The sequence below is a fragment of the Thermophilibacter provencensis genome, from assembly GCF_900128445.1.
GTDB classification, from domain to species: Bacteria; Actinomycetota; Coriobacteriia; order Coriobacteriales; family Atopobiaceae; genus Thermophilibacter; species Thermophilibacter provencensis.
Genome location: NZ_LT671417.1, coordinates 1,856,099 through 1,912,338 on the forward strand (window position 1 = coordinate 1,856,099; position 56,240 = coordinate 1,912,338).

55 protein-coding genes and 4 tRNA genes (2 of these 59 running past the window's edge) are annotated in these 56,240 nt (G+C 70.5%); 5 read left to right on the forward strand and 54 right to left on the reverse strand.

What is annotated here, in order from left to right; all coding sequences use genetic code 11:
* The 6 genes from BQ7391_RS08295 to BQ7391_RS08320 all read right to left on the reverse strand — a co-directional run.
* Positions 1–785, reverse strand: partial view of a segregation and condensation protein A gene (locus tag BQ7391_RS08295; RefSeq protein ID WP_075280176.1) — the 5' portion only. The gene continues 22 nt to the left of window position 1, outside the view; only the first 785 of its 807 coding nucleotides appear in the window; the start codon lies at positions 783–785; the stop codon falls past the left edge of the window.
* On the reverse strand, positions 786–1,481 hold the full coding sequence (locus BQ7391_RS08300; protein ID WP_235858651.1) for a site-2 protease family protein: 696 nt from the start codon (positions 1,479–1,481) through the stop codon (positions 786–788). It lies immediately after the preceding gene.
* Positions 1,482–1,483: 2 nt separating this feature from the next.
* On the reverse strand, positions 1,484–1,792 hold the full coding sequence (locus BQ7391_RS08305) for a hypothetical protein (protein WP_075280177.1): 309 nt from the start codon (positions 1,790–1,792) through the stop codon (positions 1,484–1,486).
* Positions 1,785–3,773 carry an ABC-F family ATP-binding cassette domain-containing protein gene (locus BQ7391_RS08310; protein WP_075280178.1) on the reverse strand — a complete coding sequence of 663 codons (1,989 nt, stop codon included), beginning with the start codon at positions 3,771–3,773 and terminating at the stop codon, positions 1,785–1,787. Before BQ7391_RS08310 ends, BQ7391_RS08305 begins: the two co-directional genes overlap by 8 nt.
* A 63-nt stretch (positions 3,774–3,836) precedes the next feature.
* Positions 3,837–4,220: a VOC family protein gene (locus BQ7391_RS08315; protein WP_075280179.1), complete on the reverse strand. Its 384-nt coding sequence runs from the start codon at positions 4,218–4,220 to the stop codon at positions 3,837–3,839.
* Positions 4,221–4,338: 118 nt separating this feature from the next.
* A complete protein-coding gene (locus BQ7391_RS08320; RefSeq protein ID WP_075280180.1) occupies positions 4,339–5,589 on the reverse strand; it encodes a glycoside hydrolase family 3 protein in 1,251 nt (416 codons plus the stop codon).
* Positions 5,590–5,763: 174 nt separating this feature from the next.
* On the opposite strand from BQ7391_RS08320, the gene BQ7391_RS08325 reads away from it, so the two are divergent.
* Positions 5,764–7,587 carry an acyltransferase family protein gene (locus BQ7391_RS08325; RefSeq protein WP_075280181.1) on the forward strand — a complete coding sequence of 608 codons (1,824 nt, stop codon included), beginning with the start codon at positions 5,764–5,766 and terminating at the stop codon, positions 7,585–7,587.
* A gap of 278 nt (positions 7,588–7,865) precedes the next feature.
* On the opposite strand, the gene BQ7391_RS08330 is transcribed toward BQ7391_RS08325, so the two are convergent.
* The 4 genes from BQ7391_RS08330 to BQ7391_RS08345 form a co-directional block, all read right to left on the reverse strand.
* Positions 7,866–8,951 carry an IS110 family RNA-guided transposase gene (locus BQ7391_RS08330; protein WP_075278793.1) on the reverse strand — a complete coding sequence of 362 codons (1,086 nt, stop codon included), beginning with the start codon at positions 8,949–8,951 and terminating at the stop codon, positions 7,866–7,868.
* Between the two features lie 352 nt (positions 8,952–9,303).
* Positions 9,304–9,379 (reverse strand) — tRNA-Ala (locus tag BQ7391_RS08335).
* A 2-nt stretch (positions 9,380–9,381) separates the two neighbouring features.
* Positions 9,382–9,456: transfer RNA gene (locus tag BQ7391_RS08340), tRNA-Val, on the reverse strand.
* Between the two features lie 115 nt (positions 9,457–9,571).
* The gene (locus BQ7391_RS08345) at positions 9,572–10,258 is read right to left on the reverse strand and encodes a biosynthetic peptidoglycan transglycosylase (protein WP_075280182.1); all 687 of its coding nucleotides are present in this window, start codon (positions 10,256–10,258) and stop codon (positions 9,572–9,574) included.
* A gap of 205 nt (positions 10,259–10,463) precedes the next feature.
* On the opposite strand from BQ7391_RS08345, the gene BQ7391_RS08350 reads away from it, so the two are divergent.
* Both BQ7391_RS08350 and BQ7391_RS08355 read left to right on the forward strand, forming a co-directional pair.
* Positions 10,464–10,539: transfer RNA gene (locus BQ7391_RS08350), tRNA-Ala, on the forward strand.
* A gap of 44 nt (positions 10,540–10,583) precedes the next feature.
* A tRNA-Ile gene (locus BQ7391_RS08355) sits at positions 10,584–10,659 on the forward strand.
* Between the two features lie 99 nt (positions 10,660–10,758).
* Here the strand turns inward: BQ7391_RS08355 and BQ7391_RS08360 are convergent.
* From BQ7391_RS08360 to rpsP, 30 genes are all read right to left on the reverse strand, one after another.
* A complete protein-coding gene (locus tag BQ7391_RS08360) occupies positions 10,759–11,784 on the reverse strand; it encodes an alpha-hydroxy-acid oxidizing protein (protein WP_075280183.1) in 1,026 nt (341 codons plus the stop codon).
* Between the two features lie 60 nt (positions 11,785–11,844).
* Positions 11,845–13,560, reverse strand: a complete 1,716-nt coding sequence (locus tag BQ7391_RS08365) for a proline--tRNA ligase (protein ID WP_408033464.1) — start codon at positions 13,558–13,560, stop codon at positions 11,845–11,847.
* Positions 13,561–13,728: 168 nt separating this feature from the next.
* Positions 13,729–14,805, reverse strand: coding sequence for a flavodoxin-dependent (E)-4-hydroxy-3-methylbut-2-enyl-diphosphate synthase (gene ispG, locus BQ7391_RS08370; RefSeq protein WP_075280184.1), 1,077 nt, complete (start codon positions 14,803–14,805; stop codon positions 13,729–13,731).
* A 10-nt stretch (positions 14,806–14,815) separates the two neighbouring features.
* Positions 14,816–16,192, reverse strand: a complete 1,377-nt coding sequence (locus BQ7391_RS08375) for a site-2 protease family protein (RefSeq protein ID WP_235858691.1) — start codon at positions 16,190–16,192, stop codon at positions 14,816–14,818.
* Positions 16,193–16,197: 5 nt separating this feature from the next.
* Positions 16,198–17,397 carry a 1-deoxy-D-xylulose-5-phosphate reductoisomerase gene (gene dxr / locus BQ7391_RS08380; RefSeq protein ID WP_200799597.1) on the reverse strand — a complete coding sequence of 400 codons (1,200 nt, stop codon included), beginning with the start codon at positions 17,395–17,397 and terminating at the stop codon, positions 16,198–16,200.
* A complete protein-coding gene (locus BQ7391_RS08385; protein WP_075280186.1) occupies positions 17,394–18,338 on the reverse strand; it encodes a phosphatidate cytidylyltransferase in 945 nt (314 codons plus the stop codon). The genes dxr and BQ7391_RS08385 overlap by 4 nt, the downstream gene beginning before the upstream one ends.
* Positions 18,335–19,120 carry an undecaprenyl pyrophosphate synthase gene (locus BQ7391_RS08390; protein ID WP_075280187.1) on the reverse strand — a complete coding sequence of 262 codons (786 nt, stop codon included), beginning with the start codon at positions 19,118–19,120 and terminating at the stop codon, positions 18,335–18,337. The genes BQ7391_RS08385 and BQ7391_RS08390 overlap by 4 nt, the downstream gene beginning before the upstream one ends.
* Complete coding sequence (frr, locus tag BQ7391_RS08395) at positions 19,121–19,666, reverse strand: ribosome recycling factor (protein ID WP_075280188.1); 546 nt, start codon at positions 19,664–19,666, stop codon at positions 19,121–19,123.
* Positions 19,667–19,668: 2 nt separating this feature from the next.
* Complete coding sequence (gene pyrH, locus BQ7391_RS08400; RefSeq protein WP_075280189.1) at positions 19,669–20,391, reverse strand: UMP kinase; 723 nt, start codon at positions 20,389–20,391, stop codon at positions 19,669–19,671.
* Positions 20,392–20,562: 171 nt separating this feature from the next.
* The gene (tsf, locus tag BQ7391_RS08405; protein WP_075280190.1) at positions 20,563–21,438 is read right to left on the reverse strand and encodes a translation elongation factor Ts; all 876 of its coding nucleotides are present in this window, start codon (positions 21,436–21,438) and stop codon (positions 20,563–20,565) included.
* Between the two features lie 30 nt (positions 21,439–21,468).
* Entirely contained in the window at positions 21,469–22,230 is a 762-nt protein-coding gene (rpsB, locus tag BQ7391_RS08410; protein ID WP_129583940.1) for a 30S ribosomal protein S2, read from the reverse strand.
* A gap of 200 nt (positions 22,231–22,430) precedes the next feature.
* A complete protein-coding gene (locus tag BQ7391_RS08415) occupies positions 22,431–23,345 on the reverse strand; it encodes a site-specific tyrosine recombinase XerD (RefSeq protein ID WP_075280192.1) in 915 nt (304 codons plus the stop codon).
* The gene (gene trmFO / locus BQ7391_RS08420; protein WP_075280193.1) at positions 23,342–24,673 is read right to left on the reverse strand and encodes a methylenetetrahydrofolate--tRNA-(uracil(54)-C(5))-methyltransferase (FADH(2)-oxidizing) TrmFO; all 1,332 of its coding nucleotides are present in this window, start codon (positions 24,671–24,673) and stop codon (positions 23,342–23,344) included. The genes BQ7391_RS08415 and trmFO overlap by 4 nt, the downstream gene beginning before the upstream one ends.
* Positions 24,674–24,690: 17 nt before the next feature.
* A complete protein-coding gene (locus tag BQ7391_RS08425) occupies positions 24,691–25,605 on the reverse strand; it encodes a DNA-processing protein DprA (RefSeq protein WP_075280194.1) in 915 nt (304 codons plus the stop codon).
* A 10-nt stretch (positions 25,606–25,615) separates the two neighbouring features.
* The gene (locus BQ7391_RS12640; RefSeq protein WP_129583941.1) at positions 25,616–26,497 is read right to left on the reverse strand and encodes an ATP-binding protein; all 882 of its coding nucleotides are present in this window, start codon (positions 26,495–26,497) and stop codon (positions 25,616–25,618) included.
* A complete protein-coding gene (locus tag BQ7391_RS12645; protein WP_129583942.1) occupies positions 26,494–27,096 on the reverse strand; it encodes a magnesium chelatase domain-containing protein in 603 nt (200 codons plus the stop codon). The genes BQ7391_RS12640 and BQ7391_RS12645 overlap by 4 nt, the downstream gene beginning before the upstream one ends.
* Positions 27,096–27,599 (reverse strand): YraN family protein, encoded by a 504-nt coding sequence (locus BQ7391_RS08435; RefSeq protein WP_075280195.1) that lies wholly within the window; start codon positions 27,597–27,599, stop codon positions 27,096–27,098. Before BQ7391_RS08435 ends, BQ7391_RS12645 begins: the two co-directional genes overlap by 1 nt.
* Positions 27,600–27,779: 180 nt before the next feature.
* Entirely contained in the window at positions 27,780–28,568 is a 789-nt protein-coding gene (locus tag BQ7391_RS08440; RefSeq protein WP_075280196.1) for a ribonuclease HII, read from the reverse strand.
* Positions 28,569–28,635: 67 nt separating this feature from the next.
* The gene (gene rplS, locus BQ7391_RS08445) at positions 28,636–28,980 is read right to left on the reverse strand and encodes a 50S ribosomal protein L19 (RefSeq protein WP_075280197.1); all 345 of its coding nucleotides are present in this window, start codon (positions 28,978–28,980) and stop codon (positions 28,636–28,638) included.
* 109 nt (positions 28,981–29,089) lie between these two features.
* Positions 29,090–30,049 (reverse strand): DUF6273 domain-containing protein, encoded by a 960-nt coding sequence (locus tag BQ7391_RS08450; protein WP_075280198.1) that lies wholly within the window; start codon positions 30,047–30,049, stop codon positions 29,090–29,092.
* Positions 30,050–30,152: 103 nt separating this feature from the next.
* Positions 30,153–31,187, reverse strand: a complete 1,035-nt coding sequence (locus tag BQ7391_RS08455) for a deoxyguanosinetriphosphate triphosphohydrolase (protein ID WP_075280199.1) — start codon at positions 31,185–31,187, stop codon at positions 30,153–30,155.
* A gap of 121 nt (positions 31,188–31,308) precedes the next feature.
* On the reverse strand, positions 31,309–34,068 hold the full coding sequence (gene ppdK / locus BQ7391_RS08460; protein ID WP_075280200.1) for a pyruvate, phosphate dikinase: 2,760 nt from the start codon (positions 34,066–34,068) through the stop codon (positions 31,309–31,311).
* Positions 34,069–34,305: 237 nt separating this feature from the next.
* Complete coding sequence (locus BQ7391_RS08465) at positions 34,306–34,707, reverse strand: kinase/pyrophosphorylase (protein WP_083662271.1); 402 nt, start codon at positions 34,705–34,707, stop codon at positions 34,306–34,308.
* A gap of 56 nt (positions 34,708–34,763) precedes the next feature.
* Positions 34,764–36,860, reverse strand: a complete 2,097-nt coding sequence (gene glyS, locus BQ7391_RS08470; protein WP_075280201.1) for a glycine--tRNA ligase subunit beta — start codon at positions 36,858–36,860, stop codon at positions 34,764–34,766.
* Positions 36,861–37,772 carry a glycine--tRNA ligase subunit alpha gene (locus BQ7391_RS08475; protein ID WP_075280202.1) on the reverse strand — a complete coding sequence of 304 codons (912 nt, stop codon included), beginning with the start codon at positions 37,770–37,772 and terminating at the stop codon, positions 36,861–36,863.
* A gap of 24 nt (positions 37,773–37,796) precedes the next feature.
* On the reverse strand, positions 37,797–38,360 hold the full coding sequence (gene lepB, locus BQ7391_RS08480) for a signal peptidase I (RefSeq protein ID WP_075280945.1): 564 nt from the start codon (positions 38,358–38,360) through the stop codon (positions 37,797–37,799).
* Positions 38,347–39,105 carry a tRNA (guanosine(37)-N1)-methyltransferase TrmD gene (trmD, locus tag BQ7391_RS08485; RefSeq protein WP_075280203.1) on the reverse strand — a complete coding sequence of 253 codons (759 nt, stop codon included), beginning with the start codon at positions 39,103–39,105 and terminating at the stop codon, positions 38,347–38,349. The genes lepB and trmD overlap by 14 nt, the downstream gene beginning before the upstream one ends.
* Positions 39,102–39,641, reverse strand: coding sequence for a ribosome maturation factor RimM (locus BQ7391_RS08490; RefSeq protein ID WP_075280204.1), 540 nt, complete (start codon positions 39,639–39,641; stop codon positions 39,102–39,104). The genes trmD and BQ7391_RS08490 overlap by 4 nt, the downstream gene beginning before the upstream one ends.
* A gap of 6 nt (positions 39,642–39,647) precedes the next feature.
* Positions 39,648–39,938: a KH domain-containing protein gene (locus BQ7391_RS08495; protein WP_075280205.1), complete on the reverse strand. Its 291-nt coding sequence runs from the start codon at positions 39,936–39,938 to the stop codon at positions 39,648–39,650.
* 9 nt (positions 39,939–39,947) lie between these two features.
* On the reverse strand, positions 39,948–40,283 hold the full coding sequence (gene rpsP / locus BQ7391_RS08500) for a 30S ribosomal protein S16 (RefSeq protein ID WP_075280206.1): 336 nt from the start codon (positions 40,281–40,283) through the stop codon (positions 39,948–39,950).
* Positions 40,284–40,508: 225 nt separating this feature from the next.
* Here rpsP and BQ7391_RS08505 point away from each other — a divergent pair, with 225 nt between their 5' ends.
* Entirely contained in the window at positions 40,509–41,186 is a 678-nt protein-coding gene (locus tag BQ7391_RS08505; protein ID WP_075280207.1) for a response regulator transcription factor, read from the forward strand.
* Positions 41,167–42,432 (forward strand): sensor histidine kinase, encoded by a 1,266-nt coding sequence (locus BQ7391_RS08510; RefSeq protein ID WP_129583944.1) that lies wholly within the window; start codon positions 41,167–41,169, stop codon positions 42,430–42,432. The genes BQ7391_RS08505 and BQ7391_RS08510 overlap by 20 nt, the downstream gene beginning before the upstream one ends.
* Positions 42,433–42,526: 94 nt before the next feature.
* Here BQ7391_RS08510 and dinB read toward each other — a convergent pair whose 3' ends face one another.
* The 14 genes from dinB to mrdA all read right to left on the reverse strand — a co-directional run.
* Positions 42,527–43,798 (reverse strand): DNA polymerase IV, encoded by a 1,272-nt coding sequence (gene dinB / locus BQ7391_RS08515; RefSeq protein WP_075280209.1) that lies wholly within the window; start codon positions 43,796–43,798, stop codon positions 42,527–42,529.
* 71 nt (positions 43,799–43,869) lie between these two features.
* Entirely contained in the window at positions 43,870–44,220 is a 351-nt protein-coding gene (gene rsfS / locus BQ7391_RS08520; protein ID WP_075280210.1) for a ribosome silencing factor, read from the reverse strand.
* 10 nt (positions 44,221–44,230) lie between these two features.
* Positions 44,231–44,872 (reverse strand): HD domain-containing protein, encoded by a 642-nt coding sequence (locus BQ7391_RS08525; RefSeq protein WP_075280211.1) that lies wholly within the window; start codon positions 44,870–44,872, stop codon positions 44,231–44,233.
* Entirely contained in the window at positions 44,872–45,579 is a 708-nt protein-coding gene (gene nadD / locus BQ7391_RS08530; RefSeq protein WP_075280212.1) for a nicotinate-nucleotide adenylyltransferase, read from the reverse strand. Before nadD ends, BQ7391_RS08525 begins: the two co-directional genes overlap by 1 nt.
* Positions 45,576–46,835: a glutamate-5-semialdehyde dehydrogenase gene (locus BQ7391_RS08535; RefSeq protein ID WP_075280213.1), complete on the reverse strand. Its 1,260-nt coding sequence runs from the start codon at positions 46,833–46,835 to the stop codon at positions 45,576–45,578. Before BQ7391_RS08535 ends, nadD begins: the two co-directional genes overlap by 4 nt.
* Positions 46,836–46,908: 73 nt before the next feature.
* A complete protein-coding gene (gene proB, locus BQ7391_RS08540; protein ID WP_075280214.1) occupies positions 46,909–48,021 on the reverse strand; it encodes a glutamate 5-kinase in 1,113 nt (370 codons plus the stop codon).
* Positions 48,022–49,413 (reverse strand): GTPase ObgE, encoded by a 1,392-nt coding sequence (obgE, locus tag BQ7391_RS08545; RefSeq protein WP_129583945.1) that lies wholly within the window; start codon positions 49,411–49,413, stop codon positions 48,022–48,024.
* A gap of 308 nt (positions 49,414–49,721) precedes the next feature.
* Entirely contained in the window at positions 49,722–49,970 is a 249-nt protein-coding gene (gene rpmA / locus BQ7391_RS08550) for a 50S ribosomal protein L27 (protein ID WP_072370712.1), read from the reverse strand.
* Positions 49,971–50,001: 31 nt separating this feature from the next.
* Positions 50,002–50,310, reverse strand: coding sequence for a 50S ribosomal protein L21 (gene rplU, locus BQ7391_RS08555; protein WP_075280216.1), 309 nt, complete (start codon positions 50,308–50,310; stop codon positions 50,002–50,004).
* A 184-nt stretch (positions 50,311–50,494) separates the two neighbouring features.
* A complete protein-coding gene (locus tag BQ7391_RS08560) occupies positions 50,495–51,232 on the reverse strand; it encodes a TIGR03936 family radical SAM-associated protein (RefSeq protein ID WP_075280217.1) in 738 nt (245 codons plus the stop codon).
* Positions 51,229–53,106 carry a TIGR03960 family B12-binding radical SAM protein gene (locus BQ7391_RS08565; RefSeq protein WP_075280218.1) on the reverse strand — a complete coding sequence of 626 codons (1,878 nt, stop codon included), beginning with the start codon at positions 53,104–53,106 and terminating at the stop codon, positions 51,229–51,231. Before BQ7391_RS08565 ends, BQ7391_RS08560 begins: the two co-directional genes overlap by 4 nt.
* Entirely contained in the window at positions 53,103–54,041 is a 939-nt protein-coding gene (locus tag BQ7391_RS08570; RefSeq protein ID WP_075280219.1) for a hypothetical protein, read from the reverse strand. Before BQ7391_RS08570 ends, BQ7391_RS08565 begins: the two co-directional genes overlap by 4 nt.
* Positions 54,042–54,082: 41 nt before the next feature.
* Positions 54,083–55,204: an FtsW/RodA/SpoVE family cell cycle protein gene (locus BQ7391_RS08575; protein WP_235858652.1), complete on the reverse strand. Its 1,122-nt coding sequence runs from the start codon at positions 55,202–55,204 to the stop codon at positions 54,083–54,085.
* A 106-nt stretch (positions 55,205–55,310) separates the two neighbouring features.
* On the reverse strand, positions 55,311–56,240 hold the final stretch of the coding sequence (gene mrdA / locus BQ7391_RS08580) for a penicillin-binding protein 2 (protein WP_075280220.1). It continues 1,113 nt past the right edge of the window; 930 of the gene's 2,043 nt are visible here — the last part of the coding sequence; its start codon lies beyond the right edge, outside the window; its stop codon occupies positions 55,311–55,313.

Consider the following 56,240-nt stretch of genomic DNA (forward strand, 5'->3'; position numbering starts at 1 on the left):
TAGCCCACCTCGGGCTGGTAGGCCTCCGCGCCCTCGACGTGGGTGACGTCGATCTCCCCGAAGAGCTCGTCCTGCCGCACGCGGACGAGCCCGCGCTTGTAGAGCTCGAGCACGGCCAGGAAGTTGGCGACGACGGTCTCGGCGTCGTCCTGCCCGTCCAAAAGCTCGCTGAACGAGACGCTGCCGCGCGCGCGGACCACGCGGTCGACCGCGGCGATGGTGAGGGCCACGGGCAGGCGCCGGGGGGCCACGTGCTCGGCCTCGAGCAGGAACGTCTCGCGCCTGGAGTCTATGTCGGCGCAGATGACGGCGAGGCTCCTGAGCGTTATGCCCTCCAGGTAGTCCGGCATGAGGCCGAGGAAGTCCGGGTCGGGGCCGACGGTCCGGGGGTGCATGCGCCCCTCCGCCTCCGCGCGCGCGGCGAGCGATGCCGCGGCTGACCTGAACTGCTTGTAGGCCACGAGGCGGGCGATGAGGACCTCGCGCGCCTCGTCGGGCGAGAGGTCGGCGAGGTCGTCATCCTCCTCGTCGTCGGCCGGGACGCGCACGAGGGGCTCGTCGGGGACGAGCGAGGCGGCCTTGATGTCGAGCAGGGTCGAGGCCACGAGCACGAAGTCGCTCGCGACGTCGAGGTCGAGGTCGCGCATGCGCTCGACCTCCTCGAGGTACTGGTTGGCGACCTCCGAGATCGAGATGGCGCCGATCGTCACCTTCTGCCTCGTCACGAGCTGAAGCAGGAGGTCGAAGGGCCCCGAGTATGCCTGCGTCCGGACGCGGTACGACACCTAGCCCACCGCCCAGCCGAGAAGGACCCGCATGACGGTGCCCGCCGTGGCGTCGAGGTAGGACGAGAGCGGGTCGACGTGCAGGAGGCCGGGAAGGACGTAGAGGACGGCGAGCAGGATGGCCATCGAGTAGCCCTGGAGCTCGTAGTACCTCGCCCGGGCCCTCCCCGTGAGGAAGAACAGAACGACCTTGGACCCGTCGAGTGGCGGCAGCGGGATGAGGTTGAAGAAGCACAGGACGAGGTTCACTCGCACGTAGGCGAGCAGGATGGCGTACGCCCAGTACGCGACCTCGAGCCCTGCCGACGTTGCGGCGATCCACGCGACGGAGCGGTCGAGGAGCCCGAGCAGCGCCGCGCCCACGACCGCCTGCGCGAGGTTCGAGGCGGGTCCCGCGAGGGCGACGAGGACCTCGTCGCGGCGCGGGTGGCGCAGCCTGGACGGGTTGTACGGAACGGGCCGCGCGAACGCGAAGACCGGCCCCCCGGCGAGGGCCATGATGAGGGGCAGGACGATGGAGCCAAAGCCGTCGAGGTGCGCGCGCGGGTCGAGCGTGAGCCGTCCGGCCTCCTTGGCCGTGGGGTCGCCGAGCCTCAGCGCCGCCCAGCCGTGCGCCACCTCGTGAACGATGGCCGACGCCATGACGAGCACGACGGTGATGGCGATCGACGCGACCCTGTCGGTCAGGTACCCCACGGCTATCCCCTCTCGCGTCGGCGCATCGAGGCGGATGCGCGCCCCAGCGCCCAGGCGAGCGCGAGCAACATGATAGCAGCGAGCACGAAGTCGCCCCGCAGCGCGCCCCCGAGGGGCGTCTGAAACACGAAGAGTCCCGAAATGGGGCCGGGAAGGAGGCGGGAGGCGAGCCCGTTGAGCGGGAGCAGCGACGTGCGGGCCCCCGCCGGCAGGACGGCGTCGGCGACGGCGAGGGCGACGAGCACGGCGGCAAGCGCGCGGCATGCGGCGGCGCCGGCTCGCGGCAGGCGCGATGCGAGGGCGCTAGCCAAGCGAGGCCCCCTCCTCCTCGAGCCTCTCGGTGAGCTCGAGCCACTCCTGCTCGAGGGCCGGGACCTTCTTCGAGAGCGCGGCGTACTCGGACATGCACTCGTCGAAGCGCTTGGCGTCGTTGTAGAGCTCCTGGTCCGCCATGAGGGTCTCGAGCTCCGCGAGGCGCGCCTGCGCGGGCTCGAGCGCCGCCTCCACCTGCCTGAGGCGGTCGCGCTCCTTCTTGAGCGCGCGGTTCCGGCGGTTGCGCTCCTCGGCCTCGGCGCGGCGCTGCTCGCGGGTCTTGACGTTGCGTCCGGTGGCGGGCGCGGCCTCGGCCGCCGCCTTGGCGGCGACGGGCGCCGGGGTCGCCTCCCCCGCCGCGCGGGCCTCGAGCTCGGCACGCTTGAAGAGGAAGTAGTCGTAGTCGCCGTCGTACACGGTCACCCTGTGGTCGCGGACGTCGACGACCTTGTTTGCCACGGCGCGCACGAGGTGCTCGTCGTGGGAGATGAGCACGATCGTGCCCTTGAAGTCAACGAGCGCGCGCTCCAGCACGTCGACCGAGTCGATGTCGAGGTGGTTCGTGGGCTCGTCGAGCAGAAGCAGCGGGTCGGGCGCCACGAGCATCTTGGCGAGCGCCAGGCGCGCCCGCTCGCCGCCGGAGAGCACGCCCACGCGCTTCTCGACGTCGTCGCCGTGGAACAGGAACGCGCCGAGCAGGCGGCGCTCCTCGGAGGTGGTCCAGCCCGCTGCCACCGTGTCCATCTCGGCGAGGACGGTGTTGGCCTCGTTCAGCTGCTCGAGCTGGTGCTGGGCATAGTAGGCCTTCGTCACGTTCTTGCCCAGCTCGACCGTGCCCTCATCAGGCGCGAGCAGCCCGTTTATGAGCTTCATGAGCGTGGACTTGCCGGCTCCGTTGGGGCCGGTGAGCGCCACGTGGTCGCCGCGGTAGAGCTTGAGGTCCACGCCCGAGTAGACGTGGTTCTCGCCAAAGGACTTGGAGACGCCCTCGAGGCTCACGACCTCGTCCCCGGTACGCGGTGGCTCGGGGAACGAGAAGTGCACCTTCTTGGTACCCTCGGGCAAGATCACGAGCTCGCTCTTGATCTGCTCGATCTTCTTCATGCGCTCCTGGGCCTGAGCGGCCTTCGTGGGCTTGTAGCGGAACTTGTCCACGAAGACCTGCATGTGCGCGATCTCGCGCTCCTGGGCGGCGCGCTTGGCCCTCATCTGCTCGAGATTGTCCTCGCGCTGCCTGAGGTAGCCGGAGTAGTTGGCGGTGTAGGTCGTGATGCGGCGGTTCTCGACGGCTGCCACGTGGGAGACGCAGGCGTCCATGAAGGCGCGATCGTGGGAGACGAGAAGCACGGCGCCGTCGTAGCCCGCGAGGAACTGCTCGAGCCAGCGGACGCTCTCGAGGTCGAGGTGGTTGGTCGGCTCGTCGAGCAGCAGCAGGTCGGGGTGGCGCAGCAGCAGCTTGGAAAGCGAGATGCGCATCTGCCAGCCGCCGGAGAAGTCGCAGGCGGGCTTGTCGAAGTCCTCGACGGGAAAGCCGAGGCCGGCGAGGATCTGCCGGGCGCGCGCCTCGAGCTCGTAGCCGCCGAGGCGCTCGAAGCGGTCCTGGGCCGCGCCGTAGCGCTCGAGCAGGCGGTCGAGCTCGTCTCCGGGGGCGGTCTCGGAGATCTTGCGCTCGAGCTCGCGCACGCGGCGCTCCATCTCCTTCACCTCGTGGGCGGAGTCCACCACCTCGGAAAGCGCGCTCTTCTCGCCTGCGAGGTGGGTCTCCTGCTCGAGGTAGCCCACCGTGACGTCGCGGGCGAAGCTCACGGTGCCCTCGTCTGGGCTCTCCTCACCCATGATGATGCGCAGGAGGGTCGTCTTGCCCGAGCCGTTGGGCCCGACGAGCGCCCAGCGCTCCCCCGCGTTGAGCTGCAGCGTGGCCCCGGTGTAGAGGACCCTGCCGCCGAATGACTTGGTTATCTTGTCTGCGAGTGCGATCACGTGTGTCTTCCCTGGTTTCCCGTCCCGAAAGTCGAAAGTCGCCTAAAAGGGGCCTGGCCCCTTTTAGGCGATGGTGAGGTGGATCGCGAAGCCGGCGATCTCCTCCCTGAAGTAGATGAGGTAGGTGCGGCCGGAGCCGTCGGGGCAGAGCGTGCGCGAGGCCTCGTTGAACTCGACGCCGCGTGCCTCGTACCAGGCCTGGGCGGCCTCGATGTCGTCGACGTGCAGGCCGATGTGGCCCTTGCTCCCGCGTCCGCCGTTGTTCATGACCTCGACGAGGCTGCCGGCGAACGATGACACGGGGAAGGGCTCCTCGCCGCGCTCGATGCCGAGCAGGGCGCAGAGGGCGTCGGCGGTGGACGCCGCGTCCTCGGGCGTGGTGGTGTTGATGCCGACGTGGGCGAGCCTGAGCCCGAAGAGCTCAGACGGGTTCTCGGATGGGGCCATGTCACTCCCTTCGCGATGCAAACCCGTCCATTATAGACGTGAGGAGGGGGCGAAGGGGCCCTCACCGCGTCGAACGACGCCAGCCCCTCCGCCCCCTGTCGCGGGCGCCTCAGACGACCTAACCTGCGAGCTCGAGCTTCGTCCTCACGATGCGCGTCACCGACTCGTCGATGCGCTCCTCGGAGAGCTCCCCGGATGCCACGGCGTCAAGGATCCCCTGATAGGCCGCCTCGAGGTCCGCGGGCATGAGGACCATGTCGACGCCGGCGAGCAGCGCCTGGACGCCGATGCGGTCATAGCCGACCTCCTCGACGACGGCGCCCATGCTGAGCGAGTCGGTGATGACGATGCCGTCATAGCCGAGCTCGTCGCGCAGGATCCCCTGCACGATCGCGGGGTTGAGCGAGGCGGGGACGTAGTCGCCGGTGACGTTAGGGAGGGTGATGTGCCCGACCATCACGAACGGGACGCCCGCGTCCATGGCGGCCTCGAAGGGGACGAGCTCGCTCGCCCTGAGCTCCTCCACGGTCGTGTCTGCCGTGATGGTGCCGTCGTGCGAGTCCCCGACGGCGCCGCCGATGCCCGGGAAGTGCTTCGCGCTGCAGAGGATCCCCGTGGAGAGGAAGCCCTCCACCTGCGCCCTCACGCGCGGAGCGACGACCTCGGCGCTCGCCCCGAAGGAGCGGAGGCCGAGCGTGGATCCCTCGACGTCGGCGATGTCCGCGTCGGGCGCGAAGTCTACGTTGAACCCGAGGTCGGTGAGGTAGGACCCAATGGTCACGGCGACCTGGCGCGCCTCCTCGTCAGAGGCGACGTCGCGCATGTCCCCGATGCGCTCCACCCCGAAGGCCGGGTTCGAGCCGACGCGCAGGACCGTCCCGCCCTCCTCGTCGACGGCGAGGAAGCACGGCAGGCCCGTGACCTCCTCGTAGTAGGCCTGCGTGTTCGAGAGCATCTCGCGCGTCTGGTCAGGGTCGACGAGGTTCTGCGCGAAGTAGCAGATGCCCCCGACCGGGAGCTCCTCGAGCGCGGCCCGCGTGGCCTCGCCGGCGGCGACCTGGGTCCCGACGTGCGTGAGGTCCTCGGGTCGCACGACGAAGAGCTGCGCGACCTTCTCCTCGAGCGTCATCCCTGAGACGGCCTCGGAGACGCGCTCGTCGAGCGAAGGCCGGCCGCCCTCGGGCTCGATGCCCTCCCCCGACCCGGGGGCGGGCCGGTCGCTGACCTCCCCGACGGCAACGCCGGGCTCCGCCCTGTCGTCAGGGCCCGCCTGCATGAGCGAGGGCCACGCGGCCCAGGCGGCGACGCCAACGGCGGCGATGACGGCCAGCGCGACGAGCGCCGGCGCGAATGATCTTCTCCTGCCCATACCATCCTCTCGTTGGGTGCGAGCCTCAGGATAGCGCAACCCCACCCGCTCCCCGAGCCCCGGCGCGGGAGTCTTTGAGCATTCAACGTGTGGTGCAACGTCACGCAGGCGAGGAACTATAGAATGGCCCTTGAGACCTCACCCGACCATCGACCGCACGGAGGGCCGTCGCCCATGACTTCAGGCACCAGGAGGGTCGCCGCGCTCGACGGCCTTCGCGTCCTCGCCATAGCCGCCATCATCGTCTACCACGCCAACCCCTCGTGGCTTCCGGGGGGCTACCTCGGCGTGAGCGTGTTCTTCGTCCTCACGGGATATCTCACCACCCTCTCGATCGAGCGGGAGATCGCCCGCGAGGGCTCCTTCGACTACCCGAGGTTCCTGCTGCGCCGCGTCGGCCGCCTCCTGCCCTCCATGCTCGTCGTCGTCGGCGCAGCCGCCGTGCTCTGCGCGCTGTTCTCGCCGCCGCTCGTCCCAAAGGTCGGCTCCGACGCCGTTCCCGCGCTCCTCTTCTTCGAGAACCTCTTCTACATCGTGCGCGAGGTCCCCTACTTTGCGGCGGCCGGCCTCCCCTCGCCGCTCACGCACCTCTGGTTCGTCGGCGTCACCATGCAGTTCTATCTTGTGTGGCCGCTCGTTCTGCTCCTGCTCTCGCGCGCCGTGCGCCACAGGAGGACCGCGTGCGCCATCGTGGCCGTCCTCGCGCTCGCCTCGTTCGTTGAGATGGCCGCCCTCTACGACCCGCTCGCGGACACCGCGCGGGTGTACTACGGGCCGGACACGCGCGCCGGGGAGCTGCTCGTGGGCGCCCTCGCGGCGCTTCTCACCCGCGGGCGCGGCTGGTCCCTTCGGATCCCCTCCCGCACCGGCGGCTCGCGCGAGCTGCCGGGCTGGGCGTACGACCTCGCAGGGGTCGGCTGCGTGGCGGCGGTCGCCGCCATGATGGCGCTGCTGAACGGCTACTCGGACGTTGTCTACCGCGGCGGCATCGCGCTCGTCTCCGTCCTCTCCGCGGCCCTCGTCGGGATCCTCAGCCGACCCGCGGGCCTGCTCGCCCGCCTGGTCGGGCTCCGTCCGCTCTCCGCCGCCGGGGCGCGAGGCTTTGCGCTCTACCTCTGGCACTACCCGCTCCTCCTCGTCATGAACCCCGCCACGCGCACGACCGAGCTCCCATGGTGGGGGTGGGCGCTCGAGCTCGCCGTCATCGTCCTCGCCGCGGAGGCGTCGTATCGTGTGCTCGAGCGGGGCGTGGGGGCGCCCGTCGCCCTCGGGCAGTCGCGCATTGCCCTCGGCGCCGAGATGGTCGCCCTTGTCGCGGTCCTGGCCGTCACGCTCTTCCCCGTCCCGGCGGGCCAGCCTGCGGGCCAGTCGGACCAGCGGCAGGACGCGCAGTCCCAGGAGGCCGCGTTCGACCCCGAGTCCGAGGGCTACGACGTCGCGGGGACCTATCTCGCGGGCACCGCCTTTGCGTCGGCCCTTGACACGATCAACCGGATGAGCTTCGACGTTGACGTCGAGACGGGCGCCACGGATGCGGGCGTGCTCCTCATCGGCGACTCCGTCGCCCTCGGCACCGAGTCCGAGTTTGCCCGCGTCTTCCCCAACGGCTGGATGGACGCCGAGATCGGGCGTCAGCTCCCCGTCGGGCTGGAGGCGTACAACCGCAGCGTCTCCGAGGGCCACGGGGCCGACGTCGTCATCTTCGCGCTCGGAAACAACGGTGTCGCGCGGGAGGACCAGGTCCGCGCCCTCCTCGACGCCGCCGGCCCCGACCGGCGCGTCTATCTCGTGACGACGCGCGTCCCCCTGCCCCTCCAGGACATCAACAACCAGCTCTTCTGGGACATCGCCGCCCAGTATGACAACGTCGAGGTGATCGACTGGTACGGCGAGAGCGCCGGCCACGACGAGTACTTCTGGGACGACGGGACCCACCTGAGGCCCGAGGGGGCAACGGCCTACGTCATGATGCTGCGCCGCGCCGTCACGGGCCGCTGATATGTAGATCAACCTGTCAAGAGGCAAGACCGTCCCGGCCCGCGGAGGTGCGGGTTGGGACGGTTTCGCTATGCTCCGATCCGGGGCGGCGGCGCGGCGGAGAGCCGGAAGGCTTCAGCGATCTCCAGTCTGACATCCGCGCGTCGTGGCGCATTCCGATCTGTCCGGCGCGGGGCACCCGCTTTCTAGGATCGCGCGTCGCCAGGGGCTGCGCATAGCGGCATCGCGGTTCTCCCCATCGCCCGCCCGGCGCCTGCGCCCCGGGGGTCGGCGGTTTGTCAGCCCTCGCAGTTGGCGAGGGCCCAGACGAAGCCGGCGAGCTCGCGCGCGACGGCGACGTTGGCCTTCGCGGGGCGCACGCCCCTCCTCCTCAGCCGCTCCGCCTTCGAGTGGAGCCTCCGGTTGGCCTCCGCCGCGACGCGAGCGGCCTCCGGGCCTATCCCCCGGCGCGCGGCGACCTCGGTCGGCAGCAGGGGGCTCCATCTGCGCGCGTGGTGCCAGGCGGCCTCGACGAGCAGCGTCCGGACGTGGGCGTTGCCCGTCCGCGTGATCGGCCCCCGCGCGACCGAGCCGCCCGACGAGCCCTCCGAGGGCACGAGGCCGAGGTAGGACATGAACGAGGGGGCCGTCGGGAAGCGCGAGAAGTCGCCGATCTCGGCGGCCACGGAGAAGGCGGTGACGGTGGAGATGCCGCGCACGGCCGAGAGCCGGGAGACGACGGGGCGCCACTCGTCGGTCGCGGCGAGCGCGGCGATGGCGGCGTCGAGCCGGTCGCGCCGCTGCTCGCAGGCGACGACCTGCTGCAGGTACTCCGAGAGCACGAGCCCCTCGGTCGAAAGCGGCAGCTCGATGGAGCGCAGCCAGTCGCGGTGGGCTGCGGTCCAGGCGCTCTTCCCCGGGTAGACGAGCCCCTTCCTCAGCAGCATCTTGGAGAGCCTGTGGCGTGCCGCCATGAGGTCGTCCCGGGCGTCGGCGCGGGCTCGGGCGAGGTCGCGGGCGGCCTCCTGCCCGGGCGTCGGGCACCACACCTCGACGACGTTGCCGACCGCGAGCATGCGCGCCAGGAACACGGCGTCGCGCCTGTCAGTCTTCACGCGGTCCCCGGCCGGCCGGAGCATCTTGCTCACCGCGCCCACCACGCACGGCAGACCGAGGGCGTCGAGGGAGCGCTTGAGGTCGAAGCCGGTGGGGCCGGACTCGTAGACGGCCCGCGCGGGCTGCGGCAGGGCCGCCGCCCACGCGGCGACGGCGGCCGCGTCGTAGCCGAACGAGCTCTCCTCGACCTCCCCGGTCTCCGGGACGAAGGCCGCCGCGGCGATCGAGCGGGCGTGTACGTCGAGGCCGACGCTGGTACGATAGATCATGGCTGGGACCTCCTATGACTTGTGGCGGGCCTGTCTCACGACTCGAGCCTAACCCACGTCGCCGCTGGCGCGGCCCTTGGTTCATAGAGAGAGGTCCCAGTCGCTCTCTACATATCTTCTAGGGCCGATCCCCTCGGCCCGCGTGCTCGAACTGACGGGCGCGCGGGCGAGCCCCTCGGGCAAGTGACCGGTTTCGAACGTATGGGGACGAAAAACCGGTCCCATACGTTCGAAACCGGTCACTTGAGGCTTATAGGCAAAACGGCCACATAGCCCGGACCTCACAAGCGCGCGTCAACCAAGCCGGGTTCATGAAAAAAGGCGGCGACCGAAGTCGCCGCCGTCATTCACATGGTGGAGATAAGGGGGTTCGAACCCCTGACCTCGTGACTGCCAGTCACGCGCTCTCCCAACTGAGCTATATCCCCGATGGTGGGCGATGCTGGATTCGAACCAGCGACCCCTTCCGTGTGAAGGAAGTGCTCTACCCCTGAGCCAATCGCCCGCGCTTTTGCGCAAGGGGTATATTACCAAAACTTCGGCCTCGCCACACGAGATTTTTTCGTAGGGCGGAAAGAATGTGAGAGAGTGAAGGAGATGCCAGCTCAGGACGCCCGTCCTCAGGGACACTCGACCCCGCCCCCCGCCATGCCGTACCTCTCCATCTGGGCGAGGACGAGGTCGCGCCGGGCCCGGGCGCGCGCCGGGTCGGCGGAGAGGGCCTCGGGGTCGTTGGGCAGGCCGGCCATGAGGGCGCACTCGCAGACGCTCATCTCGCCGGGCTCCTTCCCAAGAAGGCCCCGGGCGGCAGGGCCGATTCCCGTGAGCCCCCGCCCGAAGTAGGAGGTGTTCACGTAGAGCTCGAGTATCTCGCCCTTGCTGTAGCGCGCCTCGAGCTCGAATGCCATGAACGCCTCGGCGACCTTTCTCGAAAAGTCCTTGTCCTGCGAGAAGAACAGGTTCTTGGCGAGCTGCTGGGTGATCGTGGAGCCGCCCTGCTCGAGCGATAGCGTGGTGAGGTCGTGCCAGGCGGCGCGGCAGACCGAGATGAGGTCGACTCCGGGATGGTCGTAGAAGCGGTGGTCCTCGACGGCCACGACCGCGCTGAGGTAGGCCTCGGGAAGCTCGCTCGCGCTCACGTAGCCGTCCGAGCGGCGCACCCCGTCGACGGCCCGCTCCACGGGGGTCTCATCGAGCGCGGCGCGATACATCCCGTAGCCCCTGACAGTCACGACGGCGGCTGCGACGAGCGCTATGGCGACAAGGACCGCCAGCAGGCGGCCCAGGAGGCGCAGGAACGCCCTCATGGCCCTCTCCCTTCCCACTTCCCCAATTGTGACGCACCGCTGGCCGAGAAGCCATCGTCCAGGCATACGAAAGAGTGAGGTTTTCGAAAGGTTGGCCGACCTCGCGGGCGAGCGGTCGTCCCGTGCGCCAGCGCCTCCCCCTACTCTTCTAAAATTCTTGCTTGACCGACGCGGCGAGTCTGGTATAGTTTCTTTCGCACCAAGCGGGGATATAGCTCAGTTGGGAGAGCGCGTGACTGGCAGTCACGAGGTCAGGGGTTCGAACCCCCTTATCTCCACCACGTGAATGACGGCGGCGGCCTCGGGCGCCGCCTTTTTCATACGAGGGCTCATGGCGCAACGGTTAGCGCAGGGGACTCATAATCCCTGGGTTGCAGGTTCGAATCCTGCTGGGCCCACCATGATTTGTCGACGCGAACCGGCCAAGGGCCGGTTCGCGTCTTTTCTGTGGCGCGAGGAAGACACGCCGCGGCGACGGCAGGCGTCGCGAGAGGGGCACGCTACCCCCAGAGCAGCTCGCGCGTCACGTCGCCCACCGTTGCCGCGCCGCACATCTCCATGGCGTCCTGAAGCCCGGAGCGGAGCTCGCGGATGAACGCGCGCACGCCGTCCTCTCCCCCGCCGAAGGCGGCCACGACGAAGGGCCTGCACACGAGGCAGGCACGCGCGCCGAGGGCGAGCGCGCGAAGGACGTCGAGCCCGCTGCGGACGCCGCCGTCGACGAGCACCTCGACGCGGTCCCCCACGGCGTCGACGATCCCGGGGAGGACCGCCGCGGTGGCCGGGGTCCCGTCGAGCACGCGGCCACCGTGGTTGGAGACCACGATGGCGTCGACGCGCGCATCCGCGGCCCGCTCGGCCGCGCGGGCCGTCATGACGCCCTTGAGCACGAAGGGGACGCCCGCGTCGTGACATCTCGCGGCGACCTCCGCGATCTGCGCGGCCGACTTCGCGCCGGCGGGAGGCACCTGGCCGCGCAGGAACGGCAGGCCCGCCGCATCGATGTCCATGGCCACCGCCGCGGGGCGCGCCGCGAGGGCCTGGTCGAGCTTCTCGCCGAGCGTTGCCTCGTCCCAGGGCTTGACCGTGGGGACGCCGGCCCCTCCCAGCTCGCCCACGAGACCGCAGGCCTCTTCCATGATCGCCGCGTCCAGCCCGTCGCCCGTCCAGGCGAGCGTCCCCTCCCCGGCGGCGGCGGTGAGGACGCAGCGGTTGTACGAGACCGTGTCGTAGCCGTCCCCGTAGTGGCGCTGGACGTCGCCGACGGGGCCCACCATCACCGGCAGCGAGAGCTCGCGCCCCAGCACCGTCGCGCGTGTGTCGGCCGAGAAGGGGCCGTGCAGGGTGTCCATGTTGACGCACAGGTCCTGCCAGGCGCGCCAGTTTCTCTCGGCGACGCGGCCCGTGCCCTTGTCGCCGGGCCCGGGCATCACGCCCGCGCAGGCGCGGCCGTCGCAGACGGGGCACGCCCTGCAGAAGGGTCCGATGTTTCCACGCGCCGAGGCGGCGAGGTCGGCATAGCTCACGGGGGCTCCTCTCGATAGAAGGGTGCCCCGGCGAGAAGGGCCGGGGCACGTAGGGTCAGGCTAGGCGCGGGCGGGGACGACGCGCTCGGCGAGCCAGGAGACGACCTCGTCCATCGGCACGTCGAGGCGCTCGCCGGTCTCACGGACCTTGACCTCGGCCATGCCGTTCGCGACGCCGCGCTTGCCCAGGATCACCTGGTACGGGATGCCGATGAGGTCGGCGTCGGCGAACTTGACGCCCGGGCGCTCCTTGCGGTCGTCGAGAAGGACCTCGAGGTCTGCGGCGGAGAGCTCGCCCACGAGCCGCTCCGCGACCGGCGCGACCACGTCGTCGTTCACGGCCAGCGGCACGACCTCGACCTCGTAGGGCGCCACGCAGACGGGCCAGGAGATGCCGTGCTCGTCGTTGTGCTGCTCCACGACGGCGGCCAGCGTGCGGGAGACACCGATGCCGTAGCAGCCCATGAGGAACGGGCGCTCCACGCCGTCCTCGTCCGCGAAGGTGGCGCCCATGGACTCGGAGTACTTGGTGCCGAGCTGGAAGACCTGGGAGATCTCGATGCCGCGCGCGCTCTTGAGGGGCGCGCCGCAGTGCGGGCAGGGGTCGCCCTCGCGCACGCTCACGAGGTCCGCCCACTCGTCGACCGTGAAGTCGCGGCCGGGGCGGGCGCCCGTGAAGTGGTAGTCGACCTCGTTGGCGCCGCAGGTCCAGCTGCCGCTCTCGCGCAGGGACTCGTCGCAGACCAGGCGCACGCCCTCGGGCAGGCCGACGGGCCCGATGAAGCCCTTGTGCAGGCCGACGAGCTCGAGCTCCTCGTCCGTCATGAGGTGGTAGGCGCCGAAGAGCTTGCCCGCCTTGATCTCGTTGAGCTCGTGGTCGCCGGGGACGATTGCCACGACGTTCGTCCCGTCCTCGGCAACGAGCGCGAGCGACTTGCGCGTGCCGTTCTCCGGGAAGCCGAAGAAGTCCGCGACCGCCTCGATCGAGCCGAGGCCCGGGGTGTGGACCTTCGTGAGGGTTCCGTCGCCGGGGCCCTCGGCCACGGGGACCCTGGTGGCGGCGGCCTCCACGTCCGCGGCGAAGCCGCAGTCGCACCAGACGAGCTCGGCCTCGCCGGAGTCGGCGAGAGCCATGAACTCGACGGAGGTGTCGCCGCCGATCTGGCCGGAGTCGGCCACGACGGGCAGGGCATAGATGCCGCAGCGCTCGGCGATGCGCGCGTAGGCGGCCTTCTCCTGCTCGTAGCACTCCTGGAGCGACTCCTGCGTGGCGGAGAAGCTGTAGGCGTCCTTCATGATGAACTCGCGGCCGCGCATGAGGCCGAAGCGCGGGCGCATCTCGTCGCGAAACTTGTCCTGGATCTGGTAGAGCGTGCAGGGCAGCTGCTTGTAGGAGCGCAGCTCGTTCTTGACGAGGTCGGTGAAGGTCTCCTCGTGCGTGGGGCCGAGCGCGAACTCGCGGCCGTGCCGGTCGGCGATGCGCATGAGCTCGGGCCCGTAGGCGTCCCAGCGGCCCGACTCGTGCCAGAGCTCGGCGGGCGTGAGGACCGGCGCCATCATCTCCTGGGCCCCGATGCCCTCCATCTCGTCGCGGATGACGGCCTCGATCTTGCGGATCGAGCGCCATGCCAGAGGCAGGTAGCTGTAGAGGCCAGCGGCGGTCTTGCGGATCATGCCGGCGCGCAGCAGGAGCCGGTGGCTCGCGAGCTCGGCCTCGGCGGGGTCCTCCTTGAGCGTGGGCGCATAGAGCTGGGACATCTTCTGATAACGCTTCACGTGCGCATCCCTTCTGGTGGAATCGGTGCAACGCCCCTGATTCTACGACATACGGGCGACAAGAGCACCCGAAGCCGGCGCGCATCCGTCGCCGCGGGGGGCGCGGACGCGACGGCGTGCGGGAAGACATCGCCGTCTGGCGCCGGCGCCGGCGCGAGGTCAGACGGGCTAGGCGAACCGGCGCTCGATCTCGGCGAAGAGCTCGTCGACGGCGTCGGCCTCGTCGACGGTGCGGATCTTCTCGCCAGACGCGAAGAGGACGGCCTTGCCGCGGCCGCCCGCCAGGCCGATGTCGGCGCCCCTGGCCTCGCCGGGCCCGTTCACCACGCAGCCCATGACCGCCACGGTGATGGGGGCTCGCACGCCGGCGAGGCGCCGCTCGACCTCCGCGGCGACGCCCATGAGGTCCCACTGGCAGCGCCCGCACGTGGGGCAGCTCACGAGCTCGGGGCGCAGGCGGCGGAGCCCCACGGCGGAGAGCAGGTCCCAGGCCACCATGACCTCCTCCACGGGGTCTGCCGTGAGCGAGAGGCGCATGGTGTCACCGATGCCCTCCATGAGGAGCGCCCCTATCGCGGCGGCGTTCTTGACGGTGCCCTGGCGGGCCGTGCCGGCCTCGGTGACGCCCACGTGGAGCGGCACGTCGGGGAGCTCGCGCGAGAGCGCACGGTTGACCTCGACGGTCGTGGGGACGCCGTGCGCCTTGGCGGACAGGACGATGTCGGCGAAGCCGCGTTCGCGGAAGTGCTCGACGAACGAGGTCGCCGAACCCACGAGCTTCTCGACGTGCGTGAGGTCCTCCCGCTCGGCGAAGGCCGGGTCGAGCGACCCCGCGTTCACGCCGATCCGGATGGGGACGCCGGCCGCGCCCGCCTCGTCGATGACGGCGTCGACGCGCGCCCAGCTGCCGATGTTGCCGGGGTTCACGCGCAGGGCCGCCGCCCCGCGCCGGCACGCCTCGATGGCGAGGGTGTGGTCGAAGTGGATGTCGGCGACGACGGGAAGCGGCGAGGCGGCGCAGACCTCGGAGAGGCCGTCGAGGGCCGCGGCGGAGGGCACCGCCACGCGGACGATCTCGCACCCGGCGTCGGCGAGCCGCTCGATCTGGGCGAGCGTGGCGGCCGCGTCCGCGGTGTCTGTCGTGCACATGGACTGGACGGACACGGGGGCGCCGCCGCCCACCTGCACGCCGCCCACATGGACGGGGCGCGTGAGGTCGCGCGCCGGACGGTTCTTCTCGCTCATGCTGCCGCACCTACCCAATCACAAAGCGGGCGATGTCGTTTCTCAGGACGACGACGAAGACGAAGACGATAAACGCGAGCCCGAGGTAGCTGAGGGCGCTCTGGGCGCGCAGGGAGAGCGGTCGGCGGATGACGAGCTGGATGAGCTCGATGAGGATCTTTCCGCCGTCGAAGGGCGGGATGGGCAGGAGGTTCATGAAGCCCAGCGACATGGAGACCGCCGCGGCGACGAGCGCGAGCTCGTAGGTTCCCGAGGAGGCGGCCTCGGAGGTCATGACCGCGATGCCGACGACCGAGGAGGACTGGTCGAGCACCTCCATCGTGTGCTGGGGCTGGATGAGCTGCGCGACGTAGCTCGCGACCTGGCCCGTGTAGGCGAGCGTGGCCTGGGCAGCCTCGGGCAGGCTCGGGTGATAGGTCGCCACGCTCGCCGTGACGCCCAGAAGCTCGCACGCCTGGCCGTCCGGCAGGTCCACGAGGGTCGTCGACTCCGCTCCGTCGCGGACGTAGGCGAGCTCGAAGTCCTCGCCGGCGTCGAGGTAGGGGCGCATGGCGGAGGAGAGCTCCTCCCAGGTGCCGACGGGCGCCCCTGCCACGGCGGTGACCTCGTCTCCCGCCTCGAGGCCGGCTGCCTCGGCGTAGGAGCCGGCCTCGACCGACCCGATGACCGACGTGCCCGGGTAGTAGTCGACGCCGCGCGCCATGAGCGCGCAGGTCACGATCACGAAGGCGAGCACGACGTTCACGAGCGGGCCCGCGACGAGCATCGCGCAGCGCCTGAGGAACCCGACGCCCTGGTAGGTGTGGGAGCGCTCGAGTGCGAGGAGGTCGTCGGGGGCGAGCCCGGTCGGGTGGGGGCTGCCCGCGGCGGTCGACCCGGGGAGCGTGAAGTCGTGCCCGCGGTCGTACTCGGTCAGGTGGTTCGCGTCTCGCGCGAGCGTCTCGAAGGAGGCGGGGTAGTCGCGCTGGCCCGGGGTCTCGCCGAGTTCGGGGTCGTAGTAGGGGCGGATCGACGCCCAGTCTGTGAGCGTGGCGAGAAGCTCGTAGGCCCTGCCCTCGTCTACGTCGAGCTCGCGGGCGACGTCCGCTGCGCGCACGCGGCCCCGCTCCATGACGATCTGGAGCGCGGGGGCGAGCAGGTCGTCGTCGGACCCCTCCATGCCGCAGATGCGCGTGTAGCCGCCGAGAAGGAGCGGCGTGACGCCGAACTCGGTGCCCACCGAGCGGCTCTTGCGCGAGAGCCTCCAGCGGCACGGCAGGCCGAGGAAGAACTCCGTCGCCCTCACGCGCAGCGCGCGGGCGACGAGGTAGTGGCCCCCCTCGTGGACGAAGACGAGAAGCGACAGGACGAGCACGCCCCAGAAGACGGCTGAGGCTACGGAAAGCACGGCACTCAAAGGGCGACCTCCGAGAGAACGGCGAGGGCCAGCGCGCGGGCGCGCGCGTCGACCTCCTCGAGCTGACCTAGCGACTCTACCCGCTCGGGGTCGGTCGCGTCCATGACGGCGGAGACCGTCCTCTCGATGTCGAGGAACGAGCACAAACCTTGGCGGAACCTTTCGTTCGCCACCTCGTTGGCCGCGTTCAGGGCGCACGGGAGGGTTCCCCCGGCCCGGCCCGCGGCGCGGGCGAGGGCAAGGCAGCCGAACGCGGCCTCGTCGGCCTCGCCGAAGGAGAGCGGGTCCGCCGCGCACCAGTCGATGCGCTCTACGGAGGCCTCCCAGCGCTCGGGGTAGCTGAGCGCGTACTGGATCGGGGCGCGCATGTCGGACCCGCCGAGCTGGGCCTTCACGACGCCGTCGACGAACTCGACCATGGAGTGGATCTTGCTCTCGCGGTGGACGAGCACGCGGACGGCGTCGATGGGCTGCTGGAAGAGATGGTGCGCCTCGATGACCTCGAGGCCCTTGTTCATGAGGGTCGCCGAGTCGATCGTGATCTTCTCGCCCATCGTCCAGGTGGGGTGCGCGAGCGCGTCGGCCGCCGTGACGGAGGAGAGCTCCTCGCGCGACCGTCCGTAGAACGGGCCGCCCGAGCAGGTGAGCCAGATGCGGGAGACGTCCTCGGGGCGCTCCCCCACCAGGCACTGGAATATGGCGCTGTGCTCGGAGTCGACGGGCAGCAGGCGCCCCGGCCGGGCGAGCGGCATCATGAGGTCGCCGCCGCAGACGATTGACTCCTTGTTGGCGTAGGCGAGCGCCTTGCCCTCCACGAGGGCGGCGAAGCCCGCGTGGATGCCAGCGAAGCCGACGAGCGCGTTCACGACCATGTCGACGTCGGGCAGGGTCGCGAGCTCGGTCACCGCGTCCGCGCCGAAGGCGGCCTCGCAGCCGGCCGGGAGCTCGGCGAGGGCGGGGTCGGAGGAGCGCGCGGGGTCGGCGATGGCGACGCGCGCGCAGCCGAACTCGCGGGCGGCGGCCACGGCGGCGCGCACCGAGGTGTTGACGGAGACGGCGACGACGCGCAGCCTGTCGGCGTGGCGGCGGCAGACGTCGAGCGTCTGGGTCCCGATGGAGCCGGAGCAGCCGAGGACCGCGACCCTCAGGGGCCGCGGCCGCACCGCGCGGGGCGCGGTGTCCTCGAAGATGGTCACAGGATGCCTCCAAAGAGCAGAAGGAAGAACGCGGCCATGCTTCCGAAGAGCATGGAGTCGGAGCGGTCGAGCAGGCCGCCGTGCCCGGGCAGCACGTTGCCGGAGTCCTTGACCCCCACGCCGCGCTTGAGGCGCGACTCGAAGAGGTCCCCGATGACGCCGGCGACCCCCACGACGAGCCCGCACAGGACGGCCATGGCGATGCTCATGTCGCCGACGACGAAGACGGCCAGCACGACCCAGACGATGACGGAGCCGACGATGCCGCCGAAGAAGCCCTCGACGCTCTTGCTCGGCGAGATGCGCGGCGCGAGCTTGTGGCGGCCGAGCGCGGACCCGACAAAGTAGGCGAAGGCGTCGTTGGCCCAGATGGAGAGCATGACGGCGAGCGTGACGAGGGCGCCCGTCAGGCCGGCGTCGAACCTGCGGATCAGGACCACGCTCGAGAAGGCGAGCGACGTGTAGAGGGGGCCGAAGGCCGTTACGGCGACGTCGGCGACGCTCGCCCGCGGCGTGAACACGTACCAGCACGCGCAGGCCATCAGCATGACGAAGATAACGAGCGCGCAGGCGAGAAGCCCCGAGACGAGGGCTGCCGGCGGGAACAGTACGGCCGCCGCGAGGCCGATGACCTCGTTGGGCATCCTGCCCCCCATGCGACAGATGCGGAAGAACTCCGAGCAGCACAGCCATGCCTGGGCGATGACGAGCGCCGTGGTGGTGACGGGCCCGCAGAACAGGCACGCGAGGGTGACGACGGCATAGATCGCCCCCGAGGTCGAGCGCGTGAGGAGGCGCTCGGCCGAGTTGCGCGCCTTCTGCCCCGTGAGGTCGCCGGCGGCGCGGCGCTCCTCCTTCGAGGCGCGGCGGCCCTCGAGAAACGCTATCTGTCGGTCGAGCCCGGACTCGCGCCCATCGTCGGTGCGGCGGCTCTCGCTCATGGCGTCACGACCCCGCCGAAGCGCCGCGAGCGCGACTGGTACGAGGCGACGGCCCGCAGGAAGTCCCATCGGGAGAAGTCCGGCCAGAGGGTCGGCGTGACGTAGAACTCCGTGTATGCGAGCTGCCAGAGCAGGTAGTTGGAGAGCCTGAGCTCGCCGGAGGTCCTGATGAGGAGGTCGGGGTCGGGGAGCCCGGACGTGTAGAGCCGGCTCGCGACCGCACCCTCGTCGACGTCGTCGGGGTCGAGGGCGCCGGCGGCGGCATCCCGAGCGATCTGTCGGGCGGCGCGCGCGATCTCGGCGCGGGACCCGTAGTTGACCGCGAGGGCGAAGGTCATGCCGGTATGGTCGGCCGTCTCGTCGAGGCCGCGCTGGAACACCAGGCGGGTCTTCTCCGGCAGCGCCTCGAGGTCGCCGAGGAACCTGAGCCTGACGTTCTCCTGATGGAAGAGCGGGAGCTCGTTCACGAGCGTCGTGGCGAAGAGGTGCATGAGGAGGTCGACCTCGCGCTGGGGGCGCCTCCAGTTCTCCGTGGAGAAGGCGTAGACCGAGAGCGCGTCCAGGCCGAGCCTCACGCTCGTGGTCACCGCCTCGCGCAGCGCGTCGACGCCCGCCACGTGTCCCCGCGAGCGGTCGAGCCCGCGGGCCTGCGCCCAGCGGCCGTTGCCGTCCATGATGATCGAGACGTGGCTCGGGATGCGCTCGAGGTCGACGTCGGCGAGGCAGATGTCGGCGGGGGCGTCGGCGTAGTACTCCCTGAGCTTGGCTTCGTCGCGCAGCATCTAGATTTCCATGACCTCGGCGGTCTTGGCCTTCAGCAGCTCGTCGACCTTGGCGACGTAGGAGTCCGTGAGCTTCTGGACGGCCTTCTTCTCGCGGGACTGCTGGTCCTCGGGAAGCTCCTCGTCGCGCTCGATCTTGCCGTTGACGTCCCTGCGGACGTTGCGGATCGCGACGCGGCTCTCCTCGGCGAGCTGGCTGCACTCCTTGGCGAGCTCGCGGCGGCGCTCCTCGGTCGGGCGCGGGAAGGGCAGGCGGATGCAGACGCCGTCGTTGGACGGGGTGATGCCAAGGTCGGAGCCCTCGATGGCCTTCTCGATGGATCGAAGCGCGCTCTTGTCCCACGGCTCGACGACGAGCATGGAGGCCTCGGGCACCTTCACGGCGGCGAGCTGGGTGATCGGGGTGGGCTGTCCGTAATAGTCGACCATGATGGGCGCCAGGATCTGCGCGTTGGCACGCCCGGTGCGGACGCGGGCGAAGTTGGCCTTGAGGGTGTCGAGGCACTTGCCCATGTTCTTCTCGGCGCGGTCGGTGTACTGGCTCATGACTAGTCCTCCTCGACGACGGTCGTTCCAACGCTCTCCCCGCTTACGGCGCTCATGAAGACGCCCGGGGAGTTGATGTCGAACACCATGATGGGCATGTGGTTGTCGTGGCACAGCGCGGTGGCCGTGGCATCCATGACCTTGAGGTCGCGGTTGAGGACCTCGCGGTAGGTGACGGTGTCGTAGCGGCGCGCGTCAGGGTTGGTGCGCGGGTCGTCATCGTAGATGCCGTCCACGTTGGTGGCCTTCATGAGGACCTCGGCCCCCACCTCGCAGGCGCGCAGCGCGGCGGCGGTGTCGGTCGTGAAGTAGGGGTTGCCGGTCCCCGCCGCGTAGATGGTGATGCGCCCCTTCTCGAGGTGGCGGATCGCGCGGCGCCTGATGTAGGGCTCGGCGATCTGGCGCATCTCGATGGCGCTCATGACGCGGCAGTCCATGCCGTTGCGCTCGAAGCAGTCCTGGAGGGCGAGGGAGTTGATGACAGTGGCGAGCATGCCCATGTTGTCGCCCTGGGCGCGGTCCATGCCCGCGGCGGCCCCGGTGAGGCCGCGGAAGATGTTGCCCCCGCCCACGACGATGGCGACCTGCACGCCGGCCTCCCAGACGGGCTTGATCTCCTCGGCGAGGCGCTGCGGGACCGCGGCGTCGATGCCGAAGGACTGCTCCCCCATCAGGGCCTCGCCGGAAAGCTTGAGCAGGACGCGGTGATACTTGATGTCTGACAAGCCAACCTCCACTCAATCGTGCCGCGCGAGGGCGCGACGCCTTGTTCGAGACGAGATTCTACCAGAGACGCGCGGGGCGGTTCCGCAGGCTCGGCGGAGCGACCCCGTATGCACACGAACGGGGCCGGCGAGAAGATCTCGCCGGCCCCGGATGACGTACGAGGGGAAGCGCTACTCGGCGTCGCCGAAGGTGTAGCGAATGAAGCTCATGACCTCGACCTCGTCGCCGAGGGACTTGCCCACGTTCTTGGCGAGCTGGCCGATGGTGACCGAGCCGTCCTTGACGAACTCCTGCTCGGTGAGGACGCTCTCCTTGAAGTACTTCTCGAGGCGGCCCTGGGCCATCTTCTCCTGGATGGCCTCCGGCTTGCCGGACTCGGCGGCCTGGGCCTTGTAGATGGAGAGCTCGTGCTCGATCACGTCGGCGGGCACGTCGTCGCGACGGGCGGCGACGGGCGCGGCCGCGGCGACCTGCATGGCGACGTCGTGCGCGAAGGTCTTGAACTCGTCGGCCTCGGCGGTCTCGGGCTTGCCGAGCTTGAAGGTCACGATGTCGGCGAGCTTGCCGCCGAGGTGGACGTAGCTGCCGAGGGCGCCGTCAGCGGCGGTGACGCGCTGGAAGCGGGCGATCTTCATGTTCTCGCCGATGACGTGGATCATCTCGGTGAGCTCGGCCTCGACGGTGGACTCGCCCATCGCGCAGGCCTTGAGGGCCTCGACGTCGGCCGGGTCGTTCTCGGCGACGACCTTGGCGAGCTCGAGGGCAAAGCCGCAGAACTTGGGGTTGGTGCCCACGAAGTCGGTCTCGCAGGTGAGCTCGAGGATGGCACCCAGCTTCTGGTCCTCGGAGACGTAGGTGGCGATGGTGCCCTCGTTGGTGTCGCGGCCGGCGCGCTTGACGGCCTTGGCGATGCCCATGGTGCGGAGGATGTCAACGGCCTTGTCGATGTCGCCATCGGCCTCGACGAGGGCCTTCTTGCACTCCATCATCGGGGAGTCGGTCATCTCGCGGAGCTGCTTGACGAGGGCGGCGGTAACCTGTGCCATGGTGTTTCTCCTCTTCGTTCGTGAAGGTCGTTACTCAGCGGCGGGAGCCTCGGCGGCAGGGGCCTCCTCGGCGGCAGGGGCGGCCATCTCCTCGGCCGTGATCTGCTCCTTGCCGGAGCCGGCGAGGACGGCGTCGGCGGCGAGCTCGCACATGAGGGAGACGGAGCGGATGGCATCGTCGTTGGCGGGGATGCCATAGTCGACGACGTCGGGGTCGGAGTTGGTGTCGAGCAGGCTCACGACGGGGATGTGGAGGCGGTTGGCCTCGCGGATCGCGATCTCCTCGCGCTTGGAGTCAACGACGAAGATGGCCTGCGGAAGGGCGAGCATGGTGCGGGCGCCACCGAGGTTGGACTGGAGCTTGCCGAGCTCCTTGGTCAGCACGGCCTGCTCCTTCTTGGGCAGAAGGCTCATGCGGCCGTCCTCGACCATGGCCTCGAGCTCCTCCATGCGCTGGATGCGGGAGCGGATGGTCACGAAGTTGGTGAGCATGCCGCCGAGCCAGCGCTGGTTGATGTAGGGCATGCCGCAGCGCTCGGCCTGCGCGGCGATGGGCTCCTGGGCCTGCTTCTTGGTGCCCACGAACAGCACGGTGCCGCCCTTGGAGGCAGTCTCCTTGAGGAAGGTGTAGGCCTTGTCGGCGCCGAGCATGGTCTGCTTGAGGTCGAGGATGTAGATGCCGTTGCGCTCGCCGAAGATGTAGGACTTCATCTTGGGGTTCCAGCGGCGGGTCTGGTGGCCGTAGTGGCAGCCGGCGTCGAGCAGGGTCTGGATAGTGATCTTAGCCATGATAACCTCCTGTGGTTGGTCCTCCGCGCGAGGTCATCCCCGAGTCGCCACCCGGGACCTGGCTTGAGCCCCGGGCACCACGGCGGGCGGGTAGTCGCGCGTGCGTGATGGTACCGCGCCGAGCGCGGCATGTCGTGCGGATGCACAACGGACAGAAAGTATAGCGTCACCCGCCCGCTTTGTCGAGCGTGCAAAAGGGACAGTCACTTTTGCACGGCTCGAGGGTGGGCGCCGCGCGCGGCGTCGCGCAGGCGCTCCACGGACAGGTGGGTGTAGACCTGAGTCGTGGAGAGGCTCTCGTGGCCCAGAAGCTCCTGGACGCTCCTGAGGTCCGCGCCCCCCGAGAGGAGCTCTGTAGCGAAGGTGTGGCGCATCGCGTGCGGGGAGAGCGCGGGGTCGAGCCCGGCGAGCGCCACGTGGCGCCCGAAGCTGTCGCGCATGGCCCCCGCCGACATGGGGTTCCCCCGGGAGGAGAGGAAGAGGGCGTCGGTCGGCCGTCTCGAGCGGGCGGCGAACTCCGGGCGCCCGCCTCGCTCCCAGCGCCCTATCCAGCGCACAGCCTCGTCGTAGAGAGGAACGATGCGCTCCTTCGAGCCCTTGCCGAACAGGCGGGCCTGACGTCCCGCAAGGTCGACGTCGGCCACGGAGAGCCCGGCGGCCTCCGAGACGCGGCAGCCGGTCGCATAGAGCGTCTCGAGCAGCGCGCGGTCGCGCAGGCCCTCGGTCGTCCCCACGTCGCAGGTGGCGAGAAGGGCGCGGACGTCCGCGTCGGACATCGTGCGGGGAAGGGGCCGGCCGGCCTTGGGGCTCGCGAGCGCCGCCGCTGCCGACGCGTCGCAGACGCCCTCGCGCGCGAGCCAGCGGTAGAAGCCGCGCAGCGACGAGAGGCGCCGGTTGACCGTCCGCGGCGAGTAGCGGGCGCGGGAGAGCTCGGCGAGGTACCCCCTCAGCTCGCGGTGCGTCACGCGCAGCGGGTCGATTCCCGCGCGGCGCGCCCACGATACGAAGGAGGCAAGGTCGCACCCGTACGAGCGCACCGTGTTAGGTGAGAGGTTGCGAAAGCGACCGAGATGGTCGCAGAAGCGCGCGACGAGGCCCTCGAGGTCGGGCTCGCTCACGCCCCCTCGCCCCCGAAGAGGTCCTGGCGCGACCGCACGTAGGCCGCGAGGTCGGAGCGCGCCCGCTCGGCGAGCGCCGCGCGGCGCTCTGCCTTCCTCCTCGGCGCGTCCTCGAGCGGCGGGAAGAGGCCGAAGTTCACGTGCATGGGCTGGTAGTCGAGCGTGGAGGGGCTCGTCGCGTACCTGACGAGCGAGCCGAGGGCGGAGGTGGCAGGGATGGACGCCGGGGACGCGCCCGAGAGCTCGGCATAGGTGTTGAGCGCGGCGAGCAGGCCCGAGGCGATCGCCTCGACGTACCCCTCGGTCCCGGTTATCTGCCCGGCGAGGCGACACCGCGTGCCGGGGATCGCGAAGGTGGCGTCGAGCGCGCGGGGCGCGTCGACGAAGGAGTTGCGGTGCATGACCCCGTAGCGCAGGAACTCGGCCGAGCCGAGGCCAGGGATCATCCGAAACACGCGCCGCTGCTCCGGCCACGTGAGGTTGGTCTGGAAGCCGACGAGGTTGTAGGCGGCCCGCGCCTCGTTCTCTGCCCTGAGCTGGACCGCCGCCCAGGGCCGCCGCCCCGTGCGCGGGTCGGTGAGGCCCACCGGCTTGAGCGCGCCGAACCGCAGCGAGTCGTGCCCGGTCCGGGCGACCTCCTCGACGGGCTGGCAGGCGCAGAAGAGGTCGGCCTGCTCGAAGTCGCGCGCGAGGACCCGCTCCGCGGAGAGCAGGGCCTCCATGAAGGCATCGTACTCGACGCGGTCGAGCGGGCAGTTGAGGTAGTCTCCCCCGCCCGACTCCCCGTAGCGGGACTGGGAGAAGACGACGTCGCGGTCGATGGAGTCGGCGTCGACGATGGGCGCCGCGGCGTCGAAGAAGCTCATGCGCTCGCCGCCGACCGCCTCCGCCACGGAGTCGAAGAGCGCGTCGGAGCACAGGGGGCCCGCCGCGATGACGGAGGGGCCCTCGGGGATGGACGTAACCTCCTCGCGGACGACCTCGACGAGCGGGTGGCCCTCCACGAGCCGCGTCACCTCCGACGAGAAGGCGTCCCGGTCGACGGCGAGCGCCCCTCCGGCGGGGACCGAGCACGAGCGGGCGACGCGAAGCAGCTCGCAGCCCATCTGATCAAGCTCCCACTTGAGAAGCCCCGCGGCGGTCTCCGGCTTGGTCGACTTGAGCGAGTTGGAGCACACCAGCTCGGCGAGGCGCGAGGTGCGGTGCGCCGGGGAGGGGCGGGAGGGACGCTGCTCGCAGAGCCTCACGCGCACGCCTCGGCGCGCGAGCTGCAGCGCGCACTCGCTCCCGGCGAGTCCCCCTCCGACGACCGTCACGACCTCCGACATGCCTGGCTCCCCTCAGCTCACCCGAAACGTTGCGAGACACCATTCTGCCCCATCAGGTAGGCTCGCGTGGGCGAGTATCTGCCGTCGGGGAGCCGCTCCACGATTCCTCTCGCCTCGAGGTCCGTCAGCGTCCGCAGCAGCGTCAGGACGTCCTCGCCGAGTCGAGCGGCAAGCTCGTCGGGCCTTGAGGGGGAGGCGAGCAGGGCGGTCGCTACCGGCCCTCCCGAGCGGTCTGGCGTCGGGCCCGCCATGGGCACGGCGTCGAAGTCGAGCGAGAGCGCGATCTCGAGCGACCGCTCGTCGGGGATGATCCTCGCGCCCTCGGCCGCCAGCCGGTTGGTGCCCGACGAGGCGGGCGAGAAGATCGAGCCGGGTATGGCATAGACCGCCCTGCCGAGCTCTACCGCCGCCTCGGCGGTCGACATCGTGCCCGAGCGCAGCCCCGCCTCCGTCACGACGAGCACCTGCGAGAGCGCGGCTATGACGGAGTTTCTCTTCGGGAACGCCCACCTCCTCGGGCCCGCTCCCCAGCGCTCGAGCGAGAGCACCGCCCCGCCCGAGGAGAGCGTCGCCTCGAAGACGTCCTGGGACGAGGTCGGGTAGACGACGTCCGCCCCGCAGCCCGACACGATGACGGAGCGGCCGCCCGCCGCGACCGCCGCGAGGCCGGCCGCGCGGTCGCATCCCATGGCCCCTCCCGAGACGACGGTGATCCCGTGGCGCGCCGCGACGCGGGCCGCCATCTCCGCCACGGCGAGCCCGTAGGGCGTCGCGCGGCGGGCCCCGACGACGGCGAGGCAAGGCCCGGAGAGCGCCCCGGGGTCGCCGAGGCCACGCAGCTCCTCGGGCGGTCGCTCGAGCTCGAGGAGCGAGCGCGGGTACGCCTCGTCCCCCAAGGAGATCTCCCAGCCCGTCCGCGCGCTTCCCCCCATGGCGACCCCCTCACTCCATGGACCGCGAGCGAAAGCCCACGGCCTCGACGATGTCATCCGACGTCACCCGGTCGTGCCCCGCGAGGTCGGCGATCGTTCGCGCGACGCGGGCGACGCGGGCAATCGCGCGCCCGCCGAGCCTGAGCCGGTCGGCGAGGCCCTCGAAGGTCCTCTGCGCCCCCAGGTCGAGGAGCGCGGCGGCGACCGGACCCGCCCGCCCGTCGTCCGAGCGCTCCCGTCGCGCGGCCCTCTCCCGCGCCTGGCCCACGAGCGCGGCCATCTCGGCAGAGCTCATCCCGCGCTGCTCGCGTATCACCTTCCTCCCCGAGGGCCGCGCGACATCCACGACCACGTCGATTCGGTCCATGAGGGGGCCGCCGATCCTGCCCTGGTAGGCCGCGACCCGCGTCGGCGTGCACGCGCACTCGGCGTCCGGGTCTCCAAGGTGCCCGCAGGGGCATGGGTTCGCCGCCGCGACGAGCTGGAAGTCGCACGGGAAGGCGTAGACCCCGTCGACGCGCACGATTCTCACCTCGCCGTCCTCGAGCGGCTGCCGCATCGCCTGGAGGGCGCCGCGGCCGAACTCGGGAAGCTCATCAAGGAAGAGCACCCCCTTGTCCGCGAGCGACACCTCTCCGGGGCGCACCGGCCGGCCGCCTCCGACGAGCCCGCCGACAGATATGGAGTGGTGCGGCGCCCTGAACGGACGCTCGCCGCACGCGATCCGGTCTATGGGCTCGCCCGCGACCGAGTGGATGAGCAGCGCCTCGTCCGCCTCCTTCTCGCCGAGCGGCGGAAGGATCGTGGGGAGCCTGCGGGCGAGCATGGTCTTGCCGGCGCCGGGAGGGCCCACCATGAGCACGCCGTGGCGCCCCGCGGCGGCGATGGTCATCGCCCGCTTCGCAAGGTCCTGGTCGACGACGTCGGCGTAGTCGAGGGCCGGGCGCGTGGGGGCGGGGCGCCCGAGGCCCCCACGGGCGGCAGCGCCGGGATGCCGCCCTTGAGCTGGCCCAGGGTGACGAGCCCGTGCGTCTCCCCGGGCCAGCCCGGGGAGACCTCGGCGTGCGCGGAGGTGACGAGCGACAGGCCCCTATCCTGAGCGAGCCGGGCGTAGGCCACGCCGCCGCGCACCGGGCACACCGATCCGTCCAGCCCGAGCTCCCCCACCATGAGGCACCCGTCGGCCAAGCGCCGGGGAAGCTGCCCCGTCGCGACGAGTATGGCCGTCGCGATGGGAAGGTCGAAGCCCGTCCCCGTCTTTCTCATCTCGCTCGGCGCGAGATTGACGGTGACGCGCGCCCGGGGGAGATCGAACCCGCACGACCGGAGCGCGCAGCGGACCCGCGAGCGCGCCTCGAGCACCGCAGAGTCGGGCATGCCGACGATGTCTATGCCGGGAATGCCGCCCGACGTGCTCACCTCGACCGTGACGCGCAGCGCCTCGACGCCCCTGAGCTCCGCGGCCTCGATGCCGGCGGACCCCCGCGCCATCAGTCGTCGACCTCGTACGCGCCCGAGAGATGGCGCAGGCGGGCCGCGCCCTCCCCCACGACGTTCAGGGCTATGACGTCAAAGCGGACCGCGTCCGCCTCGGGGTGGTTGACGATGTAGGCGAGGGCGAGCATCTTGTAGCGGCGTCGCTTCCTGGAGTCGACGGCGAGCTCGGGCATCCCCTCCCCGCGCTCCCCGAGCGCGAGTCGCGTCTTGACCTCGACGAGGACGATCGTGTCGTCCTCGTCATCCTCGCGGGCGACGATATCGACCTCCCCGAACTCGCAGCGCCAGTTGCGGTCGAGGATGTACCACCCCTTGCGCTCGAGGTAGGCCGCGGCCATCTCCTCGCCCTTCATCCCAAGCTCGCGCGGCGTGAGGTCGCGCACCGTCCTCGGTCGCTCCCGGGCGCTCGCCTCCACCTCGCCGGCCTGCGCCTCCGGCGTCGCGGGAAGATCCTGGTCGGGGTCGTACTCGAACGCGCGCTCCTGCTCCTCGTGCATGCTCTGCCTCCCATCGTCGGACATGGTCAGACGAGCTTGGCAGAGGGCGCTTTCGCGCCGCGCCCACAGACGTTTCCGGTCTCTGGCGTGACGCTGACGGGTCAGGCGCGTCCACAGGAGGCCTCCCCGCTCAGGGCCTCCCCGAGCCGTCGAGACGGACGGTGATTCAAAAAGCGGGAATCAGAAGAGACGAGGCGTCTCGAGAAAGTTTCCACAGAAGGAGACGCGGTGTATCGGCGTGAGGCCGCGCGCGCGAATGGCGGAGATGTGCTCTGCAGAGCCATAGCCCTTCGACTCTGCGAGGTGATAGCCCGGGTAGTCGTCCTCGTAGGCGACCATGATGGCGTCACGGGCCACCTTTGCGACGATGGATGCCGCCGATATGCAGGCGACCCGCGCGTCGCCCTTGACCACGCAGGTCTCCCTCGGATGGACGTGCACCGGGTTCCCGTCGATGAGGACGCGGTCCGGCTCGACCCCCGCGTCGGCGATGGCGGAGGCCATGGCCTGCCTGAGCGAGACGGCCATGCCGACCGCGTCGATGGCCTCCGGCTCCACGTGGGCGACGCCGATGGCGAGCGCGACGTCGGCTATGCGGGCGGCAAGCGCCTCGCGCCGCGCCGGCGGGAGCTGCTTGGAGTCGTTGATTCCCCAGATGACGGGGTCGTCGGGGAGGGCGACGGCGGCGACGGTGAGCGGGCCCGCGAGCGCGCCGCGGCCCACCTCGTCGACGCCGAGGATGACGCCCTCTCCCCCGAGCTCGCGCATCAGGCGATAGGACGCCTCGACGCGCCCGCGCTCCTCCCTCTCGCGCTCGAGGCGCCGTCGAGCGACCTCGATCGCATGCCTGACCTGACGCCGAGGGTCCTCGGCATAGCGCTCGATGAGGTCGAGCGCCTCCTCTTCGGGCGCGCTCGCGAGGGCGGCCGCGACCTCGCGAGCGGTCGCGGGTCGTGCTGTCGAGGGCATGGCGCTCCAATCTCATGGAAAAAGCCGCCCCCGTGGGGGCGGCTCGATGGTAGAACCTGAGCGCTCGCTAGTCGCGCTTCTCGCGGATGCGGGCGGCCTTGCCCACGCGGTCGCGCAGGTAGTAGAGCTTCGCGCGACGGACGTCGCCGTGACGGACGACCTCGAGCTTGGCGATCTTGGGGCTGTGCAGCGGGAAGGTGCGCTCGACGCCCACGGAGAAGCTGATCTTGCGGACGGTGAAGGTCTCGCGCGCGCCGGCGCCGCTCATGCGGATGACGTCGCCCTCGAAGACCTGCTCGCGAGTGCGGTCGCCCTCGACGATGCGGTAGTGGACCTTGACGTGGTCGCCAACCTTGACCGCGGGGATGTCCTCGCGAATCTGCTGACGCTCGATGGCGCGAATGTAATCCATGATCTGTCCTTGTCTCTCTAGAGGTGCCGCCACGCTTGAACGACACATAGGCTTACACACAGCGACTTAGTATACGGCAGCGGGCGACGCTAGACAAGAAGAACACAACTCAGAGGCAGAGCCCCACGACGACCCCCGCCTGCTCGCTCGGCCCGCTCGTCATGCCGGGGTAGCCGGAGGACATGACCTGATAGACCATGCGCTGCTCCCAGCCCTCGAGCGCATAGGGGTACGAGGTCCGATACCACCAGTTGCACGCCGTCCCCCCATACGCCATGACGAGCGCCCCCGAGGTGCTCGATCCGTCGACGCCCGCGTCGGAGAAGTACTCGTACTGCTCCCCCTGGGCCGAGAGGGCCTCGTCGTAGGGCCTGAAGTCGACGTACTCCGAGCTGGCGCTCGGCGTGGTCCCGTACTCCTGCGCGAACCAGTCCACCTCGCCGCACACCTCAGAGACGGAGGGGACCCAGAGCGCGTCGGCGGTCGTCGTGAGCGCCTCCACGGCTCCCGAGTCGCCATAGCGCACGGCCACGTTGTCGGTGACCTTCAGCACCGGAACGACGCGCGAGACGAGCTCGTCGGGCAGGAGGCTCGCCCCCTCCCCCGCGAGCCAGGACCTGAGGTCGGACGACTCCCAGCCCCCCTCGTTCTTGTCGTCAGAGAACGGTCGCACAGCGATGGGCGAGGTCATGAGGGTGAGGCCGGCCACGCCGCCCCCGTCCGCTCGCTCGTCGGCGCGAATCCCCACGACGCGGAGCTCGACGACGCTGGCGTCGCCGAGCTTCAGCGTCCGCGTGTCGCCGACCTCGATCCCGTGCTGCGAGGCGACCGCCCTCCCCTCCTCGTCAGATGGCGCGGCGGCTATGAGGCCGGCGATGTCGGAGAGCTCCTGCCAGGAGTACTCGTCGAAGGAGCCCGCGGCGACGCGCTCGGGCGAGCCCTCGTCCTCGGGAGAACCGGGGCCCCCGCCGTTCGCGACGAGCATGAACAGCGTCGCCGCCAGGGCGACGAACGCGATCGAGAGCACGAGGACGAGCGCCGTGAGGCACCCGCTACCGCGACGGGCCATATCCTCTCCCTTCTTCTGCGAGCATGCGCTGCGGGAGGGGCCGCCCTCCCCGCGCCATCCGTCGCATGTCAGTTTAGGGGAAGCCCGCCCTGCCGCAGCGGGCTCAGCGCCTTCTCCATGACCTCGGTATCTTGAGGCGCTCGTAGACGCGAATGGCGTAGCGGTCGGTCATGCCGGAGACGAAGTCGGCCACCTGCACGTCAAGCGGGTCGTCGTGGAGACGGTACTCGGCCGGCACCTCATCGGGATGAGCGACGAAGTATTCGAAGAGGTCGACGAGCATGGCGTAGGCCTTCGGCTCCTCCCACTTCGCGTCGCCGCGCGAGTACAGCCGCTCGAAGAGGAACGCGCGCAGCGACATCATCGCCCCCCACACCCCCTCGGACATCAGGATGTCGCCGCTTCGGGAGCTCATGGACACCACGTCGTGGACCATCGTCTCGATTCGCTCCGAAGAGCTCGAGCCGAGCCTCTCGCATGACTCCGCGGGAAGGTCGGACTCCCTGAGCATCCCCGCCCGCTCGGCGTCGTCGATGTCGTGGCAGACGTAGGCGATCCGGTCGGCGAGCGCGACAATGCGGCCCTCGAGCGTTCCCGCCCGGCGGGGGCCCGTGTGGCAGCGGATGCCGTCGACCACCTCGCGAGAGAGGTTGAGCCCGCGGCCGTTTCGCTCGAGAAGGTCCACGATGCGCGCGCCCTGGTCGTTGTGCGCGAAGAGCCTGCCCGCGCCCTCGGGCTCCCCGCGATGTCGCGCGAGGGCGTGGCTGAGCGCGCGCTCTCCCACGTGGCCGAAGGGGGTGTGCCCGAGGTCGTGCCCGAGGGCGATGGCCTCGGTCAGGTCCTCGTTCAGTCCGAGCGGCCGCGCGATCGAGCGGGCAACCTGGGAGACCTCCAGGGTGTGGATGAGGCGGGTGCGGTAGTGATCGCCCTCAGGGGCGAGAAACACCTGCGTCTTGTGGGCGAGCCTCCGGAAGCTCTTGGAGTGCAGGATGCGGTCGCGATCGCACTGGAAGCACGTCCTGAGGGCGTCAGGCTCCTCGGGAACGCGCCTTCCGAGCGAGTCGCTCGCGAACGTCGCGTCCGGGGAAAGCCGCTCGCGCTCGGCGAGCTCTAGTTCGGCGCGCGTCAGGACCCTCATCCCATCTCCTCCCCACGACATAAAACGTTTCTGCAAATTGGGGACTGTCCCCATTTTACAGAAAGAGGGGGAGGGGCCGCGCGGGCCCCTCCCCCATCACAGGCAGGCGATCGAAGAGCGACTACTTGGCGACCTTCTCGGCGCCGCCGTTGGACTCGATCTTGGCCTGGGCGGCCGCGAGGCGCGCGATGGGCACGCGGTACGGCGAGCAGGACACGTAGTCGAGGCCGAGGTCGTAGTACATGTGGATGGACTCGGGGTCGCCGCCGGTCTCGCCGCAGACGCCGCAGACGATGTCCGGGTTGCCGGCGTGGCCGCCCTCGACGCCCATCTTGACGAGCTTGGCGACGCCCTTGTCGAGCGTGGCGAACGGGTTCGTCTTGCAGATCTTCTTGTCGAGGTAGAGCGGCATGAACGCGGCCTCGACGTCGTCACGGGAGAAGCCCAGGCCCATCTGGGTGAGGTCGTTGGTGCCGAAGGAGAAGAAGTCGGCGTGCTTGGCGATGTCCTCGGAGGTGATCGCGGCGCGCGGGATCTCGATCATGGTGCCGACCGGGATGTCGAGCTCGACGCCGTACTCATCGGCGACGGCCTTGATGTTCTCCTCGACGACCTCGCGAACGAGGGCGAGCTCCTCCTCGAAGGCCACGAGCGGGATCATGATCTCGGGCTTGGGGCTGAGGCCCTGCTTCTGGAGCTCGGCGGTGGCGGAGGCGATGGCCTTCACCTGCATGACGTTGAGCTCGGGGTAGACCAGGCCGAGGCGGCAGCCGCGCAGGCCGAGCATCGGGTTGGCCTCCTGGAAGGAGTCGAGCTTGGCGAGGAGGGCCTTCTTCTCGGAGACGTCCTTGCCGGCGGCCTCCTCCTTGGCGATCTCGACGTCAAGGTCGCGCGGGTCCTCGAGGAACTCGTGCAGGGGCGGGTCCAGCAGGCGCACGATGACGGGCATGCCGTCCATGGCCTTGAACATCTCGAGGAAGTCGCCCTTCTGGGCGGCGCCGAGCTTCTCGACGGCGTCGGCCTTGACGGCGTCGTCGTCGGCGAGGATGAAGTTCTGGATGAGCTGCTTGCGCTCACCGAGGAACATGTGCTCGGTGCGGCACAGGCCGATGCCGGAGGCGCCGTTGTCCTTGGAGAGCTGGGCGTCGGCCGGGTTGTCGGCGTTGGCGCGAACGCCAATCACGCGGCCGCGGTCGGCGTTGAGACGGACCTCGTCGGCCCAGTCGAGGATGGTCTGGAGGTCGCCGCCGAGCTCCGGGCGGACCAGCGCGACCTCGCCGAGGATGACGTCGCCGGTGGTGCCGTCGATGGAGATGACGTCGCCCTCGTGCAGGGTGATGTCGGTGCCGGCGACGGCGCAGACCTTGTTGACCGCGTCGATCTGGAGGGCGTCGACGCCGCAGACGCAGGGGGCGCCCATGCCGCGGGCGATGACGGCCGCGTGGGAGGTCTTGCCGCCGTGAGAGGTCAGGATGCCCTCGGCGGCGACCATGCCGTGGAGGTCGTCGGGCGTGGTCTCCCAGCGCACGAGGATGCAGGGCTTGCCGGCCTCGGCATAGGCCTCGGCGTCAGCGGAGGAGAACACGACGGCGCCGACGGCAGCGCCCGGGGAGGCGTTGAGGCCCTTGGCGATGACCTTGTAGTCGGCCTTGGGGTCGAACTGCGGGTGGAGGAGCTGGTCGAGCTGCTCGGGGGCAACGCGCATGACCGCCTCCTCCTTGGAGATGCGGCCCTCCTCGTACATCTGAATGGCGACCTTGAGCGCGGAGAGGGCGGTGCGCTTGCCCACGCGGGTCTGGAGCATCCAGAGCTTGCCCTGCTCGATGGTGAACTCGAGGTCCATCATGTCGGCGTAGTGGTCCTCGAGGATCTCGAAGACGTGGAAGAGCTCCTTGCCGGCCTCCTCGAGGCCGGGGACCTTGGGCAGGTCGGCGATCGGCTCGGTGTTGCGGATGCCGGCCACGACGTCCTCGCCCTGGGCGTTGACCAGGAAGTCGCCGTAGCGCTCGTTGGTGCCGTCGGCGGGGTTGCGCGTGAAGGCGACGCCGGTGGCGGAGGTGTTGCCCTTGTTGCCGAACGCCATCACCTGGACGTTGACGGCGGTGCCGAGCTCGTCGGGAATCTTGTTCTGCTTGCGGTAGAGGATGGCGCGGTCGGTGTTCCAGGAGCCGAAGACGGCCTGCTCCGCAAGGCGCAGCTGCACCAGCGGGTCGTGCGGGAACTCGATCTTGCCGTCGACGAGCACCTCGGGGTACTTCTCGGCGTCGACGTTGTCGGCGAAGATCTGCTTGAACGTGGCGACGAGGTCCTTGAGGTCGTCGGCGTCGAGCTCGGTGTCGAGCTTCACGCCCTTCTCGGCCTTCTTGGCGGCGATAGCGTCCTCGAAGAGCTGGCCGGAGACGCCCATGACGACGTCGGAGAACATCTGGACGAAGCGACGGTAGGAGTCGTAGGCGAAGCGGGGGTTCTCGGTCTGCTTGATGAGGCCCTGGACGGAGTCGTCGTTGAGGCCGAGGTTGAGGACGGTGTCCATCATGCCGGGCATCGAGAAGGGGGCGCCGGAGCGGACGGAGACGAGCAGCGGGTCCTCGGAGTCGCCGAGCTTCTTGCCCATGCGCTCCTCGAGGTCCTTGCGGTACTCGTCGATCTCGTCGAGGACGCCCTCAGGCCAGACGTTGCCGGCGCTCGAGTAGGCGACGCAGGTCTGGCAGGTGATCGTGAAGCCGGGAGGGACGGGCAGGCCGATGTTGGCCATCTCGGCGAGGTTGGCGCCCTTGCCGCCGGTGATCCACTTGGCCTCGGCGACGGACTCGCCCGCGACCTCGGTCACGTTGTTGCCGTTGGCGTCGAAGCCAAAGCGGTATACATGCTTTTCTGCCATGTTTTCCCCTTGCTTTCCTAGGGTTCCTGACGCGTCCCCAAAGGGGCGCGCCCTTACAGCTCGGCCGCGAACCGCCATCGCGCGGCCATAGGTCATGGTATCAATCGGGGTTTCCGGCACAGCGGGTTTTCTGCATCTGGTCACGCTGGGTAGGTAAGCGGCGCGCCGGCGAGAAAAACGGGGCCGCGCCCTGCGGCGCGGCCCCAAAGGTAGTAACATGTGGAGTGATTTGGCCGTTTAGTTGGCCGCGCTCTCCTCCTTGTAGATGGCTCCGATCTCGCGCGTGGGCTCCTCGCCGGTCAGCGTCGAGATGACCGTGACGGCCGGGCCGAGCAGGTCGATGGAGGGGATGCCGCGGCGGTCGAGCTCGCGGCGGATCTCACGGCGCAGCGTGCCGTTGGCGAACGTGTGGAACACGGCGCACGGGCGGCTCTCGTCGTAGTTCTCGTCGAGAAACGCGCGGACGGTGTCGACGTCCTTGACGTTGGAGAGGCGCTCGATGTCGACGGAACCGTCGCCGAACTGGGCGGCGGCGGCCATGACGACGGTGTTGGCGGTCTCGCCGCGAGCGTCGGAAAGAACGAAGATGAGGGGGACGACCTGACCGAAGATGTCGTCATCCAGATCGAGCTTAGTCACCACGAGTCCTCCTGTACCTATCAGGCTTCACGGGGTATACCCCGTCCCACCGTAGCCTACTTCCTACGAGAGAGCGCGCCGATGTCGGCAATCCCCACGAAGACTTCAACGAAGCGGTTGAGGAGGCGCAGGCGGTTCTCCCTTACCTCAGTATCATCGTCCATGACAAGGACGTCGTCGAAGAATCGGTCGATGGGGGTCTTGAGTTCGGCAAGGGCGTCGATCGCCGCGCGGAAGTCCTTCTCGCCGAGCGCGGACGCGACCTTGCTGCCGCCCTCGTCGCAGGCGGCGAGAAGTGCGCGCTCGGCGTCGCCGAGAAGGGAGGCGTCGACGTCGGAGCCAAGTCCCGCGTCGGCGAGGTGGGCGGCGCGGGCGTACGCCGTGGCGAGGTCGTCGAACACCTCGGGGCTCTGCGAGCGGGCGTCCTCGAGGGCGTGGGCGCGTGCCATGAACTCGATCGGGTCGATGACGCCCACCGCCGAGACGGCCTCGATCGTGTCGGGGCGCAGGCCCTCGTCGCGCGCGATGGCGACGAGGCGCGCCTGGAAGAACCTCACGACGGCCGCGGCCACCGCCTCGGGGTCGAACTCGAGGCCCTGGGCCTGGTAGGCGTCGAGCGAGAGGCCGATGAGCCGGCGAAGGTCGCATCCCGGGAGCGTGCGGAGCATGGCGATGACGCCGATGGTCGCGCGGCGGACCGCGTACGGGTCAGAGGAGCCCGTGGGCGGCTCGTCGATCGCGAAGATGCCGCAGATGGTGTCGAGCTTGTCGGCGATGGCCACGCAGCGTCCGCAGGTGCCGGACGGGAGCTCGTCGCCGGCGAAGCGCGGGCGGTAGTGCTCGCGAATGGCGTCGCAGACCTCGGGGGCCTCGCCGGCGGCGGCGGCATAGTAGCCGCCCATGACGCCCTGCTGGTTGGTGAACTCGACGACGGCCTGCGAGACGAGGTCGGCCTTGGCGAGGTGCGCCGCGCGCGCGGCGGCCGCGACGCCCGCCTCGTCCTCCCCCGCCTGGGCGGCGACGGCGGCGGCGAGCCTCTCCATGCGCTCGACCTTCTGGCGCATCGTGCCGAGCCGCTCCTGGAAGGTCACCGAGCCGAGGCGCTCGACGAACTCCTCCATCGGTCGCTTGAGGTCCTCGTCGTAGAAGAACTTTGCGTCGTCGAGGCGGGCGCGCACGACCTTCTCGTTGCCGGCGACGACGGTCTGCGAGACCGCGGGGTCGGCGTTCGAGACCACGACGAACTCGCGCGTGAGGTCGCCCGAGGCGTCATAGATCGGGAAGTAGCGCTGGTTGGAGAGCATGGACTCGCAGATGATCTCGTGCGGGACCTCGAGGAAGGCCTCGTCGAAGGTGCCCACGAGGACCGTGGGCCACTCGCAGAGGTTCACGACCTCGTCGAAGATGCGCCTGGGGGTGTCCACGCGCGCGCCCCCGCGCTCGGCCTCGATCTCGGCGATGCCGGAGCGGATGGCCTCGGCGCGACGCTCGGACGAGAGCACGAAGGCGCGCTCGAGCGTGGCCTCGTAGTCGGCCGGGGACGCGACGAGGTGCTCGCCCGGCGCCAGCACGCGGTGCCCGCGCGTGACGTTGGAGGAGGTGACGTCGGCATAGGACACGGGGACGACGTCGGTGCCGAGAAGCGCGCAGATCCAGCGGATGGGCCGCACGAACGTGGCGTGCTCGGAGCCCCAGCGCTGGCTGCGGTAGTTGGGCCACTGCAGCCCGCCGATGACCTCTGCGGAGAGCCGGGAGAGGATGGGGGCCGCGGGCTCGGAGGGGACGTTCCTCTCGGCGAAGACGTACTCGTTGCCGTCGGCGTCCGCGCGGCGGACGAGGTCCGCGGGCTCGGCGCCGCACTTGCGGGCGAAGCCGAGGGCGGCCTTGGTGGGCGCGCCGGAGTCGTCGAACGCTATGGCGGCCTTGGGCCCGCGCTTCACCTCGTGGATCTCGTCGGTCGCCACGGCGACGTCGGCGACGAGGGCCGCGAGGCGGCGCGGGGTGGAGATCACGCGCACCTCGCCGTGGGCGAGCCCGGCGGCGTCGAGCCCCTTGGCGACGAGCTCGCCGAGCTGGCCGGCGGCGTTCATGAGCGGCGCGGAGGGCATCTCCTCGGTGCCGATCTCAAGCAGGAAGTCTCGCGTCTCGGCCATCTAGGCCACCTCCCCCTTCTGTGCGTCTCCGTCGGTCTTTCCCGCCACCTCCGCGAGGTAGCTCTCGCAGCAGAGCTTCGCGATCGTGCGGACGCGCAGGATGTAGTTGGCGCGCTCCGTCGCCGAGATGGCGCCGCGGGCGTCGAGCAGGTTGAAGGCGTGGGAGCACTTCATCACGCAGTCATACGCCGGCAGCGGCAGGCGGCGCTCGAGGCACGAGTGGCACTCGGCCTCGTAGTCGTCGAACTTCTGGCGCATCATCTCGACGTTGGCCACCTCGAAGTTGTAGGTGGAGAACTCGTACTCGTTCTCGTGGAACACGTCTCCGTAGGTCATCGGGGTGCCGTCCGGCAGATACGACCAGACGACGTCGTAGACGGAGTCCACGCCCTGGATGTACATGGCGATGCGCTCGAGGCCGTAGGTGATCTCGACGGGCACGGGGTCGCACTCGATGCCGCCCACCTGCTGGAAGTAGGTGTACTGGGTGACCTCCATGCCGTCCATCCAGACCTCCCAGCCAAGGCCCCAGGCGCCCAGCGTCGGGCTCTCCCAGTCGTCCTCGACGAAGCGGACGTCGTGCTCGGCCGGGTCAAGCCCGATGGCCTTGAGGGAGCCGAGGTAGAGGTCCTGCGAGTCGACGGGGCACGGCTTCAAGATCACCTGGAACTGGTAGTAGTGCTGCATGCGGTTGGGGTTCTCGCCGTAGCGCCCGTCCGCCGGGCGGCGGCACGGCTGCGGGTAGCAGGTCCGCCAGGGCTTTGGCCCGAGCGAGCGGAGCGTCGTGGCGGTGTGGAAGGTGCCCGCGCCCACCTCCGAGTCATAGGGCTGCATGACGGTGCAGCCCTGGGCGGCCCAGTAGCGCTCGAGCGCTAGGATCATGTCTTGAAACGTCAGCGCGGAGTCTCTCATGTCAGTCCTTCCCTAGGTCAGGGGCTAGAGCGCCCCGATGCGAGAGAGCGGCCAGTAGATGAACAGCGCCCTCGATGTTACGTCATCGACGCTCACGGGGCCGAAGTAGCGCGAGTCCTTTGAGTTGGTGCGGTTGTCCCCCATGACCCAGACGCAGCCGTCGGGGACGACGTAGGGGTACTCGATGCCCGCGGAGCCCTCGAGGTCGGAGAGCGAGTAGGTGGGCCTCCCGCCGACGTAGGGCTCGTCGAGCGCCTCCCCGTCGACGTAGACGACGCCGTCGACGAGGTCGACGGTCTGTCCGCCCACCGCGACGACGCGCTTGATGAGGGTCTCCCCGTCAAGCGGGCTCTCGAAGGTGACGATGTCGCCCTGCGATGGGGGCTCGAAGCGCAGGCTCACCTTCTCGCCGAGCAGCATGTCCCCCTCGAGGATCGTGTCGCGCATCGAGCCGGAGGGGACGTAGTAGGGCATCCCGACGAAGGTCCTGAGCAGGAACGCCACGCCGACCGCGAAGGCGACGCTCCCGATGATCCAGCCATGGCGCGCGAGGAAGCCCTCGCGCCCCGAGGCATCATGGCTCGCCATGCGCGCCATCCCCTCTCGTCTCGCGCGCGACCCGCTCCGCGAGGTCGCGCTCCTCCGTCGTGAGTTCCGCAGCCGCCAGCAGGTCGGGCCGCCAGCGGGCGGTGCGCTCGATCGCGCTGCGCCGCCGCCACGCGTCGACCCGGGCGTGGTCGCCCGAGAGGAGCACCTCCGGCACCTCCATGCCGCGATAGCTCGCGGGGCGGGTGTACTGGGCGTACTCGAGCAGTCCGGCGGAGGAGAACGACTCGTCCTCCGCGCTCCTCTCGTCGCCCAGGGCGCCCGGCAGCAGGCGAACCGTCGCGTCGATGACCACGAGGGCCGCCAGCTCGCCGCCCGTGAGGACGTAGTCGCCGAGCGATATGACCTCGTCGGCGAGCGAGTAGGCGCGCTCGTCCATCCCCTCGTACCTGCCGCAGACGAGCAGCACGCGCTCGTGCCGCGAGAGCCGCTCGGCGCGCGCCTCGTCGAAGCGGGCGCCGCAGGGCGAGAAGAACACGACGTGGGGAGCCGGGCCGCGCGACGAGAGGTCATCGACCGCCTCGAAGATGGGGGCGGGCTTCATGAGCATCCCCTGCCCCCCGCCGAACGGGGCGTCGTCGACCGTGCGATGGCGGTCGTGCGTCCAGTCGCGCAGGTCATGCGCCCGAAACTCGAAGACGCCCGCGCGCTGGGCGCGGCCCATGATGGACGCGTCGAGATAGGGGGCGAAGACGCCGGGGAAGACGGAGAGCGTCTCGAATATCACAGCGACCCCCCCTCGCCCGGCCAGCCGAGCCCGCGCGGGACGCGGATGGGGATGGGGCCCTCGTCGGGGACCGCCGAGACGACCTCGTCGACCACGGGGACGAGGACCTCGTCGCCCTCGACGTCGAGGACCCACACGTCGTTCGCGGGGCCGCTCATGACCTCGCGTATCCGCGCGCGACGGCCGTCCCCCTCGCCCACGACCTCCCTGCCCACGAGGCGCTCCGGGTCGTGCAGCGCAAGGTCCTCCGGCAGGTCGCGCTCTCGGGCGAGCAGGAACCGGCCGACGAGCCGCTCGGCCGACGAGACGTCGTCCACGCCCGAGAGCGCGACGAGCCTCCCCGCGCGGCCCGCGCCCGAGACCGAGACCGAGACGACGGTGCGCCAGCGTGGCGCCTTGAGCTCGGGCGGGACCACGGCGACCTCGAGCCCCTCGCGCACAAGTGAGGGAAGGCCGTGGACGGGCTCCGTCACGACCTCCCCTCTTCTCCCGCGCGCCTTGGCGACGCGGGCTATGGTCCTGTAGCGCTCGCGCATGCGCCCCTAGCCTACGACTTCGACCTCGACCATCGTGCCCACGCGCTGCCCGAGGGCGCGCGCGAGGGTGCGGATGGCCTTGATGGTGCGGCCCTTGCGGCCGATGACGCGACCGGCGTCGTCCTCGGAGCACGTGACCTCGATGAGGGACGACCCCTCGCTGTCCGTCACGTCGAGCGACACGGCGTCCTGGTCGTCGACGAGCCCGCACACGATGTACTCGACGAGGTCGGCGACCCTGTCGGACGGGAGCTCGCGCCCCTGGGCATCGTCGAGCGCGCTGTCCGTGGCCTCCATGGGGCGCGCCTACTCGGCGTCGGCCTCGGCGGCGGCCTCGGCGGCGGCAGCGGCCTTGGCGGCGGCCTTCTTGGAGAGCTTCGCCTTCTTCTCGACGACGGGCTCGCCGGTGCGGGCGATGTCGATCAGGTGGGCGACGGCGTTGGTCGGCTGGGCGCCCTTGGCGACCCACTCGTCGACCTTCTCGAGGTTGATGTCGATGACCTTCGGGGTGGTCAGCGGGTTGTAGCGGCCGACCTCCTCGATGTAGCGGCCGTCGCGCGGCATGCGGCCGTCGGCGACGACGACGCGGTAGTACGGGCGCTTCTTGGCACCGTGACGGGCCAGGCGAATCTTAACTGCCAATGAAAACTCCTCCGATACGTGCGGTGCGCGTGGTTGGTAGGTAGGCCGCACCGCATAGCCACATAGCAGTTAGACATCATACCGCTCCTCAATGTGGTCGCAAGGTGCAGTTTTTGTGAACGGTCGGCGTCGAGTCCGTGCGCGCCCGGGCGAGTTCAGGAGAAATTAAGGCTCGCTGGGTAGGATAGCAGCGGTAAGTGCAGCCGAGGCCGACAGGGGGCACCTATGAACATACTGGTCGTCGAGGACGAGAGAAACCTCGCGGATGCCATCGTCCGCATCCTGGAGGGGGCCTCCTACAACGCCGAGGCGGTCTACGACGGCACCTCCGGGCTCAGGTCGGCCCTCTCGGGGGCCTACGACGCCGTCGTGCTGGACGTGATGCTGCCCGGCATGAGCGGCTACGACGTGGTGCACAAGATGCGGCGCGAGGGCTCCGCGACGCCCGTACTGCTCCTCACCGCCCGCTCCTCGACCGCCGACAAGGTCGAGGGCCTCGACTCCGGCGCGGACGACTACATGACGAAGCCGTTCGAGGCGGCAGAGCTCCTCGCCCGCCTGAGGGCCCTCACGCGCCGCCGCGGCGACGTCGTGCTCGACGAGCTGACCTTCGGCGACATCCGCCTCGACCTCGAGACGCACGACCTCTCCTGCGGGGAGTCCTCCGTCCACCTCTCCGGCAAGGAGTTCGAGGTCATGAGCGTCCTCATGAGCTCGTCGGCGCGCGTCGTCTCCAAGCAGGACCTCCTCCTCAAGGTCTGGGGAGCCGATGCGGAGGCGTCCGAGAACTCCGTCGAGGCCTACGTCTCGTTCCTGCGCAAGAAGCTCGCCCACGTGGGGTCCGCCGTCCAGATCACGACCCTCAGGATGCTCGGCTACCGCCTTGAGACGTTCGAGCGATAGCGCCCGGCGCGAGCCGATGCTCGCGCGGCTGCGCCGCAACTTCATCGCCGTCGCGATGTCGATTGCCGGCGCCGTCCTCCTCGCCTCGCTCGGGTCCTCGTTCTTCTCGTCCTACACGACGCAGCAGGCGCTGACCTACGACCTGCTCACGCGCGCGCTCTCCGCCGAGAGCTGGGCCGCCGCCAGCATCGGCGACGGCGACGGGAAGGGCGCGGACGTCATGCTCGCCGTCGCGGTTGACGTGGGGTTCGACGGCACGGTCAGCCTGAGCAGCGCCACCCCCCTCACGATCTCGGACCCCACGCTCGAGGAGCTCCTCTCCGAGGCGCTCTCGAGCAAGTCGTCGTCCGGGAAGAACTCCTCCTATCACGTCGCCTGGATGCGGGCCTCGACGCCCAGCGGCTGGCGCGTGGCGCTCGCCGACACCTACTCGAGGGACGCCGCCCTGCGCGCGCAGGCGACGATGGACGTCACCATCTTCCTCGTGGCCATGGCGGCGCTCCTGCTCCTCGTGAGGCGCCTCGCACGATGGATCTTGCGCCCCGTCGAGGAGGCGTGGGACCAGCAGAGGCGCTTCGTCTCCGACGCCTCGCACGAGCTCAAGACGCCGCTCGCCGTGATCCTCGCCAACGCGCAGATCCTCGAGGCGGTCGAGGGCGTGCCCGAGGACGCCCGACGCTGGGCGAGAAGCACGGCGGAGGAGGCCAAGCACATGAAGGGCCTCGTCGAGGACCTGCTCACGCTCGCGCGCGCCGACGAGCAGCGGGCCTCCGGGGAGCGCGCCTCCACCGAGCGCGTGGACCTCAGCGCGCTCGTCGACGGCTGCGCGCTCGAGTTCGACGCCGTCGCCTTCGAGCGGGGCTGCTCGATCGAGAGCTCCATCGAGCCGGGACTCTCCGTCGCCGGGGATTCCTCGCAGGTCGGAAGGCTCGTGCGAACGCTGCTCGACAACGCGACGAAGTACGCCGCGCGCGGCACCGAGGTGCGCGTCTCGCTCGCCCGCGAGGGGCGGCGCTGCCGACTCGCGGTCACCAACCTCGGCGACGTCATCGCGCCGGAGGACCTCGAGCACCTCTTCGAGCGCTTCTACCGCACCGACCGCGCGCGCGAGCGCCAGCCGCAGGGGGGCTTCGGGCTCGGCCTCGCGATCGCGCGCAGCATCGCCGAGGCGCACGGCGGCACGATAGGCGCCACCTCGAGCGCGGAGGCGGGGACGACCTTCACCGTCCTTCTCCCCCTCGCCTGACGGGGGCTGACAAAGGTGACAGGGTCAACTGTCATGAACTTTCATGACAGTTGACCCTGTCACCTTTGTCAGCCCCCGTCAGGCCCCGCCGCCGTCAGAAGTCCGACTTGTTCATCGGTGCCGTGTCCGAGGTCCTCTGCCTGAAGCGCAGGTCGCGCCCATAGCCGACCGCGGAGTCTCCGAAGCGGTCTCGGACGGCGTCCGTCACGCGGCCGAGCGCCGAGAGGTCTCGCGCCGCGCCGGCCGCCCCCTCGCCCGGCTCGTCGAAGAGCGAGAGCTGCCGCTCGGCCCTCGACCCGTCGAACCCCGAGACGCCCACCCCCACGAGCCGAGCCGGCATCCCCTGCGCCCACACCTCGTCGAGCAGCGCCGCGGCCGCCCTGCCGAAGACGCGCTCGTCATCGGTCGGCGCCGGGAGCGAGCGCTGGGCGGTGTGCCCGTGCCCGACGTCGTACTTCAGCTTGAGCGTCACCGTCCGCCCCTTGAGGCCCTTGCGGCGAAGCCGGCGACCCACGACGGCGGCGACGTGCAGTATCGCCGCCTCGATCTCCTCGCGGTCAGTCAGGTCGGAAGAGAAGGTGCGCTCGTTGGACACCGACTTGACGTCATCGGGGGCGGCGGCCTCGGCGACGCGGCTGCGCTCGCGCCCGGCCGCGCGCACCGCCATCCTGGGCCCGAGGATGCCGAACTCCCGCTCGAGAGCGCGCGCGTCGGCGCGCGAGAGCTCCCCGAGCGTTCTGATGCCCATGCGGCGCAGGCGCCCCTCGGTCGCGGGCCCGACGCCGCTCATGGCGCCCACCGGCAGCGGGGCGAGAAACGCCCGCTCGGTGCCGGGCGGGACCACGGTGAGGCCGCGCGGCTTCTCGCGCTCGGAGGCGATCTTGGCGACGGTCTTGTTGGCGCCAAGCCCAATGGAGCAGGTGACGCCGAGCTCGGCCACCCTCGTCTGGACGCGGCGGCAGATCGCGACGGGGCTCTCCCGCGAGAAGCGCCCCGGGGTGACGTCGAAGAACGCCTCGTCGATGGAGACCTGCTCGACGAGGGGCGTCTCCTCCCCAAGGATCCCCATCACGCGCGAGCTCATCTCGCGGTAGCGGTCAAAGCGCCCCTGCGTCCAGATCGCGTCGGGGCACAGGCGGCGCGCGGTCGCCGAGGGCATGGCCGAGTGCACGCCGAAGCGCCGCGCCTCGTACGACGCCGTGGAGACCACGCCGCGGCGGTCCGCCGAGCCGCCCACGATGACGGGCCTCCCCCGCCACTCCGGATGGTCGAGCTGCTCGACCGACGCGAAGAAGGCGTCGAGGTCGAGCAGGCCCACGGCAGGGCCCTCCCATTCGAGGGACACGATGTTCGCAGCTCCGTCCATGGGTCGATTATATGCCCGCGCCCGGACGGACCCGCGCGCGGGCCGGCGGCCGCCGAGCGGCGGGCGCGGGCCTAGACGAGGTCGAGGCGAGGGGCGTCGCCCCAGAGGGTCTCGAGGCGGTAGAAGTCGCGCGACTCGGGGCGGAAGACGTGGACGACGACCGAGCCGTAGTCGACGAGCACCCAGGAGAGCGCCTCCCTCCCCTCGCAGGAAAGGGGCGAGACGCCGCAGTTCTTGGAGACGCGCTCGCGAACCTCGTCGACGATGGCGTCGACCTGACGGGCGTTGGCGCCGGTGCAGATGACGAAGTAGTCGCAGACGTCGGTGAGCGACGTGAGGTCGAGGCAGACGAGGTCGTCCGCCTTCTTGTCGTCTGCCGCCCGCGCGGCAACGCGGGCGATCTCAAGCGGGGTGAGGGGCATGTTCTTCTCCTTACGGGCGGGCCTCGGCGCGGCGCGCGGCGAGGGCGTTGTAGACTTCGATGGTGCCGGGATAGAGGTAGCGCCCTCCTTCGAGGACGTAGACGATGCCGCCGACGAAGCACTCCCAGAAGAGGTCGTCGAGCGACGCCACGCCCACGAGCGAGCGGCTCCGCTCGATGCCGGGCGTGTCGGGACGGAGCGGCTCGATCCCATCCGCGACGAACAGCACCTCGTCGAGCGGCCCCATGTCGACTGCGGCGGAGGTGTGGACGGAGATGGCGTGCCACACCTCGGGCGGCAGCTCGGGGTATCGCTCCGGCAGCGTCCGGGCGGCGATCGCGCCGTGGAGCAGCGGAAGGACGAGCTCGAGGTCGACCCCGAAGTCAAGCCCGAGCCCGCGCGCCTCCTCGAGCTGCTCGGAGGCGGAGGACGCCTTGGACCAGTCGTGGAGCAGCCCCGCGGCGTATGCGAGGAAGGGGCTCGCCCCGTAGTCCGCCGCGAGCCGCTCGGCGGTGCGGGCGACCGAGAGCGAGTGCGCGAGGCGTCGCGGCTTCCGCGCGAGGTGCTCGGTCACGTCGGCCTCGATCCTCCCGAGGAGCGCCCGCTCCTCGGGCGCGTACGCGGCGGACTCGGCGCGCCCAGCCCGGACCACTAGGAGACCACCTCCCCGGTCTGGCCGTACCTGCCCCTGCTGGCGCCATAGAGGCCGTGCTTGTGGAGGTAGCCCGTGACCTGGTCGGGAGTGAGGTAGCGCAGGCTCTGCCCGGCGCGCACGCGCTCGCGCAGGTAGCTCGATGAGATGGCGAGCGCGGGGACGGAGAGGTACGTAACGTCGAAGTCGAGCCCCGATGCCGCGATGACGTCCCAGGCGCGGTCGAGGTCGTAGCCCGGGCGCGTCGCGCCCACGAGGTGAGCGAGCCGAGCGATGTCGGCGGCGTCGCGCCAGGTGACGATCTCGGTGATGGCGTCGGCGCCCGTGATGAAATAGAACTCGACGTTTGGGGGGTAGAGCCCGCGGAGCAGCCGCAGCGTGTCGGCCGTGTAGGTGACCCCGTCGCGGTCTATCTCGAAGCGCGAGGCGACGAAGTGGGGGTTGTCGGCCGTCGCGAGCAGCGTCATGGCGAAGCGCTCCTCGCCCGAGGTGACGTCCTGGTCGAGCTTGAAGGCCGGGCGGCCGGCCGGCATGAACACCACGAGGTCGAGCCCGAGGTCGTCGAATGCCTGCTCTGCAGCGACGAGGTGGCCGTGGTGGATGGGGTCGAAGGTCCCGCCCATGATGCCGAGGCGGTAGGAGCGCCCCTCGTCCGCCCCGAGGACGGGCAGGTCGGCGGCGCGCAGCGCGGAGACGTCGACGCTCATCGCACCTGCCCGTCCCCGCGCGCGAGGTACTTCGTCGTCGTGAGCGCCGCGGCGCCCATGGGGCCGCGCGCGTGGAGCTTCTGGGTCGAGATCCCGATCTCGCCGCCGAGCCCGAAGACCCCTCCGTCGGTGAAGCGCGTCGACGCGTTGGCGTAGACGGCGGCGGCGTCGACCCCCGCGAGGAACGCCTCGCAGGCGGCGTAGGACTCGCTCACGATGGCCTCGGAATGCCCGGTCCCGTAGCGATTGACGTGCTCGATGGCCTCCTCGACGCCCTCGACGCAGCGGACGGACATCTTGAGGTCAAGGTACTCGGTCCCCCAGTCCTCCTCGGCTGCGGCACCCATCTCGACGCCGCACGACGCGGCGGCGGCGCGGGCCCCGTCGTCGCCCACGAGCTCGACCCCCCGCTCGGAGAGGGCGAGAAGGACGGGCGGCAGGAGGCGTCCCGCGGCGCACGAGTCGACGAGGAGGGACTCCGCGGCGTTGCAGACGCCGGGGCGAGAGCACTTGGCGTTCGTGACGATCCGCACGGCCTTCTCGACGTCGGCCTCGCGGTGGAGGTAGATGTGGCAGTTGCCGGTGCCCGTCTCGATGACGGGGACGGTCGCGCGCTCCACGCAGCGGCGGATCAGCGCCGCGCCGCCCCGTGGTATGAGGGCGTCGACCAGGTCGTTTGCGCGAATGAGCTCGTCGGTCTCCGTGTGGGCGGCGTTGTCGGAGACGTACTGCAGGGCGTCCGCGGGCAGCCCCGCCTCTACGAGCGCGTCGCGGCACGCGGCGGCGATCGCCTCGCAGGACTCGCGGGCCGCGGAGCCGCCCTTCAGGACGCAGGCGTTCCCGGAGCGCACGCAGAGCGCGAAGGCGTCGGCCGTGACGTTGGGCCGCGCCTCGTAGACGATGGCGACGACGCCGAGCGGGACGCTGACCTGCTCGATGCGGACGCCGCAGTCAAGCGTGCGGCCGCCGACGACGCGGCCGAGGGGGTCGTCCTGCCGCGCGATGTCCTCGAGGGCGGAGGCGATGGAGCGCAGGCGCCCGTCGTCGAGCAGCAGGCGGTCCTGGAGGGGCGCCGGCATGCCGGCCTCCCTTCCCCGCGCGAGGTCGCGCTCGTTCGCCGAGCAGATGTCGGCAGAGCGCTCGAGGATGAGCCGCGCGGCGGCGCGTATGGCGCCCGAGCGCGCGCTCGCGCTCGCCCGGCCGAGCCGTATGGACGCCTCGCGCGCGAGCGAGGCCTTGGTGCGAGCCTCTGACATGGGCCGCTCCTTTCGCAGGGTTCCCCCAGATTATATAGCGTCCTGCGCCCCGCGGCCCCGCGGGGCGGGCGCGCTAGAAGACGAGGAGGTCGTCGCGGTGGACGGCCGGCTGGGCGCGGTCCTCGCCGAGGAACCGCGCTATGACGTCCAGCTTGATGCCGCGGACGCGGGCCATGTCCTCGGACGAGTAGCGCGCGACGCCGCGCCCGATGACGTCGCCCTCGGGCGAGCGGACGTTCACGACGTCTCCCGCGGCGTAGCCGCCCGTCGTCGAGACGACGCCGACGGGCAGGATGGACGCGCCGTTCTCGAGGACGGCGCGGGCGGCCCCGTCGTCGAGGGTGATCGTGCCGCGCGGGACCTCCGCGAGGCCGATCCAGAGCTTCCTGCCTCCCTCGTGAGGGGAGCCCGCGGGCGCCTCGAAGCGCGTGCCGACGGCCTCTCCGGAGACGATCTGCTCGAGCACGCGGTCACGCCGGCCGCGGCAGACGACCATGGGGATGCCCGCGGCGAGCATCGCGCGGGCGGCTCGGAGCTTGGAGGCCATCCCGCCCGTCCCGAACGTGGTCCCCGCCCCGCCCGCGACGGACATGAGCTCGTGGGTGACCTCGCTCACGCGGCCGATCAGCTCCGCGCCGGGGTCGTCCTGGGGGTTGGCGGTGTAGAGGCCCTCGACGTCCGAGCAGATGACGTAGAGGTCGGCGCCCACGAGCGCGGCGACCAGCGCGCCGAGCATGTCGTTGTCGCCGAAGGCGAACTCGGCGGTCGAGACCGTGTCGTTCTCGTTGACGACGGGGACGGCGCCGAGCTCGAGCAGGCGCCCGAGCGTGCTCCTCGCGTTGAGGAAGCCGTCCCGGTCCATGACGTCGCGACGGGTGAGGAGGACCTGGCCGCAGGGGATGCCCCGCTCCGCGAGGACGTCGGCGTACGCCTGCGTGAGGTTCGCCTGCCCGGCGGCGGCGCACGCCTGCAGCGTGGCGATGTCGCCCGGGCGATCGGCGAAGCCCAGGACGTCACGGCCGGCGGCCGCGGCGCCCGAGGACACGACGACGACCCGCGTCCCTCGCGCGACGAGCGCGGCGACCTGGTCGCAGAGCGAGCGGATGAAGGCGCGGTCGAGCGCGCCGCCCCCGTCGACGAGGGTGGAGGACCCGACCTTGACGACCAGCAGCCTCGGGGCGCCCATCTAGGCCTCGCCCTCCCCCGGCAGGACCTCGTCGTCCTCGTCCGTGATCTCGTCGAAGTCGGGGGCGTCGTCGGCGCCCTCGAAGGTGAAGGCGAGCTCGAGGATGCGGACCTCGTCGCCGCTGACGGCGCCCGCCTTGGCGAGCGCGTCGTCGAGCCCGCACCGGGAGAAGCGGTGCTGGAGGTAGGCCACGGCCTCGTCGTTGTCCCAGTCGGTCTGGACGACCATGCGCTCCACCTGCGAGCCGGTGACGCGCCAGGCGTGACGCTCCTCGCGGGAGACGCGAATCTGGCGGTCGCGACGCTGCCGCTCGAGCTCCCAGCGCTCGCTGAGGTCGGGGGCGGGCCCGGACTCGGCGGCCGCGGCGCGCAGGCGCGCCACGTCGGCCGCGCAGGCGCTCACAAGGGCATCGAGCCCGGCGCCCGTCGCGGCCGAGACCGAGAAGAACGCGCGCCCGTCCGCCTCCGCGGCTGCGCGCAGGCGCTCGACCTGGTCGTCGACGCCCGGCAGGTCGCACTTGTTTGCCACCACGATCTGCGGGCGCTCGGCGAGCCCGGCGGCATAGGCGGAGAGCTCGGCGTTGATGGCGTGGTAGTCCTCGACCGCGTCGCGCCCCTCGTAGCCGCCCGTCACGTCGACGACGTGGAGGATGAGCGCGGTCCGCTCGATGTGCCGCAGGAACTGGTGGCCGAGGCCCCTGCCCTCGCTCGCCCCCTCGATGAGCCCGGGCACGTCGGCGACGACGAAGGACTGGCCGCTGGCGGCACGGGCGACGCCCAGGTTCGGGACAAGCGTCGTGAACGGGTAGTCGGCTATCTTGGGGCGCGCGGCGCTGATGCGCGCGATGATGGAGCTCTTGCCCACCGACGGCATGCCCACGAGCGCGACGTCGGCCATGAGCTTCATCTCGAGCTCGATCCAGTGCTCCCGCGCAGGCTCGCCCTTCTCGGCGAAGGCCGGGGCGCGGCGGACGGAGGTGACGAAGTGGATGTTGCCCCGTCCCCCCGCCCCGCCGGGGGCGACGACCACGCGCTCGCCGGGGCGCGTGAGGTCGGCGATGTCGAAGGCGGGCGTCTGGGTCTCGGGGTCGAGCTCGCGGACGACCGTTCCGACCGGCACGCGCAGCACGAGGTCCGCGCCGTCGCGCCCGTGTCTGCGCGCCCCCTGGCCGTGCGTCCCGCGCTCGGCGCGGAAGTGGTGCTTGTAGCGGAAGTCGATGAGCGAGGAGAGCTGGGGGTCGGCCTCTACGATGACGTCGCCGCCACGCCCCCCGTCGCCGCCGTCGGGGCCTCCCTTGGGCACGTAGGCCTCGCGCCGGAACGACATGCAGCCCGCGCCGCCGTCGCCGCCTTTGACGTTGATGTGGGAAAGATCGGTAAACGTGTTCTCCACGCGCTTCTCCTTTGTCCGGGCCCCCATGGTACGGCAACCGCCCAAGCGAGCACAACCGCCCGAACACGCACCCCGGCGGGGCGAGCCCCGCGCCCCTCGGGCATCCGCGCACCCCAGCTCCCCGCTCGTCGGGGCCCTGGGGTGCCGCAGCTCGGCGGGGGCCGGCGCGGCCCGCCGCGAGTTCTGCAGCCGCGTCCTCTGCGGCGAAGCTGTCCGAGCGCCGGGCCGCGCCGGGCCGCGCCGAGCGGACGTGCGGATACGAAAAGGGCCCCGACGAGCGGGGCCCTGGGGTGCGATGTGACCGAGACTTACGCCTCGCGGACGTGCACGCGATGCTTGACGCCCTTGGTGAACTCGACGGTGCCGGCGGTGAGGGCGAACAGGGTGTCGTCCTTGCCGATGCCGACGTTGTCGCCGGGGTGGATGTGGGTGCCGCGCTGGCGGACGAGAATCTCGCCGGCCTTCACGAACTGCCCGCCGTAACGCTTGGTGCCGAGGCGCTGTGCCTGCGAATCGCGGCCGTTGCGGGACGAGCCGAGACCCTTCTTGTGAGCCATGGTGTGACCTGCCTTCTACTCAGATACGAAACTACGCGGGAATCTCGACGACCTGGAGCTTCGTCAGGTTCTGACGGTGGCCCTTGGTGCGGTGATAGCGCTTGCGCTTCTTGAGCTTGAAGACGAGGACCTTCTCGCCCTTGAACTGGTCGACGACCTCGGCGGTGACCTTCTTGCCCTGGAGGGAGGCGGGGTCGACGATGGTCGTGGAGCCGTCGTTCAGGAGAAGGACGTCAAGCTCGACCTTGTCGCCAGGCTGCGCGTCGAGCTTCTCGACGTCGATGACGTCGCCCTTGGCAACCTTATACTGCTTGCCACCAGTTGCTACGATTGCGTACATGTGCGAAACCCTTCATTGCTGGCGTGAATGCAACAGTTGCTCATATTACTAGCAGCGCCCTCGCGCGTCAACGTGGAGTTGCCGTGACCTGCGGGTCCGTAAGGGAAAAGACGGCGCCCGAGCTCATGCGGGGACGATGCGGCCTTGCTCAGGATAGCGGCGCGTGCGGCTCGCTCGCAAAAAACTAGAGAGGCTCCACAAGACGCCCATCTTCCTCGTGGCGCTGCGCGACCCTGCGGACGCGCACGGCATCGGGCATGCCGCGCCCGGTCTCGGCGAGCGCCGCGTCGACGAGGGCGCGCAGCCGGAGCGAGGCACGCTCGCCCGACCGCGTCTCAACGCGAAGTCGCACCGAGCCGCAGGGGGCGTCCACGGCCGAGACGCCCACGAGCGTCGAGGCGAGGTCGACGGTCTTCTCTCGCTCCCCTCGCAGATAGGTGAGGGTCCCGCGCGCGCGCAGGGACTCGACGGCGCGCTCGATCAGGGCAGCCCCGACAGGCGACGCGACGAGCTCGACCTCCCAGCTCGAGCGGTCAAGCCAGGCCTCGAGGGCGGGGTCGGCGCCGGGGACGTAGGCGGCGCGCGTCGGGGCGAGCGCCGGGGGCGTCGCCGCTCGCAGGAGGCCGAGCGCCTCCCGCGCGTCGACGCGCTCGGTGAGCCGGATGTCGTAGTACTCGCACGCCGAGCTCGCGCCGACGGGGAGGGCGCCCGAGAACTGGAGCCGCATGCGCCGGGCGAACCCGTTGCCGATCGAGAACGGCAGCCCGGCGCGCCTGACGCAGCGCTCCACGGTGGCGATCACCTCGAGATGGCCGAGGTAGGCGAGCCGCTCGTCCTTCTCGTACTCCACGCGCAGACGCGCGAGCTCGGCCTTGGTCGGAAGGTCCTGCGGCCGCCCCGAGAATGGCTGCTGCCTCGTCATGAGCGCACCCCCTGTATGACGTTGCCGACGCCGAGCGCGGGGCACACCCCGCAGCCGGTGCAGCTCTCGCGCGTGCAGTCGGGCGTGGTGACGCCCTCCACGGCACGCAGCCACTCGCGCTGCAGGTAGCCCTTTGCGACGCCGGGCGACGTGTGGTCCCAGGGAAGCACGGCGGAGAGCGGGAACTCCTCGCACGCCACGTCGGCGAGGTCGAGACCGCACTCGAGCGCGGCGCGCTCCCAGAGGTCGAACCTGAACTCGCTCGTCCATGCGTCGAAGGAGCAGCCGAGCTCCCAGGCGCGCCGGACGAGGGGGAAGCCCGCGCGCCCCATCTTGGAGAGCGCCCCCTCGACGAGCGACACGTCGGCGTCGTGGTACGAGACGCGGATGGCGCGGTCGCGGACCTCGTGCAGCAGGAGCTGCTGCCTGCGGCGGACCTCGTCGGGGTCGAGCTGGCCCACCCACTGGAAGGCGGTGTAGGCCTTGGGCACGAGTACGGCGACGGATATCGAGACCGAAACGCCGCTCTTGGGGCCGCGTCCCACGACCTCGCGGCCGATCTCGAGCACGCGCTCGGCCATCCGAGCGATTCCGACGACGTCCTCGTCCGTCTCGGTCGGAAGGCCGATCATGAAGTAGAGCTTCATGCGCCGCCACCCCTGGGCGAAGGCGTTGCGCGCGGCGCGCTCGAGGTCGTCCTCGGTCACGTTCTTGTTGATGACGTCTCTCAGGCGCTGGCTCCCCGCCTCGGGCGCGAAGGTGAGCCCCCCGCGCTTCCCGCCCGCCACGGCGGCCGCCATGTCGACGCCGAACGAGTCGAGGCGCTGCGAGGGGATGGAGACGCGGATGCCCCTCCCCGCGAGCTCCTCGTTCATGCCGACCAGGATCTCCTCGCACTGGGAGTGGTCGGTCGTGGAGAGCGACGTGAGCGAGATCTCGTTGTGGCCGCTGGCGAGAAGCCCCTCCACGCCGCACGAGACGACCTGCTCCGCGGGGCGCTCGCGCACGGGGCGATACGTCATGCCCGCCTGGCAGAAGCGGCAGCCGCGCGCGCAGCCGCGCAGCACCTCGAGCGAGAGCCGGTCCTGGACGATGCCCATGTAGGGGACGATCCTCTGGGCGATGGCGGGGGTCCCCGCGAAGTCCTGGAGACAGCGCTTGCGGACGACCTCGGGAACGTCCTCGCCCGCCCTCGGCACCGCCCTCCCCCAGCGCGTGGTCGTGTCGTCCACCGCCACGTCGTAGAGCGACGGGACGTAGGTGCCGGGGACGCGCGCCAGGCGGCGCAGGACCTCGGCGCGGGGGACGCCCTGCGCCCGGGCGTCGCGGATGCACGCGCACGCCTCGACGATTGACTCCTCCCCGTCGCCGAGCAGGACGGCGTCGAGCGCGGGCGCGAGGGGCTCGCAGTTCCAGGCGGACGGGCCGCCGGCGAGGATGATGGGGTCGTCCTCGTCGCGCTCCGCAGACGTGAGCGCGATGCCGGCGAGGTCGAGCGCCTCGAGGACGTTGGTGGCGATGAGCTCGTGCGCGAGCGTGAACCCGATGGCGTCGAACGAGGCGAGCGGAGCGGAGCCCTCGAGGGAGAGCAGCGGCACGCCACGCTCGCGCATGAGCGCCGCCATGTCCCTCCAGGGGAGGTAGCAGCGCTCGCAGCTCATGTCCGGCTGGGCGTTCACGGCGTTGTAGAGGATGGCCACGCCGAGGTTGGGCTGCCCCACCTCATAGACGTCGGCATAGACCATGCAGAGGTGGAAGGGCCCCTCCTGCTCCTCGCACGCGCCCCACTCGTGGTCAAGGTAGCGGGAGGGGTGCTCGACCCGCGAGAGGAAAGGCTCGATGAGGTGGAAGAGGTTCTCGCGACGCGCCCTCATGCCGCTCCCCCGCCAATCGTGACGTAGTCGTCCGCGGGAGGGGTCGCGGGGAGGGCCTGGGAGGCCGGGCCCGAGGGGGCGGGGGCGGCGTCCCCGGCGGGACGGCCCGCGCGGCCCTCGTCCTCGAGCTCGAGGCGCAGCCTGATGGCGCGCGCCGTGGCGACGGTCCCCCCGTAGCCGACGCAGGCCTTGAGGATGGCGCCCAGCCCCGGAACGAGCCCCACGAGGGCGCGGGCGAGCGAGCGGTACGCGACGCCGCCGCCCATGACGCCGGCGAGCTCGGCCAGCCGCTCGAGGTCGACCTCCCGGCCGTACGCGGCGGCGATGTCGAGCGCGAGCGCGCACTGGCTCGCGCACATGATGGGATAGTCCGAGCCCGGGATGAGGCTCACCGCCCCCACCGCCGCGTTCTCGAGCGCCCTGCGCGCCACGAGCGCGTCGGTCACGGCGCGTCGGCAGAAGGGGAAGTTGGCGGCGAGGGCAAGCGTCTTGTCCGCGGACCGGGCGAGCCATGCGGCGAGGCCGTCGAGGAGCGCGGCCTCGCTCGAGCCGGCGATGATGCCCACGAGCGGGGCGGTCTGCTCTCCGAGCTCGAGCGGGGGGACGTCGAGCGCCCCCTCGGCAACCAGTGCGACGGGAACCCCGGCCCCGGCGTAGGCGCGGGCGAGCGCGGCGCAGGGGCCCTCGCCCACGAGGACGAGCGCGACGTCCGCCGCCTCAGAGCCATCGGGCGCGGCGGCGAGGCCGCGCACGTCGACGATGCCCCCGGGCCGCTCCGCGACGAGCGCGTCCCGCACGGCTGCGGCGACCGCCCGCGGGCAGGTCGCGTCTACGTGGACGCGCACGACCACCCGCTCGTCGCGCTGGGCGAACGAGCTCCTCCCCGAGGAGAGCACCTCGAGCGCCCTGCCCAGGGTGACCCTTCGCTTTGCCATGCATTCCTCCCCTCCTTCCGGGGCGCCCCCCGGGAACTGCCTCACGCGACCTTCTGGCGGTGCCTCCACACCGACTGCACGACCCCGACCGCCGCCATCTGCACGATCATGGACGACGAGCCGTAGCTGATGAACGGGAGCGGGATGCCCGTGATCGGCATTATTCCGATGCACATGCCCACGTTCTCGAGAACCTGGAAGGTCCAGAGGGCCGCGCACCCCACGAGCACGAGCTTGGAGAACGGCGACTCCACGCGCATGGCCAGCAGAATCGTGGCGAAGATCATCCAGGCGAAGAGGCCGAGAAGGACGAGCGACCCCACGAAGCCGAACTGCTCTGCGAAGGTCGCGAAGATGAAGTCCGTATGCGCCTCCGGGAGAAAGCCCGAGAGCGCCTGCGAGGCGTTGCCCACGCCCTTTCCGAGAAGCCCTCCCGAGCCGATGGCGATCTTGGCCTGGAGGAGGTTGTAGCCCTCCTCCGACGCCGTCCCCTCGGGGTCCATGAAGACGGTGAGGCGCTTGAGCTGGTACTCCTTGAGTATGTGCGGAATCCCCTCGATGGAGGAGGTTATCACCACGAACGCCGCGGCCGCCACGATGAGCGCGATCGTGGCGAGGACCCAGCGGCGCGGCGCGCCGCTGCAGATGATGATCGTGGCGCCGGCGAAGAAGATCATGAGGCCGGTGCCGAGGTCGGTCACCATGATGAGCAGGAGCGGCACGAGAAGCGTCCCGCACATCTTCGCGTAGTCGCGGAAGGAGTCGATCTTCCCGTTGTACTGCGCGCACGTCGCGGCCATGAGGAAGATGACGACGAGCTTGGCGGGCTCGGAGGGCTGGAACCGCAGGGGGCCGATCCGCACCCAGCCGACCATGCCTCCGCCCTCGACGCCGAGGCCCGGCACCTTGGGAAGCACCATGAGGACGCACGCGAGGACGAACAGCACGGTCGTCATGTTCGCGAGGTTCCGATAGTCGTAGCGCCAGGCCACGAACGCGACTGCCGCGCCGAGCGCGATGCCGGCGAGGTGGCTCGTGAAGTTGGCGTCCTGCAGCGCGAGGGAGCACGACCACATGGTGACCACGCTGATGATGAGGAGGAGCAGGGTGGGGATGAGCTGCGAGAGGTAGAGCTTCTCGAGCGGGCCGCCGCGCTTTCCCACGCGGGCTCCCCCGGACCCCCCTCGCCCCGCGCGCTGCGCGATGGAGGAGGGAGAGCCCCCCGCCCGCGGTGCCCAGACCGGTGAATTCGCGTGCCATGCTCCCCTCCTAGTCCGTGCCGCCGACTTCGGCGGTCGAGGTGTCGGGCTGCCCGTAGATCGTTCCGAAGATGTCGCGAACGACGAGCATGGCGCTCGACGAGCCCCAGTCCGCGCCGTCGACGTTGGCGAAGACGACGTACTTGGGGTCGTCGGCCGGGGCGTAGGCGCCGAACCAGCCCACGTTGCGGTCGACGGAGGTCTGCTCCGCGGTGCCGGTCTTGCTGCAGACGCGCACGTCGAGGTTGGTCCAGTGGGCGGCCTGCGTCGCGCTCTCCTCGTAGGTGACCCCGAGCATGCCCTGCTTGACCAGGTTGCGATAGGCGTCGTCCTCATGGACGTCGTTGATCTGCTCGCAGCGGTAGCGCGAGATGAAGCCGTCCCCGATGCGGGCGCGCACGCCGCGCATGACGTGCGGGCGCCAGATGGGGCCGCCGTTGGCGATGCCGCAGTAGACGCAGGCCATCTGGAGGCAGGTGACGAGCATGTCGCCCTGGCCGATCGCGAGGTTGCAGTTCTCGCCGCCCTGCCACGTGCTGTCCTCGTCGGAGTAGCCGAGGGACTTGAAGTAGTCCCACTTCCACGCCGCGTCCGGGACGCGGCCCGCCGCCTCGCCCGAGATGTCGATGCCCGTCGTTGACCCGAGGCCGTACTCCCGGAAGGTCTCCTGCATGCCCTCGGGGGTGTCTGAGTTCCAGAAGCCCTTGCCGATCTCGTAGAAGACGACGTCGCACGAGTAGGTGATGCCGTCGACGAGGCCCACGCCGCCATGGCCGCTCTCGCTCCAGCACCTCATGCCGTTGGGGTCGCTCTGGTCCCCCGACCACGTCCACCATCCCGTGCAGTAGTAGCCGGAGTCGGCAGACGCGATCCCGTGGTCAAGCGCCGCGAAGGTGGTGAGCGGCTTGATGACCGATCCGGGCGGGTACTGGCCGGCGAT

Bases quoted from the DNA above. Each gene is read 5' to 3' on its own strand.
- BQ7391_RS08315 (WP_075280179.1), bottom strand. From the start codon at position 4,220: ATGGCCCCATCCGAGAACCCGTCTGAGCTCTTCGGGCTCAGGCTCGCC.
- BQ7391_RS08320 (WP_075280180.1), bottom strand. From the start codon at position 5,589: ATGGGCAGGAGAAGATCATTCGCGCCGGCGCTCGTCGCGCTGGCCGTC.
- BQ7391_RS08325 (WP_075280181.1), top strand. From the start codon at position 5,764: ATGACTTCAGGCACCAGGAGGGTCGCCGCGCTCGACGGCCTTCGCGTC.
- BQ7391_RS08330 (WP_075278793.1), bottom strand. From the start codon at position 8,951: ATGATCTATCGTACCAGCGTCGGCCTCGACGTACACGCCCGCTCGATC.
- BQ7391_RS08345 (WP_075280182.1), bottom strand. From the start codon at position 10,258: ATGAGGGCGTTCCTGCGCCTCCTGGGCCGCCTGCTGGCGGTCCTTGTC.
- ispG (WP_075280184.1), bottom strand. From the start codon at position 14,805: ATGAGCGAGAAGAACCGTCCGGCGCGCGACCTCACGCGCCCCGTCCAT.
- BQ7391_RS08385 (WP_075280186.1), bottom strand. From the start codon at position 18,338: ATGAGCGAGAGCCGCCGCACCGACGATGGGCGCGAGTCCGGGCTCGAC.
- BQ7391_RS08390 (WP_075280187.1), bottom strand. From the start codon at position 19,120: ATGCTGCGCGACGAAGCCAAGCTCAGGGAGTACTACGCCGACGCCCCC.
- frr (WP_075280188.1), bottom strand. From the start codon at position 19,666: ATGAGCCAGTACACCGACCGCGCCGAGAAGAACATGGGCAAGTGCCTC.
- tsf (WP_075280190.1), bottom strand. From the start codon at position 21,438: ATGGCACAGGTTACCGCCGCCCTCGTCAAGCAGCTCCGCGAGATGACC.
- trmFO (WP_075280193.1), bottom strand. From the start codon at position 24,673: ATGTCGGAGGTCGTGACGGTCGTCGGAGGGGGACTCGCCGGGAGCGAG.
- BQ7391_RS08425 (WP_075280194.1), bottom strand. From the start codon at position 25,605: ATGGGGGGAAGCGCGCGGACGGGCTGGGAGATCTCCTTGGGGGACGAG.
- BQ7391_RS12640 (WP_129583941.1), bottom strand. From the start codon at position 26,497: ATGACCATCGCCGCCGCGGGGCGCCACGGCGTGCTCATGGTGGGCCCT.
- BQ7391_RS12645 (WP_129583942.1), bottom strand. From the start codon at position 27,096: ATGGCGCGGGGGTCCGCCGGCATCGAGGCCGCGGAGCTCAGGGGCGTC.
- BQ7391_RS08435 (WP_075280195.1), bottom strand. From the start codon at position 27,599: ATGCACGAGGAGCAGGAGCGCGCGTTCGAGTACGACCCCGACCAGGAT.
- BQ7391_RS08440 (WP_075280196.1), bottom strand. From the start codon at position 28,568: ATGCCCTCGACAGCACGACCCGCGACCGCTCGCGAGGTCGCGGCCGCC.
- rplS (WP_075280197.1), bottom strand. From the start codon at position 28,980: ATGGATTACATTCGCGCCATCGAGCGTCAGCAGATTCGCGAGGACATC.
- BQ7391_RS08450 (WP_075280198.1), bottom strand. From the start codon at position 30,049: ATGGCCCGTCGCGGTAGCGGGTGCCTCACGGCGCTCGTCCTCGTGCTC.
- BQ7391_RS08455 (WP_075280199.1), bottom strand. From the start codon at position 31,187: ATGAGGGTCCTGACGCGCGCCGAACTAGAGCTCGCCGAGCGCGAGCGG.
- ppdK (WP_075280200.1), bottom strand. From the start codon at position 34,068: ATGGCAGAAAAGCATGTATACCGCTTTGGCTTCGACGCCAACGGCAAC.
- glyS (WP_075280201.1), bottom strand. From the start codon at position 36,860: ATGGCCGAGACGCGAGACTTCCTGCTTGAGATCGGCACCGAGGAGATG.
- BQ7391_RS08475 (WP_075280202.1), bottom strand. From the start codon at position 37,772: ATGAGAGACTCCGCGCTGACGTTTCAAGACATGATCCTAGCGCTCGAG.
- lepB (WP_075280945.1), bottom strand. From the start codon at position 38,360: ATGGCGAGCCATGATGCCTCGGGGCGCGAGGGCTTCCTCGCGCGCCAT.
- BQ7391_RS08490 (WP_075280204.1), bottom strand. From the start codon at position 39,641: ATGCGCGAGCGCTACAGGACCATAGCCCGCGTCGCCAAGGCGCGCGGG.
- BQ7391_RS08495 (WP_075280205.1), bottom strand. From the start codon at position 39,938: ATGGAGGCCACGGACAGCGCGCTCGACGATGCCCAGGGGCGCGAGCTC.
- BQ7391_RS08505 (WP_075280207.1), top strand. From the start codon at position 40,509: ATGAACATACTGGTCGTCGAGGACGAGAGAAACCTCGCGGATGCCATC.
- dinB (WP_075280209.1), bottom strand. From the start codon at position 43,798: ATGGACGGAGCTGCGAACATCGTGTCCCTCGAATGGGAGGGCCCTGCC.
- rsfS (WP_075280210.1), bottom strand. From the start codon at position 44,220: ATGCCCCTCACCCCGCTTGAGATCGCCCGCGTTGCCGCGCGGGCGGCA.
- nadD (WP_075280212.1), bottom strand. From the start codon at position 45,579: ATGAGCGTCGACGTCTCCGCGCTGCGCGCCGCCGACCTGCCCGTCCTC.
- BQ7391_RS08535 (WP_075280213.1), bottom strand. From the start codon at position 46,835: ATGTCAGAGGCTCGCACCAAGGCCTCGCTCGCGCGCGAGGCGTCCATA.
- proB (WP_075280214.1), bottom strand. From the start codon at position 48,021: ATGGGCGCCCCGAGGCTGCTGGTCGTCAAGGTCGGGTCCTCCACCCTC.
- rpmA (WP_072370712.1), bottom strand. From the start codon at position 49,970: ATGGCTCACAAGAAGGGTCTCGGCTCGTCCCGCAACGGCCGCGATTCG.
- rplU (WP_075280216.1), bottom strand. From the start codon at position 50,310: ATGTACGCAATCGTAGCAACTGGTGGCAAGCAGTATAAGGTTGCCAAG.
- BQ7391_RS08560 (WP_075280217.1), bottom strand. From the start codon at position 51,232: ATGACGAGGCAGCAGCCATTCTCGGGGCGGCCGCAGGACCTTCCGACC.
- BQ7391_RS08565 (WP_075280218.1), bottom strand. From the start codon at position 53,106: ATGAGGGCGCGTCGCGAGAACCTCTTCCACCTCATCGAGCCTTTCCTC.
- BQ7391_RS08570 (WP_075280219.1), bottom strand. From the start codon at position 54,041: ATGGCAAAGCGAAGGGTCACCCTGGGCAGGGCGCTCGAGGTGCTCTCC.